The sequence below is a fragment of the Arthrobacter sp. Leaf234 genome, from assembly GCF_001422665.1.
Classification (GTDB): Bacteria; Actinomycetota; Actinomycetes; order Actinomycetales; family Micrococcaceae; genus Arthrobacter_D.
On the sequence record NZ_LMLU01000005.1, the window covers coordinates 1 to 54780 of the forward strand.

A 54780-nucleotide genomic window follows, 5' to 3' on the forward strand; every position below is an offset into this window, starting at 1 on the left:
CAAAGTTACGGCGGTCATAGCGTGGGGGAAACGCCCGGTCCCATTCCGAACCCGGAAGCTAAGACCCACAGCGCCGATGGTACTGCACCCGAGAGAGTGTGGGAGAGTAGGACACCGCCGGACAACACTTACAGGCTGAGGCCCCACACCACCAGGTGCGGGGCCTCACCCCATTAACCCCACAACCCCACACCCCCAACACCCAGCAGCCCGGCACAAGCCCGGCCAGGCCAGGTTCGAAGGCCCACAGCCGGGCAGCACCAACACGGCCAGGCCCAAAGGCCCACGGCTCGGCCGGCAAAGCCCATACCGCCGAGCCGCGCAGGATGCGGCACCCGATCCCACCCGGGCGATACTGTGCCGCGGGGAGGTGCGGTCGAGGTCACCAAGCGGCGGTAGGGTCGGGGCATGAGTGGATTGTTCTCGCACGCCTCCGCCGACGGAGATGCGCCCTCGGACCGCCCGGACATCCGGACGACGGTCTCCGTGCCCGCCTCCGCCGACCACGCCTGGGCGGGACTCGTCGAGCACCTCCACCTTTGGTGGCCGGCGGATCTCCTGAGCCGGTGGGGAACCGACAGCTTCTTCGACCTCGAGGACAACGCGCTCGTCGAGACGTCGGCGGAGGATGACGAGAATGTCTGGGGCGAGGTGACGGACAGTGCTTCCGGGCAGTGGATGCTGCTCAGATGGCGCGCTGCCGGCTCGACCACGACCACGGACCTTCGCCTGGGTGTGAGGGAGGACGCCGGTGTCCTCCATCGGGCGCGTGCCGGGGCAGCCGCTGAAGGTACATCCGGGTCCGGCGGAGCTGGGGTCGTCGACCAGGCGGAGGGGGATGGACCTGTCGAGACGACGCTGGACCTGACCCACAGTGGATGGACGCGCGCCGATCCGCATGACCTCTACGTCTTCTACCGCCAGTTCTGGCCCGAAGCCCTGGCGCGGTACCGCCGCTTCATGGGGGGATCATGATCGATGCATCCGCGCTGGGAGATCTCGAGGACATCCTGCCCGGTCGCGTGTCCACGTCTGCCGCCGATCTGACGAGCTACTCGCGCGATCAGGGGCCGGTGCTCGAGCCGGCCCTTCCCGTCGCGGTGGTCCGGGCAGAATCCGTGGCCGACGTGCAGGAGGTGCTGCGGTGGGCCACTCGCCACAGGGTCCCGGTCATCAGCCGTGGAGCCGGGTCGGGCGTGTCAGGCGGCGCCCACGCGACGACAGGGAGTGTCATCCTCTCGCTGGAGCTCATGACGCGCATCCTCGAGATCAATCCCGATGACGAGACCGCCGTCGTCGAACCGGGCGTGGTCAACGCCGCCCTGAACGACGCCGTAGCCGGCCATGGTCTGATGTATGCGCCGGATCCCGCCAGCTATCGGTGGTCGACGATCGGCGGGAATGTCGCCACAAACGCCGGTGGCCTGCGATGCGCCAAGTACGGGGTGACGCGTGACTCGGTCCTCGCACTGGATGTCGTTCTGGCGGACGGGACGCTGGTCAGGACCGGACACAGGACGTTCAAGGGTGTTGCAGGCTACGATCTGACGGCATTGATGACGGGCTCGGAAGGCACGCTCGGGGTGATCGTCGGGATCACCGTCCGGCTCCGCTACCTGCCGACGTCCGTCCACACCGTGGCGGCTTTCTTCGAGGACTTCACGAGCGCTGCGGCCGGGGTGCTCGCCATCGGACGGGCCAGAGTGCAACCGGCGATCCTGGAACTCCTCGACGGCAACACTCTCGAGGCGCTCGACGGCGCCCACGGGTCCGACCTCCGCCGTCGTGGGGGTTCCCTGCTCCTCGCGAGGACGGATGGGTACGGGGCGGCCGCGGAGGCGGAGCAGATCCGCGCAGTACTTCTCGGGCTGGGTGCACGCGTGAGCGACGAAGGCTCTGAGGAAGCGGACCGGCTGGTGGATCTCCGGCGGCACAGCAGGGGCGACGAGGTCGACGACCTGTACAGGGTGGGAGAGGACGTCGCCGTGCCCAAATCGCAGCTGGTCGGCTACGTCGCCGCACTGGAGGCGATGGCATCACGTCATCAGGTGCAGTTGAAGGTCGTGGCGCACGCCGGGGACGGAAACCTGCATCCCACCTTCTGGGTGGAACGACGGGAGGGGCCTCAGGCGCAGGAACGGCTGGAGTCGGCGCTGGACGAATCGGTCCGTTGCGCACTGGACCTGGGCGGCACGATCACCGGGGAGCACGGCGTGGGACAGTACAAGCGACGGTGGCTCGCCTGGGAGCAGGCGCCGGAGATCCTCGCGCTCCAAGCGCGGATCAAACAGGTGTTCGATCCTCTCGGCATCCTGAATCCGGGAAAGGCGATCGTCTCCTGATCGTTGCCTCGGGCTGCCCGAGGGACGCCCGGCCGCGATGATACTGTTCAGGAAATCGGTGGAACACACCGTCACTTTCATCGCGCCACGGGGAGCAGCATGTCTGACAACAATCCAGGATCGCAGGGCAACTCGCCCTACGGTCAGCAGAACCAGTCACAGTACGGTCAGAACCAGCCGCAGTACGGCCAGAACGCCCCGCAGTACGGCCAGAACGCGCCGCAGTACGGTGAACAGACTCCCACTGCCTACGGGCAGCAACAGGGTCAGTCACCCTACGGCCAGCAGGGTGGGAACAACTACCCGGGGCAGCAGGGCTACCAGGGGCAGGTCACCGAGAACCCGGGCAGGACGCTCGGCATCGTGGGCTTCATCCTCGCGATCCTGATCGCGCCGGTCGGCCTGATCATCAGCATCGTGGCGTTCGTGAAATCTCGGAGGGCCAAGATGGGCAACGGCTTCGCCCTCGCCGGCATCATCATCGGCATTCTCTTCACGATCGGACTGGCCGTCCTCATCATCGGGTTCATCGCTCTGATTCCCGCTTTCACCGAGTTGGCCGAACTGTGCCAGGGCGTCCCCAGTGGAACTCAGGTCGAGTTTCAGGGGACGACGACGACCTGCCCCTGATCGATATGTGAGGAAGGGCCGGCAGTCGATGGCTGCCGGCCCTTCGTCGTTGCAGCCTAGTTGTCCCGGTACTCGGAGTCCTCATCGATGCCGATGGTGCGGGCGTCGGCGGTCAGCATGATCTCCGCCTCGTCACGACGATGCCGTAGCTCGTCGTCGAGGTAGGACTGCACGGCCTCCGCCATCGGGACGTTGCGGTCCTCGCGCTCCGACATGTACCAGCGGTGCTCCAGGACCTCGTGCACCACCTCCGCGGGCTCGAGCTTCCCGCCCAGCTCCCGCGGGACGGCCCGGACGATCGGCTCGAAGACCTCGTTGACCCACAGGTGGGCGCTGAATTCCTCGTCGAGGGTCGGATTGTTGTCCGCCCGGTAGGCGTCCATGTCGTTGAGCAGGCGCCGTGCCTGGTTCTCCTGCGCGTCGAGGCCGGTCAGCCGCAGCAGCCTGCGACTGTGGTGCCCAGCGTCCACGACCTTGGGCTGCAGCTGGATCTGCGTCCCGTTGACGGCCGTCTTGATGGCATATTCCTCGACGTCGAAGCCGAGCTCGTTGAGGCGCCGGATCCGGGCACCTACGCGCCAGCGCTCTCCGAGCTCGAAGGACTCCTTCTCGGTGAGCTCGGTCCACAGGCGGCGGTAGCTGTCCATGATCAGCTCGCTCGTCGCCAGCGGATCCACCTTCTCCTCGATCAGTCCGCCCTCGGCGAGGTCCATCAGTTCACCGGCGATGTTGACGCGGGCGATCTCGAGGTCGTATTCGCGCTGACCCGTCGACAGTTCGGGATACAGTTCGCCGGTCTCCGCGTCGACCAGGTACGCGGCGAAGGATCCCGCGTCGCGGCGGAACAGGGTGTTGGACAGGGAGACGTCCCCCCAGTAGAAGCCGATGAGGTGCAGGCGGACGAGGAGGAGCGCCTGGGCGTCGATGAGACGCGTGAGGGTATCGCGGCGGAGCGTCTGGGAGAACAGCGCGCGGTAGGGCAGTGAGAACTTCAGGTGCCGTGTGACGAGGACGGGATCGAGTTCGTCGCCGTCGGGAGTGGTCCGGCCCGAGATGACGGCGACGGGCTCCACGCAGGGAACATCCAGCCGCTGCAGCTTGCGGAGCATGTGGTATTCGTGCCGGGCGATGTGCTCGCTCGTCTCCTTGACGGCGATCACCGATCCGCCCAGATGTGCGAAGCGCACGATGTGCCGGGAGATGCCACGGGGGAGGGCTGCGAGTGCGCTGGCGGGCCACTGCTCCAGGGCGATGTGCCAGGGCAGGTCGAGCAGTTCGGGATCCGTCGCAGCGGCCGTGATGTTGAGGGACCCGAGGCTCGGGCTCTCCGACGACGCCGGGCGGAGCCTCGGGAGCTTGCCGGCCTGCTCGTAGTCGGTCGGCTCGTCATGCCACTGGGCGTTCGAGGTCTCGGTCATGGTGTTGCCTCCGGGTCGGGGCGGGAAGGGGCCTGCGTCAAGCGTAGTTGCCACCGACGCGACGATGGCGTCCACCGAGCCCCAGAGGGTACCCGGCGGACGCCACCGTCGTCGTACTGGTTGGCTCGTGCGCGGAGGACTAGACCGTCTCGGCCAGGCGGAGGCCGCTGCTCGTGTCGAACAGGTGTACGTGGCCCTGCTCGGGGCGGACGAACACGCTGTCACCCTTCATCGGCGGGCGGCGACCGTCGACGCGCACGACCATGTCGTGGTTCTTGCCGTCGAGCGTGGTGTGACCGTAGATGTAGGCGTCGGCGCCGAGTTCCTCGACGACGTCGACCTCGACGGGCAGTCCCTCACCGGTCGCGGACACGACGAGGTCCTCGGGACGGACACCCAGCGTGACGGTGTTCCCTGCTGCGGCGTCCAGGACGCTGCCGGGAACAGGGTAGACGATGCCGCCGAAGATGACGCCACCGTCGGCCACGGGCAGCTCGAGGAGGTTCATCGCGGGAGAGCCGATGAAGCCGGCCACGAAGACGTTCTTGGGACGCTCGTAGAGGTTGCGCGGGGTGTCGACCTGCTGCAGGATGCCGTCCTTCAGCACGGCGACGCGGTCTCCCATGGTCATGGCCTCGACCTGGTCGTGCGTGACGTAGACCGTGGTGACGCCGAGGCGGCGGGTGAGCGACGCGATCTGCGTACGGGTCTGCACGCGGAGCTTGGCGTCGAGGTTGGAGAGGGGCTCGTCCATGAGGAACACCTGCGGGTTACGCACGATGGCGCGGCCCATGGCGACACGCTGCCGCTGGCCACCGGAGAGGGCCTTCGGCTTGCGGTCCAGGTAGTCCTCGAGGTCGAGGAGCTTGGCGGCCTCGCGGACGCGCTCGGCACGCTCCTCCTTGGAGACGCCCGCGATCTTCAGGGCGAAGCCCATGTTGTCGGCGACCGACATGTGGGGGTAGAGCGCGTAGTTCTGGAAGACCATCGCGATGTCGCGATCCTTCGGGGGGACGTCGGTGACGTCACGGTCGCCGATGAGGATGCGTCCGGAGTTCACGTCCTCGAGGCCGGCGAGCATGCGCAGCGAGGTGGACTTCCCGCAACCGGAGGGGCCGACGAGGACGAGGAATTCGCCGTCGGCGATGTCGATGTCCAGCTTGTCGACGGCGGGCTTCTCTGTGCCCGGGTACAGGCGCGTGGCCTGGTCAAACGTTACCGTTGCCATGGTGGTGGTTCCTTTTCACGGGCAGGTACGTGCCCGACGATCCGTAGTGAATGGAAGAGTATTCAGTTGTGGTGCGCGACCCGCCAGCAGTACCGGTGACGTTGGTCACGCTTGGAGCAGTATGACACGTTCAGCTGATTGGTGCACGGGATGTGCGCAAGGACACCAGTTCCTCGAGCACCTCGGAGAAGGCCTCGGGCGTGGCGACGGTGAACGGCGCGGACGTCGGGCCCGGGCCGATCCTGATGCCGACGTCGCCCGGGCGGAGGGTGAGTTGGGCGTGCTCGTCGGTGACGTCGTCGCCGGCGAACAGGAGTGCGGTCGCTCCCGTGGTCTCCCGGAGCAGAGCCAGCCCCTGGCCCTTGTCCGCTCTGATGACCGAGACCTCGAGCACGCGCTTGCCGTCGGTGACGCTGATGTCCCCGAGCGGCGCGAGGCCGGCACGGGCAGCTGTCACGGCAGCATCGGCGACGTCGTCGGCCGCTGTTCTCGTGTGGAGGACGACCCCGGCGGGCTTGAACTCGATGCGGGTACCCGAATGCGTTGCGACGGTGTGTTCGACGACGTCGACGGCCCGGGCGAGAAGCCCGGCCTGATCCGCGGTCAGGGCGAGGGCCACGCCGTCGGGTCCCGTCCACGTCTCTGCCCCGTGGCTGCCGATCAGCAGCATGTCCTCGGGCGGTTCTGCCACCACGCGCAGGCTGTCGAGGGCTCGGCCCGAGATCAGCGCCGTCGTCGTGCCCGGCAGTCCAGCCAGCGCTCGCAGCGCAGCGGCCGACGCCGGGAGGGCGCGTGCGTCCTCCGCCCTCTCGACCAGGGGTGCGAGGGTCCCGTCGAAGTCGAGGGCGACGAGCAGCCGGGGCGTGGCGGCGAGCGACGCGAGGGCGGAGAGCAGCTCCGGCTCAAGCGCCATGACCCGCACTTCCCGCGTGCAGGGCGTTGAGGAAGGCCTGAGACCAGCGTTCGACGTCGTTGTGGACCACCTGGCGGCGCATCAGCCGCATGCGCCGCATGGCCTCCGTCTTCGGCATGGAGATCGCCGTGACGATGGCGGTCTTCAGGCCGTCGATGTCGTGCGGATTCACGAGGATGGCCTGGCGGAGCGTATCCGCGGCGCCTGCGAATTCGCTGAGTACAAGCATGCCGGTGTTGTTCGTGCGCGCCGCCACGTATTCCTTGGCGACGAGGTTCATGCCGTCCCGCAGGGCGGTCACCAGCATGACGTCGGCGGCGAGGTACAGGGCCACCATCTCCTCGACGGGATAGCTGTGGTGCAGATAGCGGATGGCGGTGTTCTTCATGGTGTCGTGGGTGCCGTTGATGCGGCCGACGGCGCCCTCGATGTCCTCGCGGAGGATCCGGTACTGCTCCACCCGCTCGCGGCTGGGGCTCGCGACCTGGATGAGGGCGGCGTCCTCGACCGTGATCGCGCCGTCCTCGAGCAGCTCGCCGTACGCCTTCAGGCGATGGCCGATGCCCTTGGTGTAGTCGAGGCGGTCCACGCCGAGGAGGATGTGCTGCGGGTCGCCGAGCTCGCGCCGGATCTCGCGGGAGCGCTCGATCACGTCGGGCCGCTGCGCGAGTTCCGTGATCGACGCCGTGTCGATCGAGATGGGGAACGCCTCCGCGCGGGAGACGTAGGCAGGGGTGCCGTCGTCGCCCTCGGGGACCTGTACCTGCTGGGCCTTGATGGTGTGGCCCTTGAAGCGGCGGACGCACCGCAGGAAGTTGCTCGCGTCGCTGGGACGCTGGAAGCCGATGAGGTCGGCACCGAGGAGACCCTCGATCACCTGGCGGCGCCACGGGAGCTGCGCGTAGATCTCGAGCGGGGGGAAGGGGATGTGGTTGAAGAAGCCGATCTTGAGGTCCGGCCGGGCCTGCCTCAGCATCTTGGGCACGAGCTGCAGCTGGTAGTCCTGGACCCAGACGGTGGCGCCCTCGGCCGCGACGGACGCCGTCGCCGCAGCGAAGCGCTCGTTCACCTTCCGGTAGGAGTCCCACCAGGTGCGGTGGAACTCCGGCGAGGCGATGACGTCGTGGTAGAGCGGCCACAGCGTGGCGTTCGAGAAGCCCTCGTAGTAGAGCTCGACCTCCTCGGCGCTGAGCGGCACGGGGACGAGGCGCATATTCGCCTCGTCGAAGGGCTCGAGCGTCTCGTCGGACGCACCGTGCCAGCCGACCCAGGCGCCGTCGGCCTTCGCCATGACGGGCGCCAGTGCCGTCACCAGGCCTCCGGGGGACCGGCGCCAGGAGCTCTCCCCGTGCTCGTCCACCACGCGATCCACGGCGAGCCTGTTCGAGACGACGATGAAGTCGAAGTCCCCGAACCGGCCGTCGGTCGGGAAAGAGGGCTTCACGCCAGGTGTCGTGGACGGTTGTGCTGCGCTCAAAACTGGCTCCATCGCAGAAGGGGGATCTCCCGCCCGACTCTATCGGGTCGGGCAGGAGTCGGCCGGGGACGTGAGCTGGGCGGAAGCGCTCAGGTGCGGTCGATAGCATGGCCTCCCAGCACACCGACGAAGAGGACCGATGGCGCCCGCACCCGGACACAAGCCGACCAAAGCCCAGCGCACCGCCGCAACCCGTGAGCGGGAGCGGGTGGCTGCGGAGGAGCAGCAGCGGAAGGACCGCCGCAACGGGACGCTCGCCAAATGGGGCGTGGTGGTCGCGGGACTGATCGTCGTCGCCCTCATCGCGGTGGTGGTCATCAACACTGTGCGCGGCCGGATCCCCGACGCCGGGCCGGCGCCCCAGGGCGGCAATGCCCAAGGTGGCATCACGCTCCTGTCGAGCACCGACACGGCGCCGACGGGGACCGACACGGTGGACGTCGCGACTCTCCCCGCCGAGCCCGCAGCGGAGGGAGCCATCCCCGAGGGCATCACGTCCGTCACCAACGGTCCCCTGCAGGTGGTGGCGTACATCAACTGTGTGCACTGCGCGGACTTCGAGGCACGGCATTCCGAGCAGATCCTCTCGTGGCTGGACGCCGGCGAGATCACGTTCGAGTACCGCACCGTGGCCTACCTCGACCGCAACAGCAGCACCGAGTACTCCTCCCGCGCCGCGAACGCCGTCGCCTGTGTGGCCGACTCCGCGCCCGAGGCGTACTTCGACGTCAACCAGCGCCTGTTCGCGCACTACAAGCAGGGAGAGCTCGACGACGACGGCCTCGTGGCGCTCGCCGCGGACGCAGGCGCGGGGGACATCTCCGCGTGCGTGGAGGAGGGGACCTTCCGCCCATGGACGAAGTTCGCCACGGCTGCGGCTCAGGCGGCTGCCGTCGGCGGCACGCCGACGGTGTTCGTCAACGGTGCCGCGGTCCCGAACGCCGTCGAGGACTTCGAGACGACGGTCCAGGAGGAACTGGACGCCCGCAGCTGATTTCCGGCGGTGGCGGGCCTGGGCTACCCTTGTTGAGCGCTCGACTGCCCTCCAGCCAGGGGTGACGGCGCCCGCTGGCCCGGCCAGTTCGCCTCCTTAGCTCAGTTGGCCAGAGCACCGCTCTTGTAAAGCGGGGGTCGTCGGTTCGAATCCGACAGGAGGCTCCACACCCGCCTGCTGTTCCTCCCGCGAACACGCCCGATGCGCGGAACGCCGCCGGCTCTCAACCCCAGCCCTGCCGGTGCTCCTTGCCCCGCACGGCGTCGCGGACTGCACGCTCGAGGGACCGGTCATGGGATCGTCGCTCGGACGGGTTCTGCCGGCGGTGGAGGCTCTCGAGTTCGCGCTGCATCTTCCGGTAGCTCCGCCACCGCCGCTCCTCGAGTGCCCCGGACAGGAGGGCGAGCTGGACGGCGCAGCCGGGCTCGGCATCGTGCGCGCAGTCTCGGAACCTGCAGGAGGCGAACAGGTCCTCGATCTCGCCGAAGACCTCGGCCAGTCCGTCCTCGGCGTCCCAGAGGGCGAACCCCCGGAGCCCTGGTGTGTCCATGAGGACGGCGCCGTCGCCGATCGGTACCAGCTCCCTCGCCGTCGTCGTGTGCCTGCCGCGGCCATCGCCCACCCTGACCCGACCCGTGTCCTGCACATCCCGGCCGACGAGCGCATTGACGAGGCTCGACTTGCCGGCACCCGATGGCCCGAGGAGGGCGAGGGTGCGCCCCGCACCGACGCGGGCTCGCAGGTCATCGAGGCCGTCTCCGTCCTCGGCGGACGTGGTGAAGACCTCCACGCCCCGCGCACGCTCCACCGTGTCCGCGATGACGGCATCGAAACGGGAGCTGAGGTCAGCCTTGGTGAGCACCACGAGGGGGACGGCGCCAGAATCCCAGGCTGCGACCAGCGTCCGCTCCAGACGGTTCGCCGACAGCGCCTGGTCCAACGGGACGACGACACCCACCAGATCGACATTGGCGCCGAGCAGTTGCGCCTCCGCGAGCGGATCGTGGGCGCGTTTGCGCTGCAGGACCGCCCAGCGCGGAAGGACGCCGACGACGCGCGGATCCTCACCGCCGGAGACGGCGACCCAGTCGCCGGTCACGAGGGACTCGTGCGCCTGCACCCCGAGCAGGCCCTGTTCAGTGGCGAGGAGCAGGCGGGTGCGGTCCGCGCGGACCACCCGGGCGGGGGAGGCGGCCGGTGCAGCTGTGGACGGGAGATGGAGGGAGAAGAGGCGGGCGACACGGTCCGTGTAGCCGTACTGCTGAAGAGGGTTCAACGGAGATCCTCCGGGGAAGCTCCCCGGGCGCGGCTGGCCTCAGGGCTGGAGCGCAGGAACCGGGGAGGTGACGACGAGGGGGGTGGGGGCGGTGGTCGACGCGCCGACAGTGACGTTCTCCATGACCCACCTCCTGTCGTTCCTGAGGGACCCGTCCGGGCCCGCGAGAGCTCAGTGTAATCCGTTGCCGATCCGGACGACAGAGGTCAGGCCGATGTCCTGTCGGTCTTCTCCACCGATCGGCGCGCGGTCCTGCGCCTCGCGTCGCCGAGGTCCCGCCGGAACTTCTCCTCGTCCACGGCTGTGTTGCGGCTCATGCCCATGACCCAGACGACGATGACGACGGTGGCGAGAAGCCATACGGCGGCACCGGCGGCGACGAGGAGGGCGATCTGCAGGACAGTCATCGTGCTCCTCTCGTCATCGGACAGCGGGCGTCGCTTCGTCGCGGGTGCTCCATTGTCCCAGAGTGGCGCCGGACTGTCAGGTCGCCACCCCCGGGCGGTGGATACCGGACGCCGAGGGAGGATCAGCTGCGCTGATCGGGGCCCTGCGCCTGGACCTGCTCGGCCTCGCGCTTTTCGGTCCCGGTGGCCAGGACCAGCAGGGTGAGGGCCGCTGCGGCGAGCATGACGCACACCATCGCCACCTGGTCTCCGCCGAGCAGGCCGACGAAGGGGCTGAGGAGACCGGCCACGCCGGACTGCAGGGCGCCGCTGTCCGCCGCCGCCGTTCCCGCCCTGTGGCCGCAGTGGTGCAGTGCGAGCACGGAGGCGTTGGCCGGGGTCACAGACATCGCGCAGGCGCGCGGTCGGCCCGGCGAGCAGCTGCGGTGGGCGCAGATCGGAACGGCTGAAAAGGTGGACAGCAGGGGTTCGGCGCGTTAGCGCGGTGGCAGGCGGTGCGTCGTCACGCTGACTGCGCCGTCATCGACGACGGCGGTCATGTAGGTGCAGAACGGTTGGCGACGGCGGTCGGTGGGCGAGCCCGGATTGAGGAGCCGGAGACCGCCCGGCGCAGTGGTGTCCCATGGGATGTGGCTGTGGCCGAACACCAGGACATCGGTGTCCGGATGGAGCACCGCCATGCGGGCTTCCCGGCCCTGGCTCTGGCCGGTCTCATGGACGACGGCGAGCCGCACGCCCTCGAGCTCCGCCCGGGCGACGAGGGGGAGGCGCGAGCGCAGGTCGGCGCCGTCGTTGTTGCCGTAGCAGGCGATGAGTCGCCGGGCCCTCTCCTCCAGCTCGTCCAGCAGCCCCGTCCCGGTCCAGTCCCCTGCATGGACGACGACGTCGGCCGAGTCGACGGCGTCCCACACCTCGTCAGGCAGCACCCTGGCCCGCTTCGGCAGGTGGGTGTCGGCGAGGAGCGTCAGGCGGAGGACCATGGTGCCAAGTCTGCCGCGGAATCCGGCACTCAGGCACCCGTGACAAGCCGGGGACCCTATGGCATGCTTCCGTAAGCACGCTTACTAATCACGGTCCGGACCACGAGGAGGCAGACCATGCGGATCGACAAACAGCAGATCATCGACCTGCTGAAGAGCCAGGGCAAGGACGACCACGCCGATCAGGCACAGTCCGAGCTGCCGGATCAGGTGGACCCGGAACAGCACGCGGACCTGCTCGCCAGGATCGGCATCAACCCGACGGACCTGCTGGGCAAGATCCCGGGTCTCGGCGGTTTCGGGGGCCAGGTCGGCGCGGTGAACCGTCACCGCCACGAGGCAGGGAGACAGTGATGGAAACAGGACAAGCGGTATGGATCATCGTCGCGATCGTGGCTTCTGGCGATCATCGCCGTCGTCGCCGTTCTGGCGCGGAAGCGGGGGCATGCCCAGCGGAAGCGGCAGCAGGACGAGGACCGCCACAGGGCGGCCGAGATGCGCGAGCAGGCGAAGGCCACGGAATTGGACGCCCGTGAGCGCGAGGCTAAGGCGTCGATGGCGGAGGCCGAGGCGCAGCGCGCCGAGGTCGAGGCGCAACGGCTGCGGCAGCAGGCGCAGGAGCGACAGGCCGACGCGCACGGACTGCGTGAGAAGGTCACCCATCACAGCCAGGAGGCCGACGCACTGGACCCCGATGTGCCGACGGACAAGGATCGGCGCGGCCACTGAGCCGACCATCGGGAGGGAAGATTCATGACGGATACGCTGCGCGTGGTCATCACCGGTGCATCGAGCGGGATCGGGCGGGCAACCGCCCGGCTGTTCGCGGAGGAGGATGCCCGGCTGGTCCTCGCCGGGCGTGACGCCTCGACGCTCGAGGACGTCGCGGCAGAGTGCCGCGCCCTGGGGGCGACGGCGATCACCCTCCGCACGGACGTCTCCTCCGCCGAGGAGGTCGACCGCCTTGCCGACGCCGCCGTCGAGCGGTTCGGCGGAATCGACGTCTGGGTGGGTAATGCCTCCCTGTACAGCTTCGGTACGTTCGAGCAGACACCGCCCGATGTCTTCGACCGGCTCCTGTCCGTCAACCTCTCCGGACAGGTGTACGGGGCGCGGGCGGCGCTGCGCGTCTTCCGGCGCCAGGAGCACGGGGTGCTGGTCTCGGTGGCCTCCGTCTACTCGAGGATTACGTCGCCGCTCGTCAGCCCTTACGTCACCAGCAAGTTCGGCCTGCTCGGCTTCCTCGAGGTGCTGCGGATGGAACTGGCGAGCGCACCTGACATCCATGTCTGCGCCGTGCTCCCCGCAACCATCGACACGCCGATCCACCAACATGCCGCGAACCATACCGGCAGGGCCGTCCGGCCGCTCCCCCCGGTCACCGATCCCCTCCGGGTGGCACGGGCGATCGTGCGGGTCTCGCACGCACCACGCCGGCTGACCCAGGTGGGTCGGGTGCAGTCGTTGTTCGTCCACGCCCGTGCCCTCGCCCCCGCGGCGTACCAGGCCGTCGTGGCCCGTGCCTACCCTGCCCTCGCGCTCACGCGGGACGCGGCCCCCGTCTCGGACGGCAACGTGTTCCATCCGGATCGTCACTCCACCGGCGTGACCGGGGGGTGGCGCTGGTTCCCCCGGCTGCGGCGCATTGCCGGCGAGGCCGCCCGACGACGCTGACGGGCGGGCCACCCGCCCTCGGCTGGTCTCGCCGTTGCGGTCCCGTACCACCCGCCCGCGCAGCAACGGAAAAGGCGCCGGCAGGATGCGCCGACGCCTTCCTCCGCGCGGTGTCCGCCCATGTCACGGATGACCGTCAGCGGCTCACCACCATGTGCTCGTTGGGGACGCAATGGGTCATGGTCAGCCCCGTGACGTCACGGGGTCCGTTGTTCCCGAGGTTCTCCAGGCGGGCGAGCTCGTCCTCCGAGAGGGTCTGGCTCGCGAGCGGAGGTAGGTCCTTCACCTCGTCCAGGCCGATGCCGAGCCCTTCCCCGACGCGGGCACCCAGTTCGTCGTCCACCAGGTGGAAGTGCCACACCATGCGTTCCTGCACGGCGCGCGCGGCCTGCCCGATCAGGGTCACGAAGTTCCCGACCAGGTCATCCTTCTCCCACTGCTCGAGCAGCTGGTAGCGCTGACCGGCCTGCAGGTAGTCGTTGGTCAGCGGTATCCGCTTGCGCGTCAGCCGACCGGTGATCTCGGGGCCCTGGTCGTCGTGCGTGGGGTACTCGCCCTCGCGGAGTCCACCCGTGATCGAGGGCTCGTAGGTGACGTGCGGATTCTGGCCGGGCGCGAGGTCCGTCCCGTAGGACATCTGGCCACCGCGCTGGTTCGTGTGCACCGCTGCGTTCTTGGCGGAGTTCACGGGCAGCTGGAGGTAGTTCGGTCCCACACGGTATCGCTGGGCATCGCTGTAGCTGAAGGTCCGCCCCACGAGCATCTTGTCGTCGGAGAAATCGAGTCCGTCGACCAGCACGCCGGTGCCGAAGGACAGCTGCTCGTTCTCGTTGTGGTGATCGGCCACGTTCCGGTTGAGCGTCATGGTGCCCACGAGCTTCGGCTCGAAATCCTGCTCCGGCCAGGTCTTGGTGTCGTCGAGCGGGTCGAAGTCGAGTTCCGGGTGGTCGCCGTCGTCCATGAGCTGGACGTACAGGTCCCACGTCGGGTACTCGCCACGCTCGATGGCTTCGTAGAGGTCCTTCGACGCATGTCCGAGATCGGTGGCCTGGATGGTGGCGGCGTCCTCCTCGGTGAGGCTCTTCACGCCCTGGTGCGGCTGCCAGGTGTACTTCACGAGCTTCGTCCCGCCCCCGGCGTCCACCCACTTGTACGTGTTGACACCGAATCCCTGGATGTGGCGGTAGTCCGCGGGGATGCCGCGCGGGCTGAAGAGGTTGACGAGCATGTGCATGGACTCCGGGGTCTGCGACATGAAGTCGAAGATGCGGCCCGGCTCCTGCCGGAAGGTGACGGGGTCCGGCTTCAGCGCGTGGATGACGTCCGGGAACTTGATGGCGTCGCGGATGAAGAACACGGCGAGGTTGGTGCCCACCAGATCCCAGTTGCCGTCCTCGGTGTAGAACTTGACCGCGAACCCGCGGGGGTCCCGCGCGGCTTCCGAGGAGTCACGGCCACCGATGACGGTGGAGAAGCGGACGGCGACCTCGGTCTTCTTGCCCGGCTCGGAGAAGAGCTTCGCGCGGGTGTAGGCGGCGATCGGCTCGGCTCCCCACCGGCCGGTGGCCTCGAACTCACCGAAGGCGACGGCGCCGCGGGCATGGACCACGCGCTCCGGGATGCGCTCGCGGTCGAAGTGGCTGATCTTCTCGAGGAACTGGTAGTTCTCGAGGGTGGCGGGGCCCCGCTCGCCCACCGTGCGGGAGTTCTGGTTGTCGTAGACCTGGTGGCCCTGGCGGTTCGTCAGGACGGCACGGTCATCGCCCTCGGCGGGTGGCTGGCCGGCGACATCGGTCATGGGGTTCTCCTCACAGCGGACTCTGGTCGTTTCGGGCAGCGGGGATGCCCTGCCGGCTCCCCATGTCCGCTCTCGACGCTACCCAAGCCACTGATGCGCAGCAACCTTAGTAATTATCCGTGCCGCCCTCGATCTCGGCGTAGCGACGGAGGAGGGCAGCGGCGCCGCCACCGGGTTCGGCGTCGACCGCCCGGTGCATGGACGCGAGCTTCGCCGCACCCGCCGGGAACGGCGGCAGCAGGGGGACGTCCGGATCCGTCACGACGTCGATGACGAAGGGCCGGTCCGCGGCGAAGGCCCGGTGCCACGCGTCAGCGAGGTCCGCCGGATCCTCGACCCGCACGCCGTCGAGTCCCAGCAGCTTCGCGTGCGCGGCGGCGTCGACGGCGGGCAGGGCCTGGCTGTCCTCGAAGCGGGGTTCGCCCTCCATCTCGCGCTGTTCCCACGAGACCTCCGAGAGATCCCGGTTCGAGAGCACGCACACGACGAAGCGCGGGTCCGCCCAGCCGCGCCACAACCGAGCGACGGTGACGAGTTCGGCGAGCCCCGCCATCTGCAGTGCCCCGTCGCCGAGGAGCACGACAACGGGGCGCTCGGGGCGTGCGAGTTTCGCGGCGATGCCGTAGGGCATGCCCGCACCCATGCAGCCGAGGGTGCTCGACAGATGTGCGGGCACGCCGCGGGGGAGGCGCAGCTGGCGCGCGTACCAGTAGACGCAACTGCCGACGTCGACCGCCACCTGCGCATCGCTGGGCAGTGCATCGCTGAGTTCGCGGACGACGCGCTCGGGGTTGACGGGCCGGGCGGGGATCAGGGCACGTTCCAGGGCTATCCGGTGCCACCTCTCCACCTGCTCCTCGACCTCGGCACGGTAGGAGTGGTCCTGCTGGCCGTGCAGGAGGATCAGCAGGGCCCCGAGTGTCTCGGCCGCGTCCCCGTGGAGTGCCACCTCCACGGGGTAGCGGTTCCCGATCGCCTTCGGGTCGATGTCGATCTGGACCGCGCGTGCCTGCCCCGGGGCCGGGTAGTACTCCGTCCAGGGGTCGTTGGAGCCGATGATGAGCAGCGTGTCGCACGTGTCCATGAGGTGCGCGCTCGCCGTGGTGCCGAGATGGCCCATCGTGCCGGTCGCGAACGGGAGCGACTCGTCGACGAAGGGCTTGCCGAGGAGGCTCGTGGTGATGCCCGCTGCGAGGCGTTCGGCCACGGCGACCACCTCCTGCTGCGCGTGCGCGGCCCCCTGCCCCACCAGGAGGGCGATCTTCCGGCCGGCGTTCAGGACGGCGGCGGCGTCGAGCAGGTCCGCCTCGCGCGGCGAGACGCACCCGAGCGACCACACCGGCGACGACGGGACCACGCCGTGCTCGTGGGGCGTGGACGGTGCTGCCTCCTGCTGGAGGTCGTGCGGCAGGATCACGACGGCGGGTGACCGGGTGGCGAGCGCGGCCTTGAACGCACGGTCGAGGACCATGGGCAGCTGCTCGGCGTCCGTGACCTGCTGGAGGAAGTCCGAGGCGACGTCCTTGAACAGGCTGGGCAGGTCGATCTCCTGCTGGTAGGCCGAGCCGAGGACGGTGCGGCTCTGCTGGCCGACCAGTGCGACGACGGGGACGCTGTCCATCCGGGCGTCGTACAGGCCGTTGATCAGATGCGCCGCCCCCGGTCCCTGCGTCGCGGTGACGACGCCCACCCGGCCGGTGTACTTCGCGTGCGCCACAGCCATGAAGGCGGCCGCCTCCTCGTGGCGGGCCTGGACGAAGGCGGGGCCCCCTGCCCGGCGCAGTGCGCCGAGCAGGGGATTGATACCGTCTCCGCTGTAGCCGAAGATCCTGTCGACGTGCCAGTCCTCGAGCCGGCGCACCACGAGGTCGGCGACCGACCCGGACGTCTCCGTCCCGGCCCGCTGTGCGGAAGTATCCGCCATGGTGTCAGGCCGCTGTCGGTGCGGCGGGTCCGGTGGGCCAGCGCAGGAGCGCAGCGACGGGCTTCTCCTCGAGCGCACCGGACGGGTACATCGTCACCTGCGCATCGGTGAGCGCGGCGGCCCGGAGGAGCCCGGCGACCGCCGGCACCTCGCCCAGCACGCCCGCTCCGGCGGTGTCGGCCTCGGAGATCGCGACCCAGGGTGCTGCGTCGAGTGCGAGGAGGGTCTCGCCGTCCCAGGCCGTGGTCTCGAGGAGGAGGACTTCGACCTGCGCCTGCTGCAGGGCCGTGATCACGGCCCCGCGGCCGACGGCGGACGTCCGTGTCCCTGGCCCTCCTTCTCGGCGAGGCGTTCGAGGAGCGAGTGCTGCTGATCCGCCATGGTGCGTGCCACGAGCTGCTGGACCTGCTCGAGGAAGGTCTCCTCGTCGGCTCCGTCCGCGCGGGTGTTGCTCTCGATGACGCCGAGCTTCGCGGCGGACTCCTGCGACACCTCGTCGGCCACCAGTTGGCGTGCCCGGATGTCACCGGCCACCACGATCAACTGTGCATCGTGCTCCGCGGCGATCCGATCGATCTCGGCGGCGACCTCACGGGAGTTCATCTTCCAGACCTTCTCCGCATGCTGCTGCATGCGGCGATGCCCCCAGCCTCCGCTCCCCAGCTTGCGGGTGTGCATCGTGTCACCCTCCACCTCGGACGTGGGGGCCCCGGAGGTGATGTGCTGCTCGTCGCCGTCGGCATACCGCAGATAGATCTCGCCGCCGTGGTGCCCCACCTCTGCCACCAGGTAGGCGAAGTCCTCGGGGGTGTGGCGGACGAGGGGCGTGAGGTCGGGTACGGGGCCGGTGGCGGTCACGGTGAGGCCGACGAGGTCGCCGGGCAGGAACTCGTCGACGACGACTTTCCCGCCGTTGACGAGGAGGTAGCGCGTCACCGGGTCCGGCAGTCCCTTCGCCGTCGTGCCGAGTGCGGCCACGGCGGCGTCGATGTCCTCGGGAGGTGCTCCCGCAGCCTTCATCTCCTGGGCGATGCTGCGTGGAAGGATCTCGTCGTTCGCGAGGCCGTCCACTGTCCCGGTGCTGCCGTCCACATAGATGGTGGTCCAGGGACCGGGCCGTTCGAACAGATGGGCATGGTCTTTGAGTACGTGCGTCACGAAGGTCCCCTGTCGTGTCGGTATCGGGTCGGCGGCCGAGCGCCGGAAATACTAAGGACACTTATGGTCTATCACTCCGTCCGATCGGTAAGAAGGGTCGATTCGTCCTCGGAGGGGCTTGAAATTGCCTCGGCACTCGTGGGTGGCGGCGGGTAGCGTGGAGGACATGCTGACAGTTCCCGAGAATTTCCCGCCCGCCTACATCCGCTTCCTCGAGGCCCAGGACGAGGGCTTCGCCGAGACCGTGCTGATGGTCATGAAGCAGTCCGTCGCTGAGGGCAAGCACGGCATCCTCATCAGCGACCAGGCTGTCGACCGCGGCGCCGAGACGTCCAAGGAGATCCCGTTCGGCGAGATCGTCGTCGGGACCCGCTGACAGCAGGGTTGCGGGCGCGGCTGCCCAGGGCGGAGCACAGCGGGCCTGACGGCTGCAGCTCCGGCCGCAGATGGAGGAAGCGCCGGTCGATGACCGGCGCTTCCTCCATCTGCTGTTCGTCGTGGGAGCCCCTAGCTGCCCCCGCCGGTCTTCTCGTCGGTGTCCGCGCCCTCGGCGGGCTCCTCGGGATGCACGCGGATGTCCGCCGTATCGGCGTCCGGGTCGCCCTCGGCAGGTGCTTCGTTGTGGATGCGGTCGTCGTCGCTCGGCTTCTCTGACATGCACTCGTCCTCTCGGTTCGGGGGAAGATCAGCTCCCTCACCGTCAGTGTACGGACCTGAGCGGACGGGTATCACCGGCAGGAATGCCGTGGCGGGATGTGATCAGCATGCTTACGATCAGATCATGGATTCGTACACCGCCACGGACACCGACGTGGTCATCGGCACGGAGGGCGGAGGGGCCAGCGGTGCGGCTGCGGGGCCGCCGACCGCGGGAACGGCCGCCGGGGTGGCCGGATCGCGGACCGCCGATGCTCCCGGCATCGTGCACCGCCGCGTCCGGATCGCGGGAGCCGCAGCCGCAGGGTTCGGCTCCGTCGCCCTCGGGATCGTGGCGCATGCCGCGTCCGGCGGCGTCCTGCCGAGTCCACCCATCCTCGCCGGGCTGGCGTCGCTCGCGGTGCTGGCCGCCACCCTCGTAGTGCTCGGACGCCTCCCGGGCTGGGCCGTGCTGCTCCTGCTGGGAGCCGGCCAGCAGGTCCTGCACTGGCTGCTCGGGGGGCTCGCGGTCGCGCCCTCCTCGACCGTCGCGCGACCGGCTGATCATCACGGAGCCGATGTGCCGGTGGGGGCCGGGGGCTCCGGTGGCCATTCTCCGGAGGTGATGCTCCTGCTGCACACCCATCTGGCGGCAGCCCTGCTCGTGGGCTGGTTGGTCCTGCGTCACCGGGCCATCGGTGCATGGTTCCGGCAGCGGACGTCCACTCGGCAGCGGTGACCATAGGCAGGAGGCGCCCCCGCCGCGGGCGGGAGCGCCTCGTCCTGATCACGCCGTCACCGAGAGTTGCAGCGAAGATGCCTGCGACCCTCCGTGAGGATCTGCCCTGCAGATGCCTAGTTGGCGTTCACCGAACCGTCGTAGAACGGGTAGTCGGTGTAGCCCTCGGCGCCCGTCGAGTAGAACGTCGCGGGGTCGGGCTCGTTCTCCGGCAGGTTCTCCCGCCAGCGCCGGGCGAGGTCCGGGTTGGCGATCGCGGGACGACCGACGACGACGGCGTCACCGATGCCGTCCTCGAGAATGGAGATCGCCTCCTCGCGGTTCGTGATGACGCCGAATCCGCTGTTGATGAGGAACGGACCACCGAAGCGCGTCCGCAGGTCCTGGACGAACGCACCGGTGGGCTCGGCGTGCAGGATGCTGAGATAGGCCAGGCCGAGTGGGGCGAGCGCGTCGACGAGCGTCCCGTAGGTCGCATGCACGTCGGCGGCCTCCGTCTCCAGGGCGTCCTGGATGTTGTGCTCCGGCGAGATGCGCAGGCCCACCTTCTCGGCGCCGACCGTCTCGGCGACCGCGGTGACGAGGTCGATGACGAATTGCGCCCGCTTCTCCGGCGAGCCGCCGTAGGCATCGTCCCGCTGGTTCGATCCGGGTGAGAGGAATTCGTGCAGGAGGTAGCCGTTGGCGCCGTGCAGTTCGACGCCGTCGAACCCTGCGACCTCGATCGCCTGCCGGGATGCGGTCACGAACTCCTCGATGATGCCGGGAAGCTCCCCGGTGGTCAGGGCGTGGGGGACGGGGTAGGGCTGCTTGCCGGTGCTCGTGCGCGTGGTGCCCTCGATGGCGATCGCGCTCGGCGCGACCACCTCGTACCCGCCGTTCGTGTCGGGGTGGGTGACGCGGCCGGCGTGCATGACCTGGGCCACGATGCGGCCGCCGTCGGCATGGACGGCGTCGGTGACGCGCCGCCACCCGGCGAGCTGCTCGTCCTCGACGAGGCCGGGCTGGCCGGGGAAGCCCTGGCCGGCGTGACTGGGGTAGGTGCCCTCGCTGACGATGAGTCCCAGCGAGGCACGCTGGCGGTAGTGCTCGACGACGATATCGCCGGGGATCCCGGCGTCGCCCGAGCGGACGCGGGTCAGCGGTGCCATGACGACGCGGTTGGGGAGTTCGAGCGTGCCGAGGGTGAGCGGGGAGAACAGCTTCACGGGTCCTGCTTTCTAAGTGGGGGGGTGTCCTACCCGTCGATAACCGGGCTTCGCCTAGTGCTATTCCATCTGTGGTGCGTGTCACGGAGGTGCGGGCGGGACTCCCGGCCCCGGCCGTCCGACCGGCGGAGGGGTGATGGTGCCGGGGCGACGACGGTGCGACACTGTGCGTGTTCCCGCGGCCCGGCGGGACATGAGGTCGATGAGGCGTTGATGCGGCATGAGTGAGATCCGGATGAAGACTGCGGCGGGTCGGTGGATCCTGCTCGCCACGGTGCTCGGGTCCGGCATCGCCGGCATCGACGCGACGGTCGTCAACGTCGCGCTCCCGACCATCGGCGCCGAACTCGGCACGGACTTCGCCGCCCTGCAGTGGATCGTGACGGGCTATACGCTGACGCTCGCCTCGTTCATCCTGCTCGGCGGATCCCTCGGGGACAGGTTCGGGCGCCGGCGCATCTTCGTCGTCGGGGTCATCTGGTTCGCCGTCGCCTCCCTGCTCTGCGGGCTGGCGCCCGACGCCGGCCTGCTCATCGCTGCCCGGGCGCTGCAGGGGGTGGGCGGCGCCCTGCTCACCCCGGGCAGCCTCGCCATCATCCAGGCGAGCTTCTCGGGTGAGGACCGGGCGCGGGCCATCGGAGCGTGGTCGGGCCTCGGCGGGGTTGCGACGGCGATCGGTCCGTTCCTCGGTGGCTGGCTCGTCGAGAGCGTGTCCTGGCGCTGGATCTTCCTCATCAACGTGCCCATCGCGGCGGCGGTCGTGTGGATCGCCGCACGCCACGTGCCGGAGACGCGCGACGCCGACGCGAGCGGCGGTCTCGACGCGGCCGGGGCGGTGCTCGGTGCGCTCGCGCTCGCAGGGACCACGTATGCCCTGATCGAGGCGCCCGCACAGGGAGCAGGCGCTCCGGCGGTCCTCGGCTCGGGCGTGCTGGGGCTCGTCGCCGCCGCCGCGTTCCTCGTCGTCGAATGGCATGCCGAGCACCCCATGCTGCCGCTGCGCATCTTCGCCAACCGGCAGTTCAGCGCAGCCAACGCGGTCACGTTCCTCATCTACGCGGTGTTCGGCGGGATCTTCTTCCTGCTCGTGGTCCATCTGCAGGTCGTCGCCGGATTCAGCCCGGTCGCATCGGGGACGGCGATGCTGCCCATCACGGCGCTGATGCTGGTGCTCTCGCCGCGCGCGGGGGAGCTCAGCTCACGCATCGGCCCGCGGATACCGATGGCGGTCGGGCCGCTGGTGTGCGCGGTCGCACTCGTGCTCATGCTGCGGATCGGTCCCGGGGCGTCCTACCTCGTGGACGTCCTGCCCCCGGTCCTCGTCCTGGGACTCGGGCTGTCGCTCCTCGTGGCCCCCCTGACGTCCACGGCACTCTCCGCAGTGCCGGAACGCCAGGCAGGCCTCGCCTCCGGCGTGAACAACGCCGTCGCCCGGGCCGCCGGCCTGATCGCGATCGCCGTCCTGCCCGCCGCCGCCGGCCTGACCGGCGACGCCTACAGCAACCCTGCCGTCTTCGAGGCGGGGTTCGACACCGCCTGCATCATCGGTGCCGTGGTGCTCGTCGCAGGCGGTGTCCTCGCGGCGCTCACCATCCGGAACACGCACACCCCGGAGACCGAGCATCCGAGCCACTGCGCCGTGGACGGACCGCCGGCCGCCCCTGCCGCCCTGCACACCGGACATCCGGGCGGCAGCGGGAGCTGACGCCCATCCCGACCCGGATGCCGGCCCCATGCCGGACGACGAAGCCCCGGACAGGTGTCCTGTCCGGGGCTTCGTGCGTGGTGCTGGTGCTGGGGCGACGGGACCGTCCGCTAGCGGAGGTCCTCCTGGTCCATCGCGTTGAGCGGCGAACCGCCGCGGTTGGCAGGGTCGTCGCTCGCATCGACGTCGTCGTCCTCCATCATGCCGAAGTCGACATCCGCCGCTGCCTCGCCGAGCATGGGCTCCTCCGGCGGGTACTGCTCGTCCCCGTGCTCGTAGCGTGCCTCGGCGGTCCCCTCGCGCAGCGTCTGGTCGCTGAGCGCGCCCTCCTCGCCCACTCCGGCCACGCCGTTCTCGTCGGCGCCTGACTCCGTGACCCCGGGCTCGTCCTGCAGGAGGGGATCCTCCTGCCAGCGGTCCGGGTTCAGCTCCGCCGCATCCTGGTAGGCGTCTGGCTGGCCCTCGAGGACCGGGTCGAAGGCCTCGGGCGCCAGCGAATCGTTCGGCACCTCGGGCTCTTCGCCCACGATGGTCAGTTCCTCATCGGGAAGGTTCTCTGTCATCTTCTTCGCCTTTCGTCGGTGCTGCGCATCGTTCGATTGTCAGCCTACTGATGAAGTGGTCCGGGCGACAGTTGGTGCCGCAGCCCGGACCTCCGGTGCGGCCTCAGGCGTGATCGCGCCAGCTGTGCCGTGGGGCGTATCCCAGGATCCGCCGGGCCTTGTCGATCGACAGGAGCGTCTCGTTGCCGCCCACCTCCCGGGTCACCTCGACGCCGGGGAAGACCTCGGCGGCGAGATCGGCGCTCGGCCGTCCCATCACGGTGTCCGCGGCCGCGATGATGAAGCGGTCGAAGCCCGGCGCCGCATTCTCGAGTGCCCGCTGCACCGCCTGCGCGCCGTCACGGCCGTCGATGTACCCCCAGAGGTTCCACTTCCGGCTCGACGGGTCCGCGTCGAAGGACGGGAACTCGGCATAGTCCTCGGGATCCATCACGTTGGATAACCGCAGGGCCGTGATGCTGAGCGCAGGGTCCCAGCGCGTCAGTTCGATGGCGAGCTGTTCCTCCAGGTGCTTGACGAGGGAGTAGGTGCTCTCGGGGCGGGCCGGGTACTCCTCGTCGACCGGGATGTACGGAGGAGGAGTGTCGAACGGCAGTCCGAGCACCGTCTCGCTGGAGGCATAGACGATCCGCTTGATGCCGGCGCGCCGGCACGCCTGGAAGACGTTGTACGTGGACGTCATGTTGTTGTGGAACGTGGCGGCGTCCGCCTGCAGGCCGGGTGCAGGGATCGCGCCGAGGTGGACCACGGCATCCAGTGCGTCGTACTTGTCGTCGACCCCCTGGAGGGCATCGGCGACCTGCCCGTAGTCGCGCAGGTCGATCCGGAGGAAGGATGGGCTGCGCTCCCCGTGCTGGTCCAGTTCGACGACGGTGTGCCCGGCCTCGCGGAGGCCACGCACCACGCTGCGCCCGAGCTTGCCGTTGGACCCGGTGACGGCGACCGTGAGGGGCGCCATCAGACCGGCCTGGTCTCGGGTGACTGCGTCCTGGCGACGTCGCTCTCCGCGAGGCCGCCGATGGCCTCGTCGATGGCCTTGAGGACGTCGTCCTCCAGCCTCACGCCTGCGGCGACCGCGTTCGATTCGACCTGCTCGGGACGCGACGCGCCGATGATCGCGGAGGCGACGTTCGTATTCTGCAGCACCCAGGCGATCGCGAGCTGCGCCATCGTCAGACCCACGCCGTCGGCGATCGGGGCCAGCTTCTGCACGCCCGTGAGGACCTCGTCGCTCATCCAGCGCTTGATCATGTCGGCGCCGCCCTTGTCGTCCGAGGCGCGGGTGCCCTGCTCGGGCTGCCGGCCGGGCTGGTACTTGCCGGTGAGGACGCCCTGGGCCACGGGGGACCAGACGATCTGCGAGATGCCGAGCTCCTCGGACGTCGGGACGACCTCGCCCTCGATGACGCGCCACAGCATCGAGTACTGGGGCTGGTTCGAGATGAGCTGGAAGCCGAGGTCCTTCGCGAGGGCGTGTCCGTCGCGCAGCTGCTGCGCATTCCATTCGCTGACGCCGATGTAGAGGGCCTTGCCCTGCCGGACGATGTCCGCGAACGCCTGCATCGTCTCCTCGAGGGGGGTCTCGTAGTCGTAGCGGTGGGCCTGGTAGAGGTCCACGTAGTCCGTCTGCAGGCGCTGCAGCGAACCGTCGATCGACTCCATGATGTGCTTGCGCGAGAGTCCGACGTCGTTGTGGCCCTTCGGTCCGGTGGGCCCCCAGACCTTGGTGAAGATCTCGAGGGACTGGCGCCGCTCGCCCTTCAGTGCCTCGCCGAGCACGGTCTCCGCAGCCGTGTTGGCGTACACGTCCGCGGTGTCGAAGGTGGTGATGCCGACGTCGAGCGCGGCGCGCACGCACTGCGTCGCGACGTCGTTCTCCACCTGCGAGCCGTGCGTGAGCCAGTTGCCGTACGTGATTTCCGAGATCTTGAAGCCGCTGTTTCCGAGGTATCTGAAGTCCATGGTCCTGATGCTAACTACCCTGATCACCCGCCGTACAGGCTTGACCGTTTACCGAGGCAACTTCTCGTCACGTGACGGGGACGCAAGGATCCCAGCCGGTAGACTTGGGGCCGTCCTTTGCTAGCCGCCCACCGTGAATGAGGAATCTTGGCAGACTTCAGCGCCCGCTTCGCCACCGGAGCAGAGCAGCAGGACTGGGATTCCCTCGTCACGGCGAACCCGGGCGGGGGCAACATGCTGCAGTCCATGGCGTTCGCGGAGGTGAAATCGCACCACGGGTGGCGGCCTCGCTTCGTGGTCATCGACGGGGCCGGCTCCACGAGCCACGTCCTCGTCCTGGAGAAGAGGGTGCCGATCGTCGGGGCGCTCTGGTACCTCATCAAGGGACCCGCGGTGACGCAGCCGGAGCACGTCCCGGCGGCGGCACGGGCTGTCGCCGATCTGGCGCGCCGCGAGAAGCACCCCGTCTTCGCGATCAAGGTGGAGCCGGACCTCGTCGACGGCCCTGAGCTGCGGGAGACCTTCCGGTCCGCCGGGCTCGTGAAGACCTTCAACCTGCAGCCCAATGACAGCACCGCCGTCCTCGACACAACACCGGAGCCCAACCAGCTGCTCAGGAACCTGCATTCACGCGGGCGCAACGCGGTGCGCCGGGCCCTGCGCGAGGGCGTCGAGGTGCAGCGCATGGAGCCCACGGAGGACACCTTCCGGGCCATGTACTCCCTCATGTCGCACGTCGAGGACAGGTCGGCCGCGCGCATGCGGTCCTTCGAGTACTACAGCCGGTTCTGGCAGAACTTCGTGGATGCCGGGCAGGGCCGCTTCTACTTCGTCCACGAGGACGGCGAACCCTCGGTGGGAGCCTTCGTCATCAACTACGGCTCGAAGGGCACCTATAAGGACGGCGGATCACGCCCCGGCCGGACGCAGTACGGTGACTCGCACCTCGTCCAGTGGACAGCGATCAACGACCTCAAGGACGAGCACGGGATCGTCGAGTACGACTTCTGCGGCACGCCGCCGAGCGATCGGCTCAAGGACACGACCCACCCGCACCACGGACTGGGGCTCTTCAAGACGAGCTTCACCAAGACGGTCACCGACTACGCCGGCTGCTACGACCTGGTGGTCAGCGGCTGGAAGTATCGTGTGTGGAACACGATCGCGGAGCGCGCGGCCCGCCAGATCCACTGGCGCCGCACCCACCAACCCTTCTACTGAGGAGTCCCGCGGACCACCGCGGCACAGCATGCATGAAAGGCGGCCGTGAAAGACGGTTCCACCCCCGGGGACGGCCGATCGCCGGCCACCAATCCTTCGCCCGTGGCGGAGGCCCTGCCCGTGATCCGTCGCCCCTTCGACCCGACGGACGAGGAGAAGCGGAAGCTGGGTCGTGCGGCCGGAGAGGCTGCGGCAGCAGGTTCACCGGGGTCGGTGCAGGGGACGTCGCAGGGCGGCGGTTCCAAGGGCGTCCGACGGACGCGCGCACCGTCGGACGGCAGGACCGGTCGGCAGGGGCGCCAGCGTCCGCCGGCCACCCGTCCCACGGACGCACTCCCCACCACGCCCCAGACCCTTCCGCCGTCGAGCCGGTCGAACGCCGCTGCCCGCAGCATGCTGCGCCGACTGGTGCAGGGCGAGGCCCCGCCCACCCAGGCCATGAGCATCGTCGAGCGTCTGGCCGGGAGTCCGTACGCGAACCCGATGATCCAGGCCGGCGGCCCGGATGCGAGCGCGCGGAAGGCTCTGGACTTCGCGCTCAACCTGGCCGAGACCATGTTCCGGTACGGGGCGGGAGCGCTCGAGGTCGAGACCAGCATCATCGCGGTGACGGCCACCTTCGGCCTGGACAACATCGAAGTGGACATCACCAACCAGTCGGTGGTGCTCAACTACTCCGCCGAGGGCCAGACGCCCACCACCGTGCTGCGCGTGGTCAGGTCCTGGACCAACAACTACGCGGGGCTGACAGCCATCCACCGGCTCGTGTCCGACATCGCGGACGGCGGTGTCTCCCGCACCGAGGCCGCCCAGCGCCTCGACGAGATCACGCACCGGCCCAAGCCGTTCCCCCGCTGGATGGTGACGGCCGCCTTCGGCATCTTCTCCGCAGCCATCGTCGCGTTCGTGGGCGGTACGCTCCTGGGCTCCCTCGTCGGCTTCGTCAGCTGCATCCTGGTCGATCTCGTCAGTCGCAGACTCGGCGAGTGGCGTGTGCCCGAGTTCTTCTCGGTCGCCACGTCCTCGGCGCTCGTGACGCTCATCGCCATGCTGTTCTGGTGGCTGCAGGTTCCCATCGCCCCGGCGTTCGTGGTGGTGGGAGGCATTCTGCTGCTCCTGCCGACGGGCCGGCTCGTCTCCGCCACCCAGGACGCCATCAACGGGTTCCCCGTCACGGCTGCCGGCCGGTTCCTCTCGGCCGTCCTCGTGTTCGCGGCCCTCGTCGCCGGGATCGCCGTCGCGCTCGTCGCCGGGAGCGCCCTGGGGATCCCCCCGCTCGAAGTCCTCGAATCCTCCGGCTCGCAATACCCCTGGCCCGTGGTGGCGGTCCTGATCTTCGTGGCGGTGGCGATGATCTGCATCGCCGAGCAGACGGACGTCAAGCTCGTGATCCCGACCTCGCTCGTGGCGGTCGCCGGTTACCTCCTGCTCATCGGGGCGACGTCCGCAGGTGTCGGGTACCGGCTCGCCCCCGCACTCGCCGCCGTGGTCATCGGGGCGCTCTCGCGCGTCGTCGCGCTCCGGCTCGGGGCGCCGCAGCTGGTGGTGGCCGTCCCTGCCGTCCTGTTCCTGTATCCCGGGCTGACCATCTTCCGGTCCATGTACATGCTCACGCTGGACGCCGACGTGGTCAACGACGGCGCCCTCGGACTCTTCAACGCCCTCACCGTGGTGCTCGCGATCGCGGCCGGCGTGGTCCTCGGCGACAACCTGGCGCGTCCCTTCACGCGCAAGCTCGGGTCCACCGAACGGCAGCGGAACCGGCGGCGCTGAGCGGTTCTCCCTCGCCCTTCAGATCCCGCTGCGGGTCCCCGTGGTGCGGGACCAGTCGACGGGACCGGCGCCCTGCTGCGTCAGGAGCTCGTTGGCGCGGGTGAAGGGCCGGGAGCCGAAGAAGCCGCGCGACGCCGAGAGCGGGCTCGGGTGCGCGGACTCGACCGTCGGCGTCGCGCCCAGCAGGGGCTTCAGCCGGAGCGCGTCCTTACCCCACAGGATCGCCACCAGTGGACCGCCCCGCGCGGCGAGGGCACGGACGGCGGCGTCCGTCACCTGTTCCCAGCCGAGCCCCCGGTGGGAGGCCGGTTCACCCGCGCGGACGGTCAGGACGCGGTTCAGCAGGAGCACTCCCTGCTCGGCCCACCCCGAGAGGTCCCCGGACGCCGGCACGCGGGCTCCGGTATCGGCGGAGAGCTCGCGGTAGATGTTGACGAGACTGCGCGGGATCGGCCGCGTCGCAGGATCGACGGCGAAGCTCAGGCCGACGGCGTGCCCTGCCGTCGGGTAGGGGTCCTGGCCCACGATGACCACACGGACGGCGTCGAGTGGGGTGCTGAAGGCCCGGAGGATGTCCCCTGGTTCCGGCAGGACGCGCTGCCCCGCGTCGAGATCGGCGGCGAGGGAGGTCGCGAGTGCGTGGAGTACCGGCTCCACGGGTTCGAGCGCCGCGGCCCACCCGGGGTCCACGAGCTCCCGGACCGGCGTGGGGGCCCCGAAGGGGAAGGCGGCCTCGTGGGGGGAGGGGGCGGGGGAGTGCGCGGGCGCGGCCGGCCCCGTCCGACGGTCGCGGCGGGGGGCCGGATCCACGGGAGGGAGGTCGAACAAGGTGCCGTCGTCGTGGGTCATGGATCCATTCTGGCCCGCCCGACCGGTGCCTCCCGCTCGAATGACACCGGTGTAATTCCCCACTACCATGGGGTGATGCATGTGCACTGTGACGGAAGGCGGTAGCAGACATGGCCGAGCCGCAGCGGCACGTCGATGACGGGCCTACCGAGGGCCGCACACTCGAACTGGGGGACCGCGAGCAGCGCATGCTCGCCCTCGAGCGCGAATGGTGGAAGTACGCCGGAGCCAAGGAGCAGGCCATCCGCGACCTCTTCACCATGTCCGCCACGCACTACTACCAGTTGCTCAATGCGCTCATCGACACCGAGGCCGCGTTGGCCCACGATCCGATGCTCGTGAAGCGGCTCCGCCGCCTGCGGTCGACCCGCCAGAAGACCCGGTCGGCACGCCGCCTGGGCGCGGACATCTAGACCACACCGGTCTCCACGAGCGAAGGACCCTCCCGCCCATGACAGAGCACCCGCGCGACGAGTTCGACAGGGTCCCGGAGACCTCGGAGCGCCAGGGTGTTCATCGTGAACGGCTCATCCCCGCCGGGTCGGGCGGTCTCGCCCTGAAGATCACCGTCGGGATCCTGGCCCTGCTGATCGGCCTCGGCGCCTATCTTATCCTGCCGAGACTCGGGCTCGTCGGTGGCGATGCTGCGGGAACTCCGGCAGCCGCCACGAGCCCCTCACAGGAGCCGGCAGTCGCCCCGTCGGGTTCCACAACGCCCGCCGACGGTGCCGCGGACGGCAACCCACCGACGGAGGCCGACGGCGCATCGACCTCCCCGTCGGACGACGACGAAGACGGCGTCGACCGGACCCGGACCGTCAACGTCCTCAATGGCACCGGCTCACCGGGACTCGCCTCGGTCGCCGCCGGACGCCTGGCCGAGGAGGGGTGGGGCTCGGTCCTCCCCGGGAACTGGGCGGGAGCCCCCGTGGACTCGTCCGTCGTCTTCTACAACGGCGAAGAGCAGCGGATCGCCGCCGAAGCCGTGGCGGAGGACCTGGGGATCACGGATCTCGTCGACAGCGCCGACGTCTCGCCGGACGTCTCCGTGGTGCTCGGCCCCGAGTTCCGGTAGATCCACCGGGGAACCTCGAGGGTCCGCTCCAGGCACGCTCGCGTGGTCCGGGGTGCCGTGGACGACGGGTTCGTCGTCGGGACCACCTGCTCCGAGCGGCTGCGCCGCCCGGAGCCGTGAGGGTCAGTCCTTCAGCGGGATGCCCTGCGCGTCCCGGCGGAACTGCTCGGAGCCGACCAGGATCATGATGCCTTCGATGAGTCCCCAGATCCCCGCGGCGATGGCACTGAGCCCGAAGGTGAACAGGGCCCCGACGGTGGACATCAGGATCTGGATGACGCCGATCGTCGTGAAGCCGAGATAGAAGCGGTGGATCCCGAGCGACCCGAGGAGGATGCCGAGCACGCCTGCCACCACGCGGGACTTCTGCGGTGCGTAGGGCTGGCCGAACGGCCCCTGGTTGTAGCCGCCCTGGCCGTAGGGTGCCTGCGCGTAGGGCGCCTGCTGGTACTGGCCCTGGGGATAGGGTCCCTGCTGCTGCTGCGCGGGCGGGTACGGTGACGGGGCCTGGCCGTAGCCGGGCGAGGTGGTGCCGCCGTCGTATGTTGGCCGCGCGTCACCGGACTGGCCATAGCCGGGCGAGGTGGCGCCGCCGTCGTAGGCCGGCCGGACATCATCGCTCTGGCCGTAGCCGGGGTAGGGCGGCGTATACGGATCTGCCGGGGCCGGCACGCCTGCAGGCTCGCGACCCGTGCTTCCTGCGCCCTGCTCGTTGTGCTCCCCGTTGTCCGGGCCGGTTGCTGACGTCGACACGATGCCTCCCATGGCTTGTTGTCCGCCCAACCTATGCCCTGAGGGGAATCCGCGCTACGGCAGGCGCTGCCACCGGCTCGACCGGGCGGCGCGGAGGCGTCCGGGAGGCCCTGTGCGGGCGTCCCGACAGGTTGCACTCGGGGGGTGGGAGTGCTAATTATTGAGTTAGCACTCGCGCGCGCAGACTGCTAAGGATGCGCGTGGTGGGTGAAGCAGGCAAACCTCTGTGGTGGGGGTGGTGCCCCGGGCGTGAAAGAGATCGTCCGAGTACTGCCCGGCCGTCGCGGGCACCACACGCAGGCAAGCATTCATGTGCTGAAATGCAACCGTCCCCGAAAGGACCTACGCCATTATGGCCAAGATCATTTCTTTTGATGAAGAGGCCCGCCGCGGCCTCGAGCGAGGCCTCAACATCCTCGCTGATGCCGTCAAGGTAACGCTCGGCCCCCGTGGCCGCAACGTCGTCCTCGAGAAGAAGTGGGGCGCCCCCACCATCACGAACGACGGCGTCTCCATCGCCAAGGAGATCGAACTCGACGATCCGTTCGAGAAGATCGGCGCAGAGCTCGTCAAGGAAGTTGCCAAGAAGACGGACGACGTCGCCGGCGACGGAACCACCACCGCCACGGTGCTCGCCCAGGCACTCGTCAAGGAAGGCCTGCGCAACGTCGCAGCCGGAGCGGACCCGCTGAGCCTCAAGCGCGGCATCGAGAAGGCTGTCAAGGCCGTCACCGATGAGCTCCTCGCCTCCGCCAAGGAGATCGAGACCAAGGAGCAGATCGCCGCCACCGCCTCCATCTCGGCCGGTGACAAGCAGATCGGTGACCTGATCGCCGAGGCGCTCGACAAGGTGGGCAAGGAAGGCGTCATCACCGTCGAGGAGTCGAACACCTTCGGCCTCGAGCTCGAGCTCACCGAGGGCATGCGCTTCGACAAGGGCTACATCTCGGGCTACTTCGTCACCGACGCAGAGCGCCAGGAGACGGTCCTCGAAGACCCCTACATCCTGATCGTCAACTCGAAGATCAGCAACGTGAAGGACCTCGTCGCGGTCCTCGAGAAGGTCATGCAGTCCGGCAAGCCGCTGCTGATCATCGCCGAGGACATCGAAGGCGAAGCCCTCGCGACCCTCGTGGTCAACAAGATCCGCGGCACCTTCAAGTCCGTCGCCGTCAAGGCCCCGGGCTTCGGTGACCGCCGCAAGGCCCAGCTGGCAGACATCGCCATCCTCACCGGTGGCCAGGTCATCGCCGAGGAGGTCGGCCTCAAGCTCGAGACCGCCACGCTCGATCTGCTCGGTACCGCGCGCAAGGTCGTCGTGACCAAGGACGAGACCACCATCGTCGAGGGTGCCGGCGACGCCGACGCCATCGCCGGCCGCGTGGCCCAGATCCGCGCCGAGATCGAGAACTCCGACTCCGACTACGACCGCGAGAAGCTGCAGGAGCGCCTGGCCAAGCTGGCCGGCGGCGTTGCCGTCATCAAGGCCGGAGCCGCAACGGAGGTCGAGCTCAAGGAGCGCAAGCACCGCATCGAGGACGCTGTCCGCAACGCGAAGGCAGCCGTCGAGGAAGGCATCGTCGCCGGTGGCGGCGTGGCCCTCATCCAGGCCGGCGCCAAGGCGTTCGCCACCCTCGAGCTCACGGGCGACGAGGCGACCGGTGCGAACATCGTCCGCGTGGCCATCGACGCCCCGCTCAAGCAGATCGCCTTCAATGCCGGCCTCGAGCCCGGCGTCGTGGTCGACAAGGTCCGCGGACTGCCCGCAGGTCACGGTCTCAACGCCGCGACCGGCGAGTACGAGGACCTGCTGGCCGCCGGGGTGAACGACCCTGTGAAGGTCACCCGCTCGGCCCTGCAGAATGCAGCGTCGATCGCAGGCCTGTTCCTCACGACCGAGGCCGTCGTGGCCGACAAGCCGGAGAAGGCAGCTCCTGCCGGCGGCGGCGACGACATGGGCGGCATGGGCGGGATGGGCGGCTTCTAGCCCCCACCCACCGCTGATCGCACCTGCGCAGCACGAGAGGGCGGCGCTCCCGGAAGGGGGTGCCGCCCTTTCTCGTTGCCGGTGCCGCGGCGTCGTGCTCCCGCGTGGAAGGGAGGGCGTCAGCTCATGAACATCCGGGCATTGCTCAGTTCCGCCTCCACGTACTGCTGCGTCGCAACGTTCAGCGCCTCGTTGATCCCGGTGAGGGATTCCTCGACCTGCTGCTGCGTGGCCCGCCACTGCACGATCAGGTGCTGGAAGTTGGTGGCGGCCTGGCCCGTCCAGAGGCCCTCGAGTTCCCGCAGGCCCGCCTGCATGGAGTTGACCTCTGCCTGAAGCCTGGAGATGGTGCCCTGGACCTGGCTGCTCTTCGCGGCCAGGCTGTCGGTGTCTACGTTGAAGAATGCCATGCTGTGCTCCCGTGTGCTCGCGCTTCCTTGACCCCCATGACGCTAGGGCAGGACGCTCCGGGATCAGGGGCCCTCGGGCCTCTTGTGGACAACCGGTCCGACGGGCGGCTCCTGTGGAGGAGAGAAGGCGTGCCGCTCGGCGGGTGCCTCCGAGGCGCCGGCCAGGGGCCCGCTGACCGCCGTACCACCGGGGAGTTCCTGCCCGTGGTCCCCGGTGGGACCGGCTGGTGTGTGGGGCAGCCGGATGCTCAGCGTGGCGCCGCCGCCGGCCGTCTCCTCCAACCGCACCGTCCCGTCGTGCTGCGCGACCAGGGCCGCGACGATGGCGAGCCCGAGGCCCGTCCCGCCCGTCTCCCTGTACCGCGAGGAATCGGCGCGGTAGAAGCGTTCGAAGACCTTCGCGGCGTCATCCTCGGAGATGCCCGGACCGTGGTCGCGCACCTCGATGACGGAGTCGCTGTGTCCGTGCAGGACGGGCGCCACGCCGACGGCGATCTCGATCGGTGATCCCTCCGGCGTGTAGCGCAGCGCGTTGGTCATCAGATTGGCGATCACCTGGCGCAGGCGGGCCTCGTCACCTGCGGTCGGGGCCGATCGGGGGGTACCGCCGTCGAGCCCGATCACCGTGATGGAACGGTCGTGGGCCGTGGCACGGGCATCGAAGGCGGCGTCGTGGGCGAGCACCTTGAGATCCACGGGCCTGACCTCCAGGGGGCGCTGCTCGTCGATCCGCGCGAGGGTGAGGAGGTCTTCCACGAGTTGGCCCATGCGGATGGCCTCGCTCTCGATCCGGCCCATCGCCGCGGCGATGTCCTCGTCCTTCTGCAGGGCGCCGTGCCGGTACAGCTCCGAGTAGCCGCGGATCGTCACGAGGGGCGTGCGCAGTTCGTGGGACGCGTCGGAGACGAAACGCCGCATCTTCGTCTCCGACGCCGTGCGTGCGGCGAAGGCCCGCTCGATGTGGGAGAGCATGGCGTTCAGGGAACGGGAGAGGCGGCCGATCTCCGTGGCGGGCCGCTCGACGGCGACGCGCCGCGAGAGATCCCCGGCCGCGATGGCCGCCGCCGTGCGCTCGACGCGCGCCAACGGGGCGAACTGGCGGGTCACCGCGACGAACGCGATCAGGGAGGCGAGGGCCGTCGTGACGAGGCCGGAGGTGAAGATGATCTCGGTGGCCTCCTGCAGGGAGTCGTTGACCGTGTTCAGGCGCGTGGCGATCGCGACGTAGTTGTCCGCATTGCTGAAGGGGATGACGCGCACGCGCCAGTCCTGGCTCCCCTGTTCGGTGCTCGGGACGTCGAAGCCGTCCTGGTCGAGGTCGGCGATGCGCTCCCTGGTCAGGCCGGTGAGATCGGGCAGGTCGCCGCTGACGTCCGGCTGGTTCTCCGCGATGACCTGACCGTCCGCGTCGAGCAGCGCGCCGTAGTACCGCAGCACGGCGCCGTCCGACGTCTGCTCGGGCAGGTAGAGCTGGGCGGTGACGAGCCGGATGTTGTTCCCGAGTTCCTGGTCGAGGCGGTTCACCAGCCCGTCACGGAGGAGGGACACCGTGGCGAGGCCCGTGATGCCCACCGTGACGATCATGAGCAGCATGATGATCGCCACCAGCTGGGATCTGAGCGACGCCGCGCTCCACCGCTTACCCAAGGGGCAGCGCTACCGCTTGTCGGCGGTGCGGAGCAGGTAGCCCACGCCGCGCTTGGTCTGGATCAGGGCGACGGCGTCCGGGTTCCTGTCGATCTTGCGGCGCAGGTACGAGATGTAGGACTCGACGATCGAGGCGTCGCCGTTGAAGTCGTACTCCCAGACGTGGTCGAGGATCTGCGCCTTCGACAGGACACGGTTCGGGTTCATCATGAGATAGCGCAGCAGTTTGAACTCGGTGGGGGAGAGGTCGATGACTTCGCCTCCGCGCCTGACCTCGTGCGCGTCGTCGTCGAGTTCGAGATCGTCGACGCGGATCACGGCGTCGTCGTCCTCGAGGGGATGCGTCCGGCGCAGGACGGCGCGGATGCGGGCGACGACCTCGTCCAGGCTGAAGGGCTTGGTCACGTAGTCGTCACCGCCGACCGTCAGCCCGGTGACCTTGTCCTCGGTGTCGTCGCGCGCGGTCAGGAAGACCACGGGGAAGTGCCGGCCGGCGGCGCGCAGGCGCCGCGTGACGGTGAAGCCGTCCATGTCGGGCAGCATGACGTCGAGGACGGCGAGGTCCGGGTTGTGCAGTTCGGCGGCGGCGAGGGCATCGCGGCCATTACCGGCGGCGACGACCTCGAAACCCGCGAACCGCAGGGAGGTCGAGAGGAGTTCGCGGATGTTCGGTTCGTCGTCGACGACCAGCAGTTTCGCTTCGGGGCCAGTTTTCTTCACGCACACAGTATCCGCAGGTTCCCTGTGAGTTGTCTGGACCCATCCTGCAAGCAACCTGCTCACTCACTGGGCTTGGTGTCACCGATCGACGCCGCATCGAGGATGCGATAGGCATAGCCCTGCTCCGCCAGGAAACGCTGGCGCTTCGCGGCGAAATCCTGGTCGAGGGTGTCGCGGGCGACCACGGTGTAGAACCGGGCCGCGCGCCCGTCCGCCTTAGGCCGCAGGAGCCGCCCGAGCCGCTGGGCCTCCTCCTGCCGGGAGCCGAAGGACCCCGAGACCTGGATGGCGACCGACGCCTCGGGGAGGTCGATGGAGAAGTTCGCGACCTTGGACACGACGAGCACATGGATCTCCCCGGACCGGAAGGCGTCGAACAACCGCTGCCGCTCCTTGACGGTGGTCTCGCCCTTGATCACGGGCGCGTCGAGGCGTGCGCCGAGGTCGTCCAGCTGGTCGATGTACTGCCCGATCACGAGCAGCTGCTCACCCTCGTGCGCGGCGACGAGGCGCTCCACGACGTCGGACTTCGTGTCCGACGTCGCGCACAGTCTGTACTTGTCGCCGTCCTCCGCCATCGCGTAGGCGACGCGCTCGTCGCGCGGCAGGTCCACCCGGACCTCCACGCAGTCGGCGGGTGCGATGTAGCCCTGGGCCTCGATGTCCTTCCACGGCGCGTCGTAGCGCTTCGGCCCGATGAGTGAGAAGACCTCTCCCTCCCGGCCGTCCTCACGCACGAGCGTGGCGGTGAGGCCCAGCCGGCGGCGGGCCTGCAGATCCGCCGTCATCTTGAAGATCGGTGCGGGCAGGAGGTGGACCTCGTCGTACACGATCAGCCCCCAGTCGTTGGCGTCGAGGAGCTCGAGATGCGGGTACAGCCCGCCCCGCTTCGTCGTGAGCACCTGGTAGGTGGCGATCGTGACGGGTCGGACCTCCTTGACGGCGCCGGAGTACTCGCCGATCTCCTCTTCCGTCAGGGACGTCCGCTTGAGCAGCTCGTCCTTCCACTGCCGCGCGGAGACGGTGTTGGTGACCAGGATGAGGGTAGTGGTCTGGCTCGTGGCCATCGCGGCGGCGCCGACGAGGGTCTTGCCGGCACCGCACGGCAGGACGACGACGCCCGACCCGCCCGACCAGAAGTTCTCGACCGCGAGCTTCTGGTAGGGGCGGAGCGTCCAGCCGTCCTCGGCCAGGACGATCGGGTGCGGCGTGCCGTCGACGTAGCCCGCGAAGTCCTCGGCCGGCCAGCCCAGCTTGAGCAGCAACTGCTTCAGCTGGCCGCGCTGGGAGGAGTGCACGACGACGGTCTCGCCGTCGATGCGCGGACCGAGCAGCGGCTGGATCTTCTTCGCGTGCAGCACCTCCTCGAGGACGGGGTAGTCCGTGGTGCGCAGGACCAGCCCGTGCTGGGGGTCCTTCTCGAGGCGCAGGCGGCCGTAGCGCGACATCGTGTCCTCGATGTCGATGAGGAGGGCATGGGGGACCGGGAAGCGCGAGTACTTCAGCAGGGTGTCGAGCACGCGTTCGGCATCGAGTCCGGCCGCCCGGGCGTTCCACAGGCCGAGCGGGGTGAGGCGGTAGCTGTGCACGTGCTCGGGCGCGCGCTCCAGTTCCGCGAAGGCGGCGATCGCATGGCGCGCCTCGGTGGCCTGCTCGTGGTCCACCTCGAGCAGGATGGTCTTGTCACTCTGGACGATCAGCGGGCCGTCAACCATCGGATGGGCTCCCTTCGAGGATCTCCACGTCCATGACGCGGTGTACGGATACGACTTTCTCCACCTGGTTCTCGGGATCGAACACGCGCAGGCGGCCTCCCGAGACGGACAGGGGAACGAGGATCTGGCGCACGTGATTCCCCTCGCTGTCCGCCGTGCCGAGCCGGATACGGCTGCGGGACCTGATGGCGGCCCGCAGCGTCTCCAGGCCGAGCAGCGTCTCGCTGTCCGACGCCGCCGCGTGGTCCGCGGCTCCCGGCCGCGCCGAACGGAGCGTCGCCAGCTGTGCGGAGATCTCCTCCTCGGCGACCGACCAGGGGTTGAGCTGCGAACGCAGCTGCTCCGGGGGCATACGGAACTGGCCGGGCTCCCGGTCGGTATCGGTCCGCGGGGAGGTGGTGGGCGCGGAACCGGTGGGATCGGTGGCGGGGGAGAAGCCGAGATCACGCAGGAGTGCGACCAGTTCCTGCGGTGACGCGGCCGAGACCAGCACGGTCGGGGCGATCTGTACGATCCCCAGCACCGCGGCGCGGGGATCGGCGAGGACGGTGGCCGCGACGGCGTCGTCCTCGGTCCTCACGTAGCTGCCGGCACGCCCGACCTGGAGGCTCCCGTACCGGGAGGCGGTGTCCTCGACGAGATAGGTCAGCGCCTGCGGGATCTCGGTGGCCGAGTGCAGGGCGAGGAAGGCGAGGATGGAGGGTGCGTCCTCACCGGCGTCGAGTGCTCCGCGGATGGAGTCGGCGGAGAAGCGGTAGGTGGTGGCCGGCCCCTGACCCTCCGGGGTGGACATTCGCAGGAGCCCTCGCGCGACCTCGGGCTCCAGGTAGCCGGGCGCGACCGCGGTGAGGTCGGCCTGCAGGACCACGTGGGAGACAGGGGTGGGCAGGGCCTCGCGCACGGCCCGGGCGGCCTCCTCGAGCCGGCCCTCCGCGACGAGCCGACCGGCGTCCGTGAGTGCGCCGTCGCCGGTGAGGCCGAGCGACTGCGCCTCGGCGAGCATGCCGGGAAGAAGGCGGGTGAACCGGCGCTGCAGGCGGGGCTGGTGCCAGGTCGCGAGGGCGATGACGGCCTGGTCCGTGAGCACGGGCAGCCGGGGGGCGGACGGTTCCGCGCCGCCGGCCACCGACAGCTCGGTGGCCGCGGACAGCAGTCGCTGGCGCACCATCGGCGCATCGGGCCGCGACGCCTCGGCGGCGAGCGTGTTGATGCCCGTGCCGTCCGGCAGCCGGGATCCGACGAGGGCCGGGGCGCGGTCGACGGCGAGCCACCCCTCGACCAGCAGGAGCCACTGCTCGTCCCGTCCGAGCGCCTCCCAGGCGTCGAGCCGTGACGCCTTCCATCTCGAGTCGTCCGGGTCCAGTGTCAGGAGACCGACGGCGGCGGCGAGTTCCAGCAGCCATGCGGCGTCCGCTTCGCCCGCGCGCAGGGCGTCCCGCACCCGGCGCAGTTCGCGGACGCCGACCCCACCGGACCGGAGGGTGGTGACGGGGGTGGTTGCCACCGAGCCGAGGAGCGCGGTCATGAGCCGGAGCGTCTCGGCGATGGCCCCGAAGGAGGCGTTGTCCCGGAGCGCCGGCCGGGTGGTGCGCTCGACCTCGAGGGGTGGTGCGACGTCGAGAGTGGTGAAGACGGTATGGCCTCGCAGGGCGATCCCCACCCCGCGCGGCAGTTCGACGTGCAGTGCATCCAGGGGCGCGAGGAGGCAGCGATCCAGCAGCCACCGCACGGCCGGCGTGGCCCCGCCGTTCGGGGTGGTGTCGGTCGCCGTCGAACCCACCGGCGCATCCCGAAGCCTGACCAGCAGCGCGGAGGCTCCTTCCGGTGCGTCGGCGAGGACATCCTGCCAGGCCGCGGGCTGCGCTGTGATGCTGTCGATGATCCGTGCCGCGGCGGCCGACGTCAGGTCCTCGCTCGGGGAGTCGGGTGCGAGCAACGGCACGGCGCCGACGAGCGCCGGACCGAAGCGGGGGACGGTACGGGCGAGGGTGCGGAACGGGCGTCCGAGCCCTGCCGGGTACGGGCCGAGGGCGTCCGCCAGGGCGCCCACCGGGAGCAGCCCGCCCTCGGGAGCCACGGCCAGGAGGGCGCGTTCCACCAGCCCGGACAGGATGGCCTCCAGCGCGTCGCCGTCGGAGCCGGGCAGCGCGGCGGCCAGGGCGTCGCGGTCGACGGCTCCGCCGGCGTCCTCGCTGAGGACCGTGACGGTCTCGAGGACCTGTAGCTCCGGCCGGTCGACGTTGTCGAGGGCACGCTGCAGGCTGGCACGCGTGGAGGCCCGTGCCGCGAGCGCGGCGAAGTCGGGCACCGCGGGAAGGATGAGGTCGGGCCGGCGTGTGAGCAGTCGGCGCAGGTCGTCATCGCTCCGGCGCGCCAGCTGATCGGCCAGTGCTCGGATTGCGGACATCCCTCCAAGGCTACCCGGCGCCTCCGACAGAGCTGGGCGCGGGCAGCACGCCCGCTGCGTGCAGGACGCCGTGAGGGGGACCGGCGCCGGGACCGGCGCCGGAGCCGGCGTCAGGACCGGCGCCGCGCCAGGGCGGACAGCACCACGAGGGTGGCCATGAGGAGGAACGCGATGGGCAGGCAGAAGTAGGACGCCAGGACGAAGCCGGGCCATACCGTCCCGCCGAGGAAGGCGGTGAGGAGGATCGCCGCGAGCGCGATGAGGCCGATCACGGCGCAGGCGACGGCGGCCACGGAGAGGACCAGTCGTCCACGACCTGCGGGTCCGCCGGGAACCTCGCCGTCGCGCTCGGCAGGGACGCCGACCGACCGCCGCGCGGGGGCGTCCTGGGCTGGTTCATCAGGGATCATAGCCGTCCAAGACTACAAGAACCACGGCCGGGGAGCTGCCGGAGAAGCTATATCCTAGGAGACACAGACTTCCCCGGCGGCGGCAGCCCGCCCCGGCACCAGGCGGTGCACGGACCCGGGACCACCACCGCAGGCGCTGGCCGCCCGGTTCAGCTAAGAAGAGGTAGACGACGTGCCCATCGGCAAAGTCAAGTGGTTCGACGTGGACAAGGGCTTCGGTTTCGTGGCCACGGATGACGGCAAGGAAGTATTCCTGCACGCCTCGGCCCTGCCCGCCGGCGTCAGCGAGGTGAAGGTCGGCACCAAGCTCGAGTTCGGCGTCGCCGACGGCCGCCGCGGACTGCAGGCGCTCTCCGCTCGGATCCTGGAGCAGGCCCCGTCCGTCGTGAAGGCGACCCGCAAGAGCGCGGATGACATGGCGGTCATCACCGAGGACCTCATCAAGCTGCTCGACGCCGTGTCCAACGGACTCCGCAAGGGGCGCTACCCGGAGAAGGCCCACGCGACGAAGGTGGCCGCGGTTCTCCGAGCGGTGGCCGACGACCTCGACGCGTAGGCTTCGACCATGACCACGACCAACCCGGACACCGCCGGCGGCGACGCCCCGGCCGGCGACACCACGATGCCCGACGACGGCGACGCCGTCGTCCAGGTGCCCGTGGAGGCGCCGAAGAAGCCGCGTGCATCTCGTCGCATCCCGAAGTCCGACGCCGTGCTCGAGGCCGCGGTCGAGCGTGCCCGTGCGGCTGTGCTCGAGGTGGCCCCGGAGTCCCAGATCGGCCGGCACGTGTCCGCCGTGATCGAGGGCGAGCGCCTTGTCACCCACCGCTTCGAGGCGTTCATGCCGGGATACGGCGGGTGGCAGTGGTACGCGAGTGTGGCACGCGTGGCGAGGAGCAAGGACGTCACCGTGTGCGAGGTGGGCCTGCTGCCGTCCGCGGCGTCGCTCCTGGCGCCCGAGTGGCTGCCCTGGTCCGAGCGCGTGCGTCCGGAGGATTCCGCGACGGATGACGCCGGCCTGCCGGAGGGAGCAGCTCCCGACGCGGCGCCGCTGGAGGGCGTGGCCGGTACGGACGGGTCAGCGGAGGATTCCGCGGGCGGGGCCCCTGGTGCATCGGGTCCTGCGCCGTCGGCCCAGCGCGGGGACGACGACGTCGTCTCCGGGGTGGGACCCGCACCGACCGACACCGCAGCCGGAGAACCCTCGGCCACGGAGGGCGGATCCGCCGCCTCCATGGGACAGCCCGACGACGAGTGACCGCCGTGGGTCGCCGGGGCGGGGAGGAAGGAGCATGAGCACCTTCCGCTCGCTCGGCATCCACAACTACAGGCTCTGGTTCATCGGCGCGCTGATCTCCAACATCGGTACCTGGATGCAGCGGACCGCCCAGGACTGGCTGGTCTACGACATCCTCACACCCCAGAACGCCTCGGCGCTCGGGATCGTGATGGCCCTCCAGCTGGGGCCGCAGCTCGTCATCGCGCCGTGGGCCGGACTGATCGCCGATACCGTCGACCGCAGGAAGCTCCTCGCCACCACGCAGATCGCCATGGCGCTACTCGGCATCGGGCTCGGCCTCATGGTCCTCCTCGACGTCGCCGTCCTCTGGCACGTGTACGCGTTCGCGCTGGCGCTCGGCGTCGTCTCCGCCTTCGACGCCCCGGCACGGCAGGCGTTCGTCTCGGACCTGGTGCGTGACGACTACCTCCCGAACGCCGTCGCCCTCAACAGCGCATCCTTCAACGGCGCCCGCCTCATCGGCCCCGCCGTCGCCGGGCTGCTCACGGCGGGGGTCGGACCGGGCTGGGTCTTCATGATCAACGCCCTGACGTTCGGAGCGATGGTCTACGTCCTCCTGGTGATGCGCGCCTCCGAGCTCAACAGCCAGCCGCGGCAGGCGCCCGGCAAGGGCCGGATCCGCGAGGGCTTCCGTTATGTGCGGCGCCGCCCGGACCTGATGATCGTGATGCTGGCGATCTTCATCGTCGGCACCTTCGGGCTCAATTTCGCCGTGTTCATCGCGGCGATGGCGAGGACCGAATTCGGGCAGGACGCCGGTGTGTTCGGGGTCCTCTCGTCGGTGATGGCCGTCGGTTCGGTGGCCGGCGCCCTGCTCTCCGCCCGGCGGGAACGGCCGCGGCTCAGGTTCGTCTTCGGGGCCTCTGGGGCCTTCGGCCTGGCCTGCGTGCTGGCGGCCCTGGCCCCGAACCTCTGGCTCTTCGGGCTGGCACTGGTGCCGGTGGGACTGTTCGCGCTGACCCTGATGACCAGTGCCAACGCCTATGTCCAGACGACCACGGACCCCGGCATGCGGGGGCGCGTCATGGCCCTGTACTTCGCGATCTTCCTCGGTGGCACGCCGCTCGGCGCGCCCGTGGTCGGCTGGGTGTCCGACATGTTCGGGCCCCGCTGGAGCCTCGGCGTGGCCGCTGCATCCGGCCTGTTGGCCGCCGGGGTGGGCATCTTCTGGGCCTGGCGCTACCACGAGGTGCGGTTGCGGTACGACCGCTCGGCACCCCGGCGCCTGCGTCTCGACCACGAGGCGGGCGCTGCGGACTCCGGCGCGTAGGCGGAGAGTTCCCGCCGGTGTCCTGCATGCTTCGCCCGGCAGCTGCCGGAGGCGCGGCACCGGCGGTCCGGAGGAGGTGCTCCACGACGGCTGGAGAGGCGGTCCTGCCGGTCTAGAGGAGGTGCTCCACGACGTGGTCGATGCAGGCGATCAGCGCGGAGACGTCGTCGGGCTCGATCGAGACGAAGGTGGCGATGCGCAGCTGGTTCCGGCCCAGCTTCCGGTAGGGCTCGACGTCGACGACGCCGTTGGCGCGGAGGATCGCGGCGATCCGCGACGCATCGACCGCGTCGTCGAAGTCCACGGTCACGATGACGTTCGAGCGGTCTTCGGCCCGGGCGACATAGGGCTCGGCGATCGGGGAGGCCTCCGCCCAGGCGTAGAGCCGGCCGGCTGAGTCCGCGGTGCGGGCCGCAGCGAAGGGCAGGCCGCCCTGGCCGTTCAGCCAGGCCACCTGGGCGTCGAGCGTCACGAGGGTCGAGAGGGACGGCGTGTTGTACGTCTGGTTCAGCCGCGAGTTGTCGATGGCCGTCTGCAGGTTCAGGAAGTCCGGGACCCAGCGGTCGCCCGCCGCGATGCGTGCGGCGCGCTCCAGGGCGGCGGGGGAGAAGAGCCCGAGCCAGAGTCCGCCGTCCGAGGCGAAGTTCTTCTGCGGGGCGAAGTAGTAGACGTCCGCCTGCGAGACGTCGACGTCGAGCCCCCCGGCCGCGGACGTGGCGTCGACGACCACGAGTGCGCCGTCGTCCGCTCCCGCCACCCGGCGGACGGGTGCGGCCACGCCCGTGGAGGTCTCGTTCTGCGGCCACGCGTAGGTGTCCACGCCGGCCTCGGCCACGGGATCGGGACGGCTGCCCGGCGCGGACGTGATGACACTCGATTCCTGCAGGAACGGTGCCCGGGTGGTGGCCGAGGCGAACTTCGACCCGAATTCCCCGAAGGAGAGGTGCTGCGCCCTCGCGTCGACCAGGCCGAACGTCGCCACGTCCCAGAACGCCGTCGAACCGCCGACGCCGAGGACCACCTCGTAGCCGTCCGGGGCGCCGAAGAAGGAGGACAGTCCTTCGCGCACACGCCCGACCAGGTCGCGCACCGGCGCCTGGCGGTGCGAGGTGCCGAGGAGCGTTGGTCCGGCGGCGACGAGCGCATCGATCTGGCCGCTCCGCACCTTCGACGGACCGGCACCGAAGCGGCCGTCGGCGGGCAGGAGGTGGTCGGGGATGCGGGGCGCTTCGCTCATGGGGTGCTCCAGCTGATCGGCGGGGGTATCGCCCTCATTCTGCCCCAGCAGCGGGTGGCCCTCCATTTGTGAACGGATGCCCGGGGCCCCTCCGCGCCCGCCGGCGACCCCCTCGGCGGGAATCCCCGGAGCGGTCGCATGGGTTAACCTTGGGAGGCATGGGGCGGAACCGGCTGTGGCGGCCGCGGTGCCCCACCCGCGTGAGGCATTCCAGCCGCGCACCCGCACCGCACCAAGGAGCTGACCCGCATGACGGACCTCATCGACACCACCGAGATGTATCTGCGGACCATTCTCGAGCTCGAGGAGGAGAACATCGTGGCGCTCCGTGCGAGGATCGCCGAACGGCTGCGCCACTCCGGTCCGACCGTCTCCCAGACCATCGGGCGGATGGAGCGAGACGGCCTCGTGGTCGTCTCCGGTGACCGCCACCTCGAACTCACCGAACTCGGGCGGCACCGGGCCACCGGCGTGATGCGGAAGCACCGCCTGGCCGAGCGCCTGCTCAGCGACGTGATCGGCCTCGACTGGGCGTACGTCCATGACGAGGCCTGCCGCTGGGAGCATGTCATGAGCGAGCGTGTCGAGCGGCGGCTGTACGAACTGCTCGGCCAGCCCTCGGAGTCGCCGTACGGCAATCCGATCCCCGGTCTCGAGGCCATCGGCGGCATCCGGTCGGAGCTGTTCACGGACGGCGTCGTCACCCTGCTCTCGGCCATGGGTACCTACTCACCCGACAAGCGGGTAACGCTCGTCCGTCTCGCCGAGCCCATCCAGGTCGATCCCGAACTCCTCACCCAGCTGGACGAGGGCGGATTGCGCCCCGGTGCGGACCTCGCGCTGGAGTCCGTGGGCGGGTACGTCTCCGTGCGTGTCCCGGGCGTCGAGGGAGCCCTCGAGCTGCCCCCCGAGGTCGCGTCGCACGTCTTCGTGTCCGTCGCCGCCTGACGGCTCCACCACCGGTCCCTGACGGCTCCACCGCGGGTCCCTGACGGTGCTTGGCCCCGGACCGTCACGGCGCCGGCACGGCGATTTCTTCGCGCCTGGGCGCGCCTCGGATGGTCGCCGTCACCAAGAACATACCGTTCCGTGACCGGAACGTGACATAGGGTGCTTTCTGTTGTAGCCTTCATCTCGTGCCAAATTCGCTCTAGATCCGGCACCCTCCTGCAAATCGCCTAGCTCTGCCATTGCCGGAGGTCCGTCCGCACCATCGCATGGCAGAGGCGGGGGAACCAATTTCGGGTTTCTGCACAGAAATCCTTGGGGTTAAGTCGCTTGCTCACGCAGCGGCCGGGTGACTCCCATCCGAATCCGACAGCTCACCTCGCAGGCGTTGGGAGAGGCAATCCACCGTGTCCACCAGCTCTTCGCTGGGCCGCCACCGCGCGCCCAAGACGGTCAGCCCGCTGACCACCCTGTCGACAGCAGTCGCATCCAACGCCGGTTCCGTCGGCCGCCAGGCAGCCGTCATCGTCGCCGCCTCGGGCCTGGTCCTCACGGCCGGCCTGCCGGCCCACGGCGTCACCACCGCGGACCGTGAGGTCCAGTCCTCCTCAGCCCTGACCATCAGCCGCGTCGTCTCCGCCGAGGTCACGGTCCCGGCCACGGCGAAGGTCACGTTCGAGCGGGTCGCCGTCGAGGTCACCCCCGCCCCCAAGCCCGTCGAGGAAGCCCCCGTCGTCGAGGAAGCCCCCGTCGTCGCGGCCCCCGCACCCGTCGCCGCCGTCGAGGCACCAGCACCGGTCGTTCCCGCTGTGGAGGTTCCGGTCGCAGCAGCACCCGTGGCCGCCGTCGCCGCGCCGGTTGCCGCGCCCAGCGCCCCGGTCGCCGCAGCGCCTGCAGCCGCCGCACCTGCTCCTGCCGCTCCGGCGCCCGCAGCCCCCGTGGAGCAGTCCGCTCCGTCATCCGGTGTCGCCGCCGGACTCGTGGCCTCCGCCTACGGCCAGATCGGCGTCGCGCAGGACTGCACCGCCATGGTCGAGACCGCCCTGCGCTCCGTCGGCAAGTCCGTCGGAGACCTGGCCCCGGGCCAGTTCTTCCAGTTCGGTGACGTCGTCGGCACGCCCGCCGCGGGCGATCTCGTCATCACCGGCGGCCATGTCGCGATCTACGTCGGCAACGGCCAGGTCATCAGCGGTGGCCTCAACGGCATGAACACCGACATCCACAACCTGTCAGACCTTCCCGGCGCAAGCTTCGTCCGCGTCCGCTGATCACCACACACGGAGAATCCCTTATGACTTCACGCACCACGATCGCCCGCCACCGCTCAGAAGCGCAGACCACTGCCGGCTTCTCCGCCCTCGCCGCAGCAGTCACCACCAACGCCGGCGGCATCGGCCGCCAGGCCGCCGTCATCGTCGCGGCCTCCGGCCTCGTCCTCACCAGCGGTGTCGCGGCCAACGCCGCCGACCTGCAGCCGCAGCGTGAGGTAGCCACCTCCAACGTCTCGGTCTCGTCGGTTCGCGCGGCCGTCGTCGCCTCGAACTCGTCCGTCGTGTCCTTCAACATGACGCCGGTCAAGGTCAAGGCCAAGCCTGTCGTCAAGACCCCGAAGGCCCCGGTCGTCGTGGCTCCCGTCGTCGAGGAGGTCGCCGTCCCCGTCGTCGAGACCGCTCCCGTCGTCGAGGCAGCACCGGTCGCCGCGGCAGCTCCCGCCGTCGCCGCCCCGGCGGCCGTTGCGCAGGCTCCCCAGGCTGCGGCCGTCGCCGCTCCCGCCGTCGCCCCGGCTCCCGTCGCGGCACCTGCACCTGCACCTGCACCGGCGCCCGTCACCGCCCCCGCTCCGGCACCCGCGGTGTCCTCCAGTGTCGCCGCGACCATCGCCGAAGCTGCGAAGGGCCAGCTCGGCGTCATGCAGGACTGCACCCGCCTGGCGAGCAATGCCCTCGCCGCCGCCGGCATCAACTTCCACGGCTGGCCGGCCGGGTACCTGTCCCTCGGCCGCACGGTCAGTGCCGGCGAGGCCATCCCGGGTGACCTCATCTACTACGCCGACGGCGGCATGGGCATGGCCCACATCGCCGTGTACATCGGTGGCGGTCAGGCCGTCCACGGCGGATTCAACGGCAACACCACGGTGATCGCGCCCGCCGAGCTCGGCTCGGGCGGCGTGTACATCCGCGTCGGCGGCTGATCGGCCACCGAGCAGGACGGAAGGACCGGCGCATCGCGCCGATCCTTCCGTGCATCCGGCACAGGACTGCCGAGACCACCAGCTCGCGACACGTCACGTCCCGATCGGCGCCGTTTAGCCCCCGTCCTGCGCCCGGCTTACCCTTGCAGTGTCAATCCGAAGCTCTTCTCCCGTACCCCGGGATGGCACCCGGTTGCGGGGAACAGGTCAGCAAAGAGGAACGTGCCATGCGCACTCTTGTTCTGAATGCAGGGTATGAACCACTGGCGGTGGTCACCTTCCGCCGGGCGCTGGTGCTCGTGCTCACGGGGAAGGCCAGCGTGGTGGCCGAGGACGACGAGCCGATCGTGGGCCCCACGGAGATCCTCGGACGGCCCTCCGTGATCCTGCTCAACCGATACGTGAAGGTCCCGTACCGGTACGACGTCTCGGCCACGCGGCGGGGGGTCCTCCGTCGCGACAACCACCTCTGCGCCTACTGCGCGCGGCCGGCATCGACGATAGACCACGTGATGCCGCGCTCGCGCGGGGGCCAGGACACGTGGGAGAACCTCGTGGCCTGCTGCCTCACCTGCAACAACGCCAAGGGTGACAAGACCCTCTCCAGCCTGGGCTGGAGCCTGCGGATCGTCCCCCTCCCGCCCCGGGGGCCGCAGTGGCAGATCCGCGAGCTGGAGAAGCCGGCCCCGCAGTGGAACGAGTTCCTGTCCCAGCGGGCCGCATGACGCCCGCTCCCGTGCGGTTCGACGCGATCGTCCTCGCCGGCGGCAGGTCCTCCCGCCTGGGCGGCGTGGCGAAGGCCGGACTGCTCCTGGGCGGCCGGACCCTGCTCGAGCACACCTGCTCGGCGCTGGTCGACGCGGACCGCCTGGTCGTCGTCGGCCCGGACACGGAGCCCGGTACCCTGGCCGGTGCGCCGACCATCGTCCGGGAGGATCCGCCCTTCGCGGGGCCGGCCGCGGGCCTCGTGGCCGGTTTCACCTCATGGCGGGCACCGCGAGCGCCCTGGTGCGTCGTCGTCGCGTGTGACATGCCGAGGGTCGCGGACCTCCTCACGATCCTGCTGGCCGAGGCACGGGCAGAAGACGGACAAGCTTCCCTCGTCGCGCTCGACGGCGGCCGCGACCAGCCGCTCGCCGCCGTCTACCGGAGCGCGGACCTTGCGGCAGCGATCGACGGCGTGCTGGCGCACGGAACTGCGCAGGATCTCTCGATGCGCAGCCTCCTTGCTAGTGTGAGGACCAGACCGGTCCCGGTTCCGCCGGGCACGACGCACGACGTCGACACCTGGAGTGATGCACGAGCGCTGGGCGTCGATGTCCCCTGAACCGCCCGGAGGGCTGATGGACGATCGCCAGAGACTGCTGCAGGAATGGACGGAGACGCTGCTCGCCGCGTTCGAGATCGAGGGGACGCACGTCGACATCGACGCCGTCCTGGAGCTCGCCGGCAAGGCGGCCCACGGCGTGGTCCGTCCCGCGGCTCCGTTGACGACCTTCGTGGTGGGGTACGCAGCAGGCCTGGCCGTGGGGAGCGGGCAGGCCGAGGAGCAGCTGGCCATCAGCTCCGCGATGGCGGTGGCCGACTCGCTCTGCACGGATGCGGCTGCGGACGGCGGGACCGCATGAGCGAGGCCGCCGGAGCACACGACGTCGACTGGACGGAGGCACGTCGCCTGGCGCACGGTGCCGGGATGCCGCTGCCGTTCCAGACGGTCCCCCTCGCGGACGCCCTCGGGCAGACGCTGGCCGAATCCGTCCATGCGCTCCAGGCCATCCCGCACTACGCGTCCTCCGCCATGGACGGCTGGGCCGTGAACGGCGACGCCCCCTGGACGCTGGTCAGCCACGCGGTTCCCGAGGAGCACCCCCGCGGCAGGCCCGCACCGCACGCGGATTCCGGGGAGGTGTCCCTGGCGCCGGGCGAGGCGACCTTCATCCTGACGGGGGGTGTGGTGCCGCAGAACGCGCGGGGTATCCTCCGCACGGAGCACGGATCCATCCGCGGTGACGTCCTGGACCGCAACGAGGCCGCGCGTGCCGACGAGCCCTCGCAGTACGAGCACGTCCGGCCGGCGGGGGAGGAGGCCGAGGCGGGCTCCGAGGCCATCCCCGCGGGGGTGGTCCTCAACCCGGCGCAGATCGCCCTCGCCGCGGTGTGCGGGCATGACACGCTCGCGGTGCTCCGGGCGCCGCGGGTGTCCCTGCTCATGACGGGCGATGAGGTCATCGAGCACGGCCTGCCGCACGCCGGACAGGTACGCGACACCTTCGGGCCCCAGCTGCCCGGCTTCGTCGCGATGCTGGGCGGCCATGTCGACGTGGCGGGCCGCGCGAAGGACGACCTCGACGACGTCATCGCCGCCATCAGCGCCGAGGCGACCGACGAGTTCTCCCTCGCACGTGCTTCCGGGGACGTACTCATCACCACCGGTGGGACCGGGAGCTCCTCCGCGGACCACATCCGCCGTGCCCTCACCGAGCTGGGCGCCGAGCTGATCATCGACGGCATCGCGATGCGTCCAGGCCACCCGACGCTCCTCGCACGCCTGCCGGACGGCCGTTTCCTCGTGGGGCTGCCGGGCAATCCGCTCGCCGCGATGATGGCCATGCTCACCGTGGCCGGACCGTTGCTCGCAGGCCTGCGGGGCTCGCCCCTGGAAGAGCCGGTCACGGTGACCAGTGCCGACGCCTTCGGACCCCTGCGGGGCAGGAGCCGCCTCGTGCCGTACCGGCTCGAGGGCGGCCGCGCGGTGCCGAGCACACACCAGCGCTCGGGCATGCTGCGCGGACTCGCCGCGGCCGACGGCGTCCTCGTGGTGCCTGCGGAGGGTTGCTCGGCGGGCGACGCCGTCCCCGCCCTGTCCCTGCCCTGGCTGGCCTGAGGCCGGACCGGGGCCGCGGCGGTCAGGCCGGGACGAGGTCGGACCGGGGCCGCCCGCCCCGGTCCGACCCGCCCGTCAGGCGGCCTTCTCGACCCGGATGATCACGGATTTGGACGTCGGCGTCCCGCTGATGTCCGCGGTCGAGTCCAGCGGGACGAGGACGTTCGTCTCCGGATAGTACGCCGCCGCGCACCCCTTCGGCGTCGAGTAGGCCACCACGCGGAAGTCCTCCGCACGCCGTTCCACGCCGTCCGACCACTCGGAGACGAGGTGCACCATGTCGCCGTCGTCGAGCCCGGCCTCCGCGATGTCCTGTGGGCTCAGGAACACGACGCGGCGCCCGTTGTGGATGCCGCGGTAGCGGTCGTCCTTGCCGTAGATCGTGGTGTTGTACTGGTCGTGCGAGCGCAGCGTCTGCAGGATGAGCCTGCCCGCGGGTACCTTCGGGTACTCCAGCAGGTTCGCGGTGAAGTTGGCCTTGCCCGTGGCGGTGGTGAAGGTGCGGCTGTCGCGGGGACCGTTCGGCAGCACGAAGCCACCGGGCTTGTCGATGCGGTCCTCGAAGTCGTCGAAGCCGGGCACCACGGCGCTGATGTGCTGCCGGATGACGCGGTAGTCGGCCTGCGCGGCCTGCCAGTCCAGCTGCGGGGCGTTGTCGCGGAACGGGCTGTCCTCGCGGGCGAACAGGCGGTCGCCCAACTCGCAGACGATGGCGATCTCCGACCGCATCTCGGAACTCGAGGGCTTCAGGCGGCCCGTCGACGCATGGACCGCACTCATGGAGTCCTCGACGGTGACCCGCTGGTCGCCACCCGACTGGGTGTCCCGGTCCGTGCGGCCGAGAGCCGGGAGGATGAGGGCCCGGGTGCCGGTCACGAGGTGCGAGCGGTTCAGCTTGGTGGAGACCTGCACGGTGAGCCGTGTGTTCCGCAGCGCCTGTTCCGTGACGTTGGTGTCCGGGGTCGCCCGGACGAAGTTGCCGCCCATGCCCATGAAGACCCGTGCCTTGCCGTCGCGCATCGCCCGGATCGCGGCCACGGTGTCGAACCCGTGCCGGCGCGGGGAGGCGAAGTGGAAGCGCTTGTCGAGGGCGTCGTGGAACGCCTCGGGCATGCGCTCGAAGATTCCCATGGTGCGGTCGCCCTGTACGTTGGAGTGGCCGCGGACCGGGCAGACCCCGGCTCCGGGCTTGCCGACGTTGCCCTGCAGCAGCAGCACGTTGACGACGTCGCGCAGCGTGGACACCGAGTGCTTGTGCTGTGTCAGGCCCATGGCCCAGCAGACGATGGTGCCGGGTGAGGCGATCATGCGGTCGCCGACCTTCGTGATCTCGGCCCTGGAGATGCCGCTCGCCGTCGTGATCTCCTCCCAGCTGGTCTCCCGGAGGCTTGTCAGGTAGTCCTCCAGCCCCAGCGTGTGCTCGGCGATGAAGGCATGGTCGAACACCGTGCCGGTCGCCTCCTCGCGCTCGAGGAGGTGCTTGCCGAGGCCACGGAACAGCGCCTGGTCGCCGCCGATGCGGATCTGCAGGAAGTCGTCCGCCAGGGCCGTGCCGCCGCCGAAGCGCGTGCCGAGCAGCCCCATGGGGTTCTGGGGGTTCTCGAAGCGCATCAGACCGGCTTCGGGGAGGGGATTAATCGCGACGATCGCCCCGCCGTTCTTCTTGGCCTTCTCCAGCGACGTGAGCATGCGGGGGTGGTTGGTGCCGGGATTCTGCCCGGCGATGATGATCAGCGGTGCCGTGTCGAGGTCCAGCAGGGACACCGTGCCCTTGCCGACGCCGAGCGTCTCGTTGAGCGCGGAGCCCGAGGATTCGTGGCACATGTTCGAGCAGTCGGGCAGGTTGTTGGTACCGATGCCGCGGACCAGCAACTGGTACACGAAGGCTGCCTCGTTCGAGGTACGTCCGGAGGTGTAGAAGACGGCCTCGTCCGGGCTGTCGAGCGCCGCGAGCTCGTCGACGATGACCTGGTTCGCCTCGTCCCAGGACACGGCGCGGTAGTGGGTGCCGCCGTCGTCGAGCAGCATGGGGTGCGTGAGGCGCCCTTGCTGGCCGAGCCAGTAGTCGTCCCGCGTCATGAGGTCCTCGACGGAGTGCTCGGCGAAGAACGTCGGCGGAACGGTGCGGCGCGTCGCCTCCTCGGCGACGGCCTTGGCCCCGTTCTCGCAGAACTCGGCGGTGTGCCGCTTGTCGCCCTCCGGCCAGGCGCAGCCCATGCAGTCGAAGCCCTTGACCTGGTTCACCGCGAGAAGGGTCTGCGCGCTGCGCACCGGCCCCATCTGGTCCATCGAGATCTTGAGGGAGTTGATGACGGCGGGCAGTCCCACCGCCCGCGTCTTCCGAGCTCCCACGGTCAGCTGGGACTCGTCGATATTGTCCTTCGGGGCCTTTGTTGCCACGTGTGCACATCCTCGTGTCGTCGTCGACACACCATGTGGTGTCTGGGGTCAACTAACCTCATCATAGGGCCGAGGTAAGGAGAGTCGAATGAACCGGGTCACACAGCGCCGCCGCATCACGAAGTTCCGCATCGGGGCACCGACCGGTCGCCGCGAGGATGTCCTCGCCGGGGAGGAACCCCTGGAGATCAGACTCGGGGGCAGCGCCTTCACCGTCACCATGCGGACCCCGGGGGACGACTTCGACCTCGTGGCCGGCTTCCTGGTCTCCGAGGGCGTGGTCTGGGAGCCGGGCCAGCTGCCCAGCCTGCGGTACTGCGCGGGCGTGGACGACGACGGCCGACAGACCTTCAACGTGGTCGAGGCGCAGCTGCGTCCCGGCGTGGAGCTCCCGGACACGGCGATGGAACGCCATGTCTACACCTCCAGCTCCTGCGGCATCTGCGGGACGGCGTCGATCGACGCCGTCCGGAAGTCCTCGCGGTTCGACCTGCACGAGGACACCGCGCCCGTGGACCTCGGGATCCTCGCGTCGCTGCCCGACCGCCTGCGGGAGAACCAGAAGCTGTTCGACCGTACAGGAGGCGTGCACGCCGCCGGACTCTTCACCGCCGAGGGCGAGCTCCTGTGCCTGCGCGAGGACGTGGGACGCCACAACGCCGTCGACAAGGTGGTGGGCTGGGCGCTCCGCGAAGGCATGCTGCCGCTGCGGGGCACCGTCCTGCAGGTCTCGGGCCGGGCGTCCTTCGAACTCGTCCAGAAGGCGCAGCTCGCGGGCATCCCGGTGCTCGCGGCCGTCAGTGCGCCGTCGTCCCTCGCCGCGGACCTGGCCGACGACGCCGGACTGACGCTCGTGGGCTTCAGCCGCGGGACGTCGCTGAACTGTTACTCGCACCCCGAGCGCATCTCGGCCTGACCGGGCCGCCCGCCGCCCGACGGGCCCGTGTCGGCCCGACGGGTGCAGGGCATCGTGCAGGGCATCGTGCAGGGCATCGCGCAGGGATCCGGCCGGCCCCGACACGGGGAGGCCGGCCTCGGCCGCCTAGAACGGGTTCAGCAGGCGCTGCACGAAGCGCCGCGTCCGTTCCTCACGCGGGGTGCGGAGCACCTGGTCGGGATGGCCGTGCTCGACGACGACGCCGCCGTCCATGAACACCACCTCGTCCGCGACCTCGCGGGCGAAGGCCAGCTCGTGTGTCACGATCACCATGGTCCACTTCTCCTCCGCGAGCTCCTTGATGACCGTCAGCACCTCACCCACCAGCTCCGGATCCAGGGCGGAGGTCGGCTCGTCGAAGAGCAGCAGGTCCGGCTGCAGGGCGAGGGCGCGGACGATCCCGACGCGCTGCTGCTGTCCGCCGGACAGGTTGAAGGGATGGTCGTTCCGCTTGTCGGCGAGGCCCACGCGGTCCAGGAGCCGTTCGGCGTCCGCGACGGCGTCCTTGTGGGCACGCTTCTGTACCCGGACCGGACCCTCGATGATGTTCTCGAGCACCGTCATGTGCGGGAAGAGGTTGTAGGTCTGGAAGACCATGGCACTGCGATCGCGGAGCGAGAGGGCCTCCTTCCGTGACACCTTCGCGCCGAAGTCCACCGACGGCCCGTCGCGGAAGGCGACCGTGCCGCCGTCGGGCGTCTCGAGTCCGTTGAGGCACCGCAGCACGGTGGTCTTGCCGGACCCGGACGGTCCCACGAGCGCTGTCACCTGCCCGTCCGCCAGGTCGAGGTCGATGGATTTCAGCACCTGGTTGCCGCCGAAGGACTTCTGCAGGCCGGTGACCGTCAGCAGGGCATCAGTGGGCGACATAGCGGTCCAATCTCTTCTCGAGGGCGGACTGGCCGCTGGACAGGACGAGGCAGAACACCCAGTAGATCGCTGCGGCCTCCATGTAGAGCAGAAGGAACTCCTGCGAGAAGGAGGCGATCTGCTGGGCTTCGCGGAACAGCTCCGTCACGAGGATCAGCGAGGCCAGGGAGGTGTCCTTGACGAGGCTGATGAACGTGTTGGACAGCGGCGGCACGGAGACCCGCGCGGCCTGCGGCAGGATGATCCGCCGCAGGGTCAGGTTCCGGGACATCCCGATGGTGTGGCCGGCCTCCCACTGGCCCTTCGGCACCGAGAGGATCGCCGCACGCACGATCTCCGCCGCATAGCCTGCGACGTTCAGCGAGAAGGCGATGATGGCACTCGGCCAGGGGTTGATCGTCAGGCCGATGGACGGCAGGCCGTAGAAGATCACGAACAGCTGAACCAGCAGCGGCGTGCCACGGATGACCGAGACGTAGAAACGGGCGATCGCCGAGAGGACGGGTTGCCCGCTGATCCGCATGAGGGCGACGACGAGGGCCAGGGCCAGCCCGAGCGCGAACGAGGCGAGGGACAGCGGGATGGTGCCTGTCAGTCCGCCGGAGAGCATGGGCCAGAAGGACGTGCGCAGCAGCTCCCAGTCCATCAGTCAGCCCCTCCGCGTCGCGCTGACGATCGCCGCCACGGGCCGTGCGCCGGCATCACTCGCTGACGTCGGAGCCGAAGTACTTCTCCGAGATCTCG

Annotated in this window: 56 protein-coding genes, 1 tRNA gene, 1 rRNA gene and 1 riboswitch (1 of these 59 only partly in view); of the genes, 28 read left to right on the plus strand and 30 right to left on the minus strand. The window is 69.8% G+C overall.

Features of this window, described 5'->3' with window-relative positions:
- Window positions 1-6: 6 nt before the first annotated feature.
- From rrf to ASF21_RS07860, 4 genes are all read left to right on the plus strand, one after another.
- Window positions 7-123 (plus strand): 5S ribosomal RNA (gene rrf, locus ASF21_RS07845).
- 285 nt (window positions 124-408) lie between these two features.
- Complete coding sequence (locus ASF21_RS07850) at window positions 409-975, plus strand: hypothetical protein (RefSeq protein ID WP_157365812.1); 567 nt, start codon at window positions 409-411, stop codon at window positions 973-975.
- A complete protein-coding gene (locus tag ASF21_RS07855; protein WP_055769443.1) occupies window positions 972-2342 on the plus strand; it encodes an FAD-binding oxidoreductase in 1371 nt (456 codons plus the stop codon). Before ASF21_RS07850 ends, ASF21_RS07855 begins: the two co-directional genes overlap by 4 nt.
- Window positions 2343-2441: 99 nt before the next feature.
- Window positions 2442-2972: a DUF4190 domain-containing protein gene (locus ASF21_RS07860; protein ID WP_055769444.1), complete on the plus strand. Its 531-nt coding sequence runs from the start codon at window positions 2442-2444 to the stop codon at window positions 2970-2972.
- 56 nt (window positions 2973-3028) lie between these two features.
- On the opposite strand, the gene ASF21_RS07865 is transcribed toward ASF21_RS07860, so the two are convergent.
- From ASF21_RS07865 to ASF21_RS07880, 4 genes are all read right to left on the minus strand, one after another.
- Window positions 3029-4390 (minus strand): DUF4032 domain-containing protein, encoded by a 1362-nt coding sequence (locus ASF21_RS07865; protein WP_055769446.1) that lies wholly within the window; start codon window positions 4388-4390, stop codon window positions 3029-3031.
- 139 nt (window positions 4391-4529) lie between these two features.
- Window positions 4530-5618, minus strand: a complete 1089-nt coding sequence (locus ASF21_RS07870) for an ABC transporter ATP-binding protein (RefSeq protein ID WP_055769448.1) — start codon at window positions 5616-5618, stop codon at window positions 4530-4532.
- 130 nt (window positions 5619-5748) lie between these two features.
- Complete coding sequence (otsB, locus tag ASF21_RS07875) at window positions 5749-6531, minus strand: trehalose-phosphatase (protein ID WP_055769450.1); 783 nt, start codon at window positions 6529-6531, stop codon at window positions 5749-5751.
- Window positions 6521-8020, minus strand: a complete 1500-nt coding sequence (locus ASF21_RS07880) for an alpha,alpha-trehalose-phosphate synthase (UDP-forming) (protein WP_082471370.1) — start codon at window positions 8018-8020, stop codon at window positions 6521-6523. Before ASF21_RS07880 ends, otsB begins: the two co-directional genes overlap by 11 nt.
- A 127-nt stretch (window positions 8021-8147) precedes the next feature.
- Here ASF21_RS07880 and ASF21_RS07885 point away from each other — a divergent pair, with 127 nt between their 5' ends.
- Both ASF21_RS07885 and ASF21_RS07890 read left to right on the plus strand, forming a co-directional pair.
- Window positions 8148-9002, plus strand: coding sequence for a DsbA family protein (locus ASF21_RS07885; RefSeq protein ID WP_055769455.1), 855 nt, complete (start codon window positions 8148-8150; stop codon window positions 9000-9002).
- A gap of 90 nt (window positions 9003-9092) precedes the next feature.
- Window positions 9093-9169 (plus strand) — tRNA-Thr (locus ASF21_RS07890).
- Window positions 9170-9225: 56 nt separating this feature from the next.
- On the opposite strand, the gene rsgA is transcribed toward ASF21_RS07890, so the two are convergent.
- From rsgA to ASF21_RS07910, 4 genes are all read right to left on the minus strand, one after another.
- Window positions 9226-10278: a ribosome small subunit-dependent GTPase A gene (rsgA, locus tag ASF21_RS07895; protein ID WP_055769457.1), complete on the minus strand. Its 1053-nt coding sequence runs from the start codon at window positions 10276-10278 to the stop codon at window positions 9226-9228.
- Between the two features lie 206 nt (window positions 10279-10484).
- Window positions 10485-10685 carry a hypothetical protein gene (locus ASF21_RS07900; RefSeq protein WP_055769458.1) on the minus strand — a complete coding sequence of 67 codons (201 nt, stop codon included), beginning with the start codon at window positions 10683-10685 and terminating at the stop codon, window positions 10485-10487.
- Window positions 10686-10807: 122 nt separating this feature from the next.
- Window positions 10808-11074: a hypothetical protein gene (locus ASF21_RS07905; RefSeq protein ID WP_157365813.1), complete on the minus strand. Its 267-nt coding sequence runs from the start codon at window positions 11072-11074 to the stop codon at window positions 10808-10810.
- A gap of 87 nt (window positions 11075-11161) precedes the next feature.
- The gene (locus tag ASF21_RS07910) at window positions 11162-11665 is read right to left on the minus strand and encodes a metallophosphoesterase family protein (protein WP_055769462.1); all 504 of its coding nucleotides are present in this window, start codon (window positions 11663-11665) and stop codon (window positions 11162-11164) included.
- Window positions 11666-11782: 117 nt separating this feature from the next.
- Here ASF21_RS07910 and ASF21_RS07915 point away from each other — a divergent pair, with 117 nt between their 5' ends.
- The 3 genes from ASF21_RS07915 to ASF21_RS07925 all read left to right on the plus strand — a co-directional run bounded on the left by ASF21_RS07915 (window position 11783) and on the right by ASF21_RS07925 (window position 13339).
- Window positions 11783-12019, plus strand: a complete 237-nt coding sequence (locus ASF21_RS07915) for a hypothetical protein (protein ID WP_055769464.1) — start codon at window positions 11783-11785, stop codon at window positions 12017-12019.
- A gap of 141 nt (window positions 12020-12160) precedes the next feature.
- Window positions 12161-12394 (plus strand): hypothetical protein, encoded by a 234-nt coding sequence (locus ASF21_RS07920; RefSeq protein ID WP_055769467.1) that lies wholly within the window; start codon window positions 12161-12163, stop codon window positions 12392-12394.
- A gap of 24 nt (window positions 12395-12418) precedes the next feature.
- Entirely contained in the window at window positions 12419-13339 is a 921-nt protein-coding gene (locus tag ASF21_RS07925; protein ID WP_055769469.1) for an SDR family NAD(P)-dependent oxidoreductase, read from the plus strand.
- A 136-nt stretch (window positions 13340-13475) separates the two neighbouring features.
- On the opposite strand, the gene ASF21_RS07930 is transcribed toward ASF21_RS07925, so the two are convergent.
- The 4 genes from ASF21_RS07930 to ASF21_RS07945 form a co-directional block, all read right to left on the minus strand.
- Window positions 13476-15137: a catalase gene (locus tag ASF21_RS07930; RefSeq protein ID WP_055769471.1), complete on the minus strand. Its 1662-nt coding sequence runs from the start codon at window positions 15135-15137 to the stop codon at window positions 13476-13478.
- Between the two features lie 106 nt (window positions 15138-15243).
- Window positions 15244-17061, minus strand: coding sequence for a thiamine pyrophosphate-requiring protein (locus tag ASF21_RS07935; RefSeq protein WP_055769474.1), 1818 nt, complete (start codon window positions 17059-17061; stop codon window positions 15244-15246).
- Between the two features lie 4 nt (window positions 17062-17065).
- Window positions 17066-17356, minus strand: a complete 291-nt coding sequence (locus ASF21_RS17295; RefSeq protein ID WP_055769475.1) for a hypothetical protein — start codon at window positions 17354-17356, stop codon at window positions 17066-17068.
- Window positions 17353-18219, minus strand: coding sequence for a Vms1/Ankzf1 family peptidyl-tRNA hydrolase (locus tag ASF21_RS07945; protein ID WP_055769478.1), 867 nt, complete (start codon window positions 18217-18219; stop codon window positions 17353-17355). Before ASF21_RS07945 ends, ASF21_RS17295 begins: the two co-directional genes overlap by 4 nt.
- A gap of 166 nt (window positions 18220-18385) precedes the next feature.
- Here ASF21_RS07945 and ASF21_RS07950 point away from each other — a divergent pair, with 166 nt between their 5' ends.
- Window positions 18386-18595 (plus strand): hypothetical protein, encoded by a 210-nt coding sequence (locus ASF21_RS07950; RefSeq protein ID WP_055769480.1) that lies wholly within the window; start codon window positions 18386-18388, stop codon window positions 18593-18595.
- Between the two features lie 131 nt (window positions 18596-18726).
- Here ASF21_RS07950 and ASF21_RS17140 read toward each other — a convergent pair whose 3' ends face one another.
- Entirely contained in the window at window positions 18727-18876 is a 150-nt protein-coding gene (locus tag ASF21_RS17140) for a hypothetical protein (protein ID WP_191932024.1), read from the minus strand.
- A 124-nt stretch (window positions 18877-19000) separates the two neighbouring features.
- Here ASF21_RS17140 and ASF21_RS07955 point away from each other — a divergent pair, with 124 nt between their 5' ends.
- The gene (locus ASF21_RS07955) at window positions 19001-19594 is read left to right on the plus strand and encodes a hypothetical protein (protein ID WP_055769482.1); all 594 of its coding nucleotides are present in this window, start codon (window positions 19001-19003) and stop codon (window positions 19592-19594) included.
- 116 nt (window positions 19595-19710) lie between these two features.
- Here the strand turns inward: ASF21_RS07955 and ASF21_RS07960 are convergent, their stop codons facing one another.
- Window positions 19711-20802: an alkene reductase gene (locus tag ASF21_RS07960; RefSeq protein WP_055769484.1), complete on the minus strand. Its 1092-nt coding sequence runs from the start codon at window positions 20800-20802 to the stop codon at window positions 19711-19713.
- A gap of 220 nt (window positions 20803-21022) precedes the next feature.
- Here ASF21_RS07960 and ASF21_RS07965 point away from each other — a divergent pair, with 220 nt between their 5' ends.
- Window positions 21023-22507, plus strand: a complete 1485-nt coding sequence (locus ASF21_RS07965; RefSeq protein ID WP_055769486.1) for an MFS transporter — start codon at window positions 21023-21025, stop codon at window positions 22505-22507.
- Between the two features lie 110 nt (window positions 22508-22617).
- On the opposite strand, the gene ASF21_RS07970 is transcribed toward ASF21_RS07965, so the two are convergent.
- The 3 genes from ASF21_RS07970 to ASF21_RS07980 all read right to left on the minus strand — a co-directional run bounded on the left by ASF21_RS07970 (window position 22618) and on the right by ASF21_RS07980 (window position 25032).
- Window positions 22618-23070: a hypothetical protein gene (locus tag ASF21_RS07970; RefSeq protein ID WP_055769488.1), complete on the minus strand. Its 453-nt coding sequence runs from the start codon at window positions 23068-23070 to the stop codon at window positions 22618-22620.
- 103 nt (window positions 23071-23173) lie between these two features.
- Window positions 23174-24028 (minus strand): NAD-dependent epimerase/dehydratase family protein, encoded by an 855-nt coding sequence (locus ASF21_RS07975; protein WP_055769490.1) that lies wholly within the window; start codon window positions 24026-24028, stop codon window positions 23174-23176.
- The gene (locus ASF21_RS07980; RefSeq protein WP_055769492.1) at window positions 24028-25032 is read right to left on the minus strand and encodes an aldo/keto reductase family protein; all 1005 of its coding nucleotides are present in this window, start codon (window positions 25030-25032) and stop codon (window positions 24028-24030) included. Before ASF21_RS07980 ends, ASF21_RS07975 begins: the two co-directional genes overlap by 1 nt.
- A 147-nt stretch (window positions 25033-25179) precedes the next feature.
- On the opposite strand from ASF21_RS07980, the gene ASF21_RS07985 reads away from it, so the two are divergent.
- A complete protein-coding gene (locus tag ASF21_RS07985; protein ID WP_055769494.1) occupies window positions 25180-26253 on the plus strand; it encodes a lipid II:glycine glycyltransferase FemX in 1074 nt (357 codons plus the stop codon).
- A 45-nt stretch (window positions 26254-26298) separates the two neighbouring features.
- Complete coding sequence (locus ASF21_RS07990; RefSeq protein WP_055769496.1) at window positions 26299-28026, plus strand: threonine/serine ThrE exporter family protein; 1728 nt, start codon at window positions 26299-26301, stop codon at window positions 28024-28026.
- A gap of 18 nt (window positions 28027-28044) precedes the next feature.
- On the opposite strand, the gene ASF21_RS07995 is transcribed toward ASF21_RS07990, so the two are convergent.
- Window positions 28045-28875, minus strand: coding sequence for a uracil-DNA glycosylase (locus tag ASF21_RS07995; protein WP_082471371.1), 831 nt, complete (start codon window positions 28873-28875; stop codon window positions 28045-28047).
- A 110-nt stretch (window positions 28876-28985) separates the two neighbouring features.
- Here ASF21_RS07995 and ASF21_RS08000 point away from each other — a divergent pair, with 110 nt between their 5' ends.
- Together ASF21_RS08000 and ASF21_RS08005 are read left to right on the plus strand one after the other, a co-directional pair.
- Window positions 28986-29288 carry a DUF3263 domain-containing protein gene (locus tag ASF21_RS08000; protein ID WP_055769498.1) on the plus strand — a complete coding sequence of 101 codons (303 nt, stop codon included), beginning with the start codon at window positions 28986-28988 and terminating at the stop codon, window positions 29286-29288.
- A gap of 38 nt (window positions 29289-29326) precedes the next feature.
- Entirely contained in the window at window positions 29327-29950 is a 624-nt protein-coding gene (locus tag ASF21_RS08005) for a LytR C-terminal domain-containing protein (RefSeq protein WP_055769500.1), read from the plus strand.
- A gap of 123 nt (window positions 29951-30073) precedes the next feature.
- Here ASF21_RS08005 and ASF21_RS17300 read toward each other — a convergent pair whose 3' ends face one another.
- Window positions 30074-30703, minus strand: coding sequence for a TM2 domain-containing protein (locus ASF21_RS17300; RefSeq protein WP_235498721.1), 630 nt, complete (start codon window positions 30701-30703; stop codon window positions 30074-30076).
- Window positions 30704-31055: 352 nt separating this feature from the next.
- Here ASF21_RS17300 and groL point away from each other — a divergent pair, with 352 nt between their 5' ends.
- Entirely contained in the window at window positions 31056-32690 is a 1635-nt protein-coding gene (gene groL / locus ASF21_RS08015) for a chaperonin GroEL (protein WP_055769505.1), read from the plus strand.
- A 119-nt stretch (window positions 32691-32809) separates the two neighbouring features.
- Here the strand turns inward: groL and ASF21_RS08020 are convergent, their stop codons facing one another.
- The 6 genes from ASF21_RS08020 to ASF21_RS08045 form a co-directional block, all read right to left on the minus strand.
- Window positions 32810-33100 (minus strand): WXG100 family type VII secretion target, encoded by a 291-nt coding sequence (locus ASF21_RS08020; protein WP_055769507.1) that lies wholly within the window; start codon window positions 33098-33100, stop codon window positions 32810-32812.
- Window positions 33101-33163: 63 nt separating this feature from the next.
- A complete protein-coding gene (locus ASF21_RS08025) occupies window positions 33164-34705 on the minus strand; it encodes a sensor histidine kinase (protein WP_235498722.1) in 1542 nt (513 codons plus the stop codon).
- Between the two features lie 51 nt (window positions 34706-34756).
- The gene (locus tag ASF21_RS08030) at window positions 34757-35467 is read right to left on the minus strand and encodes a response regulator transcription factor (RefSeq protein ID WP_055769509.1); all 711 of its coding nucleotides are present in this window, start codon (window positions 35465-35467) and stop codon (window positions 34757-34759) included.
- A 59-nt stretch (window positions 35468-35526) separates the two neighbouring features.
- Window positions 35527-37182 carry a DNA repair helicase XPB gene (locus tag ASF21_RS08035; RefSeq protein WP_055769511.1) on the minus strand — a complete coding sequence of 552 codons (1656 nt, stop codon included), beginning with the start codon at window positions 37180-37182 and terminating at the stop codon, window positions 35527-35529.
- A complete protein-coding gene (locus tag ASF21_RS08040) occupies window positions 37175-39589 on the minus strand; it encodes a helicase-associated domain-containing protein (protein WP_055769513.1) in 2415 nt (804 codons plus the stop codon). Before ASF21_RS08040 ends, ASF21_RS08035 begins: the two co-directional genes overlap by 8 nt.
- Window positions 39590-39699: 110 nt before the next feature.
- Window positions 39700-39999 carry a hypothetical protein gene (locus ASF21_RS08045; protein ID WP_055769515.1) on the minus strand — a complete coding sequence of 100 codons (300 nt, stop codon included), beginning with the start codon at window positions 39997-39999 and terminating at the stop codon, window positions 39700-39702.
- Window positions 40000-40171: 172 nt separating this feature from the next.
- On the opposite strand from ASF21_RS08045, the gene ASF21_RS08050 reads away from it, so the two are divergent.
- From ASF21_RS08050 to ASF21_RS08060, 3 genes are read left to right on the plus strand one after another with little or no spacing between them, the layout of a single operon-like run.
- Window positions 40172-40555, plus strand: a complete 384-nt coding sequence (locus ASF21_RS08050) for a cold-shock protein (protein ID WP_055769517.1) — start codon at window positions 40172-40174, stop codon at window positions 40553-40555.
- Between the two features lie 9 nt (window positions 40556-40564).
- Window positions 40565-41257, plus strand: a complete 693-nt coding sequence (locus ASF21_RS08055) for a DUF3027 domain-containing protein (RefSeq protein WP_055769519.1) — start codon at window positions 40565-40567, stop codon at window positions 41255-41257.
- Window positions 41258-41291: 34 nt separating this feature from the next.
- Entirely contained in the window at window positions 41292-42569 is a 1278-nt protein-coding gene (locus tag ASF21_RS08060) for an MFS transporter (RefSeq protein ID WP_055769521.1), read from the plus strand.
- 112 nt (window positions 42570-42681) lie between these two features.
- Here the strand turns inward: ASF21_RS08060 and serC are convergent, their stop codons facing one another.
- Window positions 42682-43806: a phosphoserine transaminase gene (serC, locus tag ASF21_RS08065; protein WP_055770660.1), complete on the minus strand. Its 1125-nt coding sequence runs from the start codon at window positions 43804-43806 to the stop codon at window positions 42682-42684.
- Window positions 43807-44055: 249 nt separating this feature from the next.
- Here serC and ASF21_RS08070 point away from each other — a divergent pair, with 249 nt between their 5' ends.
- The 7 genes from ASF21_RS08070 to ASF21_RS08100 all read left to right on the plus strand — a co-directional run bounded on the left by ASF21_RS08070 (window position 44056) and on the right by ASF21_RS08100 (window position 49829).
- Window positions 44056-44754, plus strand: coding sequence for a metal-dependent transcriptional regulator (locus ASF21_RS08070; protein WP_055769523.1), 699 nt, complete (start codon window positions 44056-44058; stop codon window positions 44752-44754).
- Between the two features lie 217 nt (window positions 44755-44971).
- Window positions 44972-45156: riboswitch (cyclic di-AMP (ydaO/yuaA leader) on the plus strand.
- Between the two features lie 5 nt (window positions 45157-45161).
- Window positions 45162-46022, plus strand: a complete 861-nt coding sequence (locus ASF21_RS08075) for an NlpC/P60 family protein (protein ID WP_055769525.1) — start codon at window positions 45162-45164, stop codon at window positions 46020-46022.
- Window positions 46023-46045: 23 nt separating this feature from the next.
- Window positions 46046-46945 carry an NlpC/P60 family protein gene (locus ASF21_RS08080; protein ID WP_055769527.1) on the plus strand — a complete coding sequence of 300 codons (900 nt, stop codon included), beginning with the start codon at window positions 46046-46048 and terminating at the stop codon, window positions 46943-46945.
- A 227-nt stretch (window positions 46946-47172) separates the two neighbouring features.
- The gene (locus tag ASF21_RS08085; RefSeq protein WP_055769529.1) at window positions 47173-47670 is read left to right on the plus strand and encodes an HNH endonuclease; all 498 of its coding nucleotides are present in this window, start codon (window positions 47173-47175) and stop codon (window positions 47668-47670) included.
- On the plus strand, window positions 47667-48272 hold the full coding sequence (locus tag ASF21_RS08090; protein ID WP_055769531.1) for a molybdenum cofactor guanylyltransferase: 606 nt from the start codon (window positions 47667-47669) through the stop codon (window positions 48270-48272). Before ASF21_RS08085 ends, ASF21_RS08090 begins: the two co-directional genes overlap by 4 nt.
- Before the next feature lie 16 nt (window positions 48273-48288).
- The gene (locus ASF21_RS08095; RefSeq protein ID WP_055769533.1) at window positions 48289-48573 is read left to right on the plus strand and encodes a DUF6457 domain-containing protein; all 285 of its coding nucleotides are present in this window, start codon (window positions 48289-48291) and stop codon (window positions 48571-48573) included.
- Entirely contained in the window at window positions 48570-49829 is a 1260-nt protein-coding gene (locus tag ASF21_RS08100) for a molybdopterin molybdotransferase MoeA (RefSeq protein WP_055769535.1), read from the plus strand. Before ASF21_RS08095 ends, ASF21_RS08100 begins: the two co-directional genes overlap by 4 nt.
- A 75-nt stretch (window positions 49830-49904) precedes the next feature.
- Here the strand turns inward: ASF21_RS08100 and ASF21_RS08105 are convergent, their stop codons facing one another.
- Entirely contained in the window at window positions 49905-52229 is a 2325-nt protein-coding gene (locus ASF21_RS08105) for an FdhF/YdeP family oxidoreductase (RefSeq protein WP_055769536.1), read from the minus strand.
- 88 nt (window positions 52230-52317) lie between these two features.
- Between ASF21_RS08105 and fdhD the strand changes: the two genes are divergently transcribed.
- Entirely contained in the window at window positions 52318-53145 is an 828-nt protein-coding gene (fdhD, locus tag ASF21_RS08110; RefSeq protein ID WP_055769538.1) for a formate dehydrogenase accessory sulfurtransferase FdhD, read from the plus strand.
- A gap of 126 nt (window positions 53146-53271) precedes the next feature.
- Here fdhD and ASF21_RS08115 read toward each other — a convergent pair whose 3' ends face one another.
- The 3 genes in view from ASF21_RS08115 to ASF21_RS08125 are tightly spaced (at most 55 nt apart) and all read right to left on the minus strand, a layout consistent with a single transcriptional unit that may run on beyond the window.
- Window positions 53272-54036, minus strand: a complete 765-nt coding sequence (locus ASF21_RS08115; RefSeq protein ID WP_055769539.1) for an amino acid ABC transporter ATP-binding protein — start codon at window positions 54034-54036, stop codon at window positions 53272-53274.
- Complete coding sequence (locus ASF21_RS08120) at window positions 54023-54682, minus strand: amino acid ABC transporter permease (RefSeq protein ID WP_055769540.1); 660 nt, start codon at window positions 54680-54682, stop codon at window positions 54023-54025. Before ASF21_RS08120 ends, ASF21_RS08115 begins: the two co-directional genes overlap by 14 nt.
- 55 nt (window positions 54683-54737) lie before the next feature.
- A protein-coding gene (locus ASF21_RS08125; RefSeq protein WP_055769542.1) for an amino acid ABC transporter substrate-binding protein crosses the window boundary here: on the minus strand, window positions 54738-54780 show its 3' portion. 779 nt of this gene lie beyond the right edge of the window; the window shows 43 of its 822 coding nt (coding positions 780-822); its start codon lies beyond the right edge, outside the window; it ends in the stop codon at window positions 54738-54740.

What these genes read in the sequence shown, in the direction of transcription:
- ASF21_RS07850 (WP_157365812.1), top strand. Translation starts at nt 409, where the DNA reads ATGAGTGGATTGTTCTCGCACGCCTCCGCCGACGGAGATGCGCCCTCG.
- ASF21_RS07855 (WP_055769443.1), top strand. Translation starts at nt 972, where the DNA reads ATGATCGATGCATCCGCGCTGGGAGATCTCGAGGACATCCTGCCCGGT.
- ASF21_RS07860 (WP_055769444.1), top strand. Translation starts at nt 2,442, where the DNA reads ATGTCTGACAACAATCCAGGATCGCAGGGCAACTCGCCCTACGGTCAG.
- ASF21_RS07865 (WP_055769446.1), bottom strand. Translation starts at nt 4,390, where the DNA reads ATGACCGAGACCTCGAACGCCCAGTGGCATGACGAGCCGACCGACTAC.
- ASF21_RS07870 (WP_055769448.1), bottom strand. Translation starts at nt 5,618, where the DNA reads ATGGCAACGGTAACGTTTGACCAGGCCACGCGCCTGTACCCGGGCACA.
- otsB (WP_055769450.1), bottom strand. Translation starts at nt 6,531, where the DNA reads ATGGCGCTTGAGCCGGAGCTGCTCTCCGCCCTCGCGTCGCTCGCCGCC.
- ASF21_RS07880 (WP_082471370.1), bottom strand. Translation starts at nt 8,020, where the DNA reads ATGGAGCCAGTTTTGAGCGCAGCACAACCGTCCACGACACCTGGCGTG.
- ASF21_RS07885 (WP_055769455.1), top strand. Translation starts at nt 8,148, where the DNA reads ATGGCGCCCGCACCCGGACACAAGCCGACCAAAGCCCAGCGCACCGCC.
- ASF21_RS07900 (WP_055769458.1), bottom strand. Translation starts at nt 10,685, where the DNA reads ATGACTGTCCTGCAGATCGCCCTCCTCGTCGCCGCCGGTGCCGCCGTA.
- ASF21_RS07905 (WP_157365813.1), bottom strand. Translation starts at nt 11,074, where the DNA reads ATGTCTGTGACCCCGGCCAACGCCTCCGTGCTCGCACTGCACCACTGC.
- ASF21_RS07910 (WP_055769462.1), bottom strand. Translation starts at nt 11,665, where the DNA reads ATGGTCCTCCGCCTGACGCTCCTCGCCGACACCCACCTGCCGAAGCGG.
- ASF21_RS07915 (WP_055769464.1), top strand. Translation starts at nt 11,783, where the DNA reads ATGCGGATCGACAAACAGCAGATCATCGACCTGCTGAAGAGCCAGGGC.
- ASF21_RS07920 (WP_055769467.1), top strand. Translation starts at nt 12,161, where the DNA reads ATGCGCGAGCAGGCGAAGGCCACGGAATTGGACGCCCGTGAGCGCGAG.
- ASF21_RS07925 (WP_055769469.1), top strand. Translation starts at nt 12,419, where the DNA reads ATGACGGATACGCTGCGCGTGGTCATCACCGGTGCATCGAGCGGGATC.
- ASF21_RS07930 (WP_055769471.1), bottom strand. Translation starts at nt 15,137, where the DNA reads ATGACCGATGTCGCCGGCCAGCCACCCGCCGAGGGCGATGACCGTGCC.
- ASF21_RS07935 (WP_055769474.1), bottom strand. Translation starts at nt 17,061, where the DNA reads ATGGCGGATACTTCCGCACAGCGGGCCGGGACGGAGACGTCCGGGTCG.
- ASF21_RS07950 (WP_055769480.1), top strand. Translation starts at nt 18,386, where the DNA reads ATGCTGACAGTTCCCGAGAATTTCCCGCCCGCCTACATCCGCTTCCTC.
- ASF21_RS17140 (WP_191932024.1), bottom strand. Translation starts at nt 18,876, where the DNA reads ATGTCAGAGAAGCCGAGCGACGACGACCGCATCCACAACGAAGCACCT.
- ASF21_RS07955 (WP_055769482.1), top strand. Translation starts at nt 19,001, where the DNA reads ATGGATTCGTACACCGCCACGGACACCGACGTGGTCATCGGCACGGAG.
- ASF21_RS07965 (WP_055769486.1), top strand. Translation starts at nt 21,023, where the DNA reads ATGAGTGAGATCCGGATGAAGACTGCGGCGGGTCGGTGGATCCTGCTC.
- ASF21_RS07970 (WP_055769488.1), bottom strand. Translation starts at nt 23,070, where the DNA reads ATGACAGAGAACCTTCCCGATGAGGAACTGACCATCGTGGGCGAAGAG.
- ASF21_RS07975 (WP_055769490.1), bottom strand. Translation starts at nt 24,028, where the DNA reads ATGGCGCCCCTCACGGTCGCCGTCACCGGGTCCAACGGCAAGCTCGGG.
- ASF21_RS07980 (WP_055769492.1), bottom strand. Translation starts at nt 25,032, where the DNA reads ATGGACTTCAGATACCTCGGAAACAGCGGCTTCAAGATCTCGGAAATC.
- ASF21_RS07995 (WP_082471371.1), bottom strand. Translation starts at nt 28,875, where the DNA reads ATGACCCACGACGACGGCACCTTGTTCGACCTCCCTCCCGTGGATCCG.
- ASF21_RS08000 (WP_055769498.1), top strand. Translation starts at nt 28,986, where the DNA reads ATGGCCGAGCCGCAGCGGCACGTCGATGACGGGCCTACCGAGGGCCGC.
- ASF21_RS08005 (WP_055769500.1), top strand. Translation starts at nt 29,327, where the DNA reads ATGACAGAGCACCCGCGCGACGAGTTCGACAGGGTCCCGGAGACCTCG.
- groL (WP_055769505.1), top strand. Translation starts at nt 31,056, where the DNA reads ATGGCCAAGATCATTTCTTTTGATGAAGAGGCCCGCCGCGGCCTCGAG.
- ASF21_RS08020 (WP_055769507.1), bottom strand. Translation starts at nt 33,100, where the DNA reads ATGGCATTCTTCAACGTAGACACCGACAGCCTGGCCGCGAAGAGCAGC.
- ASF21_RS08035 (WP_055769511.1), bottom strand. Translation starts at nt 37,182, where the DNA reads ATGGTTGACGGCCCGCTGATCGTCCAGAGTGACAAGACCATCCTGCTC.
- ASF21_RS08040 (WP_055769513.1), bottom strand. Translation starts at nt 39,589, where the DNA reads ATGTCCGCAATCCGAGCACTGGCCGATCAGCTGGCGCGCCGGAGCGAT.
- ASF21_RS08045 (WP_055769515.1), bottom strand. Translation starts at nt 39,999, where the DNA reads ATGATCCCTGATGAACCAGCCCAGGACGCCCCCGCGCGGCGGTCGGTC.
- ASF21_RS08055 (WP_055769519.1), top strand. Translation starts at nt 40,565, where the DNA reads ATGACCACGACCAACCCGGACACCGCCGGCGGCGACGCCCCGGCCGGC.
- ASF21_RS08060 (WP_055769521.1), top strand. Translation starts at nt 41,292, where the DNA reads ATGAGCACCTTCCGCTCGCTCGGCATCCACAACTACAGGCTCTGGTTC.
- serC (WP_055770660.1), bottom strand. Translation starts at nt 43,806, where the DNA reads ATGAGCGAAGCGCCCCGCATCCCCGACCACCTCCTGCCCGCCGACGGC.
- ASF21_RS08070 (WP_055769523.1), top strand. Translation starts at nt 44,056, where the DNA reads ATGACGGACCTCATCGACACCACCGAGATGTATCTGCGGACCATTCTC.
- ASF21_RS08080 (WP_055769527.1), top strand. Translation starts at nt 46,046, where the DNA reads ATGACTTCACGCACCACGATCGCCCGCCACCGCTCAGAAGCGCAGACC.
- ASF21_RS08085 (WP_055769529.1), top strand. Translation starts at nt 47,173, where the DNA reads ATGCGCACTCTTGTTCTGAATGCAGGGTATGAACCACTGGCGGTGGTC.
- ASF21_RS08090 (WP_055769531.1), top strand. Translation starts at nt 47,667, where the DNA reads ATGACGCCCGCTCCCGTGCGGTTCGACGCGATCGTCCTCGCCGGCGGC.
- ASF21_RS08095 (WP_055769533.1), top strand. Translation starts at nt 48,289, where the DNA reads ATGGACGATCGCCAGAGACTGCTGCAGGAATGGACGGAGACGCTGCTC.
- ASF21_RS08100 (WP_055769535.1), top strand. Translation starts at nt 48,570, where the DNA reads ATGAGCGAGGCCGCCGGAGCACACGACGTCGACTGGACGGAGGCACGT.
- fdhD (WP_055769538.1), top strand. Translation starts at nt 52,318, where the DNA reads ATGAACCGGGTCACACAGCGCCGCCGCATCACGAAGTTCCGCATCGGG.
- ASF21_RS08115 (WP_055769539.1), bottom strand. Translation starts at nt 54,036, where the DNA reads ATGTCGCCCACTGATGCCCTGCTGACGGTCACCGGCCTGCAGAAGTCC.
- ASF21_RS08120 (WP_055769540.1), bottom strand. Translation starts at nt 54,682, where the DNA reads ATGGACTGGGAGCTGCTGCGCACGTCCTTCTGGCCCATGCTCTCCGGC.